39 protein-coding genes and 1 tRNA gene are annotated in these 43281 nt (G+C 58.3%); 22 read left to right on the forward strand and 18 right to left on the reverse strand.

What is annotated here, in order from left to right; all coding sequences use genetic code 11:
- The 7 genes from CORAM0001_RS11290 to CORAM0001_RS09520 all read left to right on the forward strand — a co-directional run.
- The coding region (locus CORAM0001_RS11290; RefSeq protein ID WP_157752554.1) for a VaFE repeat-containing surface-anchored protein at nt 1-2964 on the forward strand (2964 nt) is incomplete at its 5' end.
- Nucleotides 2965-2973: 9 nt separating this feature from the next.
- Nucleotides 2974-3729, forward strand: a complete 756-nt coding sequence (locus tag CORAM0001_RS09495; RefSeq protein WP_005511695.1) for a class F sortase — start codon at nt 2974-2976, stop codon at nt 3727-3729.
- 175 nt (nt 3730-3904) lie between these two features.
- A complete protein-coding gene (locus tag CORAM0001_RS09500; protein ID WP_005511660.1) occupies nt 3905-4264 on the forward strand; it encodes a hypothetical protein in 360 nt (119 codons plus the stop codon).
- A gap of 669 nt (nt 4265-4933) precedes the next feature.
- Nucleotides 4934-6568, forward strand: a complete 1635-nt coding sequence (locus CORAM0001_RS09505; protein WP_005511681.1) for a SpaH/EbpB family LPXTG-anchored major pilin — start codon at nt 4934-4936, stop codon at nt 6566-6568.
- 237 nt (nt 6569-6805) lie between these two features.
- Nucleotides 6806-7819: a class C sortase gene (locus CORAM0001_RS09510; protein ID WP_244262057.1), complete on the forward strand. Its 1014-nt coding sequence runs from the start codon at nt 6806-6808 to the stop codon at nt 7817-7819.
- The gene (locus CORAM0001_RS11295) at nt 7812-8741 is read left to right on the forward strand and encodes an isopeptide-forming domain-containing protein (protein WP_005511692.1); all 930 of its coding nucleotides are present in this window, start codon (nt 7812-7814) and stop codon (nt 8739-8741) included. The genes CORAM0001_RS09510 and CORAM0001_RS11295 overlap by 8 nt, the downstream gene beginning before the upstream one ends.
- Nucleotides 8741-11980, forward strand: coding sequence for a SpaA isopeptide-forming pilin-related protein (locus CORAM0001_RS09520; RefSeq protein ID WP_005511663.1), 3240 nt, complete (start codon nt 8741-8743; stop codon nt 11978-11980). Before CORAM0001_RS11295 ends, CORAM0001_RS09520 begins: the two co-directional genes overlap by 1 nt.
- 107 nt (nt 11981-12087) lie before the next feature.
- Here CORAM0001_RS09520 and CORAM0001_RS09525 read toward each other — a convergent pair whose 3' ends face one another.
- Together CORAM0001_RS09525 and CORAM0001_RS11615 are read right to left on the reverse strand one after the other, a co-directional pair.
- A complete protein-coding gene (locus CORAM0001_RS09525) occupies nt 12088-12720 on the reverse strand; it encodes a trypsin-like serine protease (protein ID WP_005511676.1) in 633 nt (210 codons plus the stop codon).
- 354 nt (nt 12721-13074) lie between these two features.
- Nucleotides 13075-13209, reverse strand: a complete 135-nt coding sequence (locus CORAM0001_RS11615; RefSeq protein WP_005511671.1) for a hypothetical protein — start codon at nt 13207-13209, stop codon at nt 13075-13077.
- Between the two features lie 323 nt (nt 13210-13532).
- On the opposite strand from CORAM0001_RS11615, the gene CORAM0001_RS09530 reads away from it, so the two are divergent.
- The 5 genes from CORAM0001_RS09530 (at nt 13533) to CORAM0001_RS09550 (ending at nt 16398) form a co-directional block, all read left to right on the forward strand.
- A complete protein-coding gene (locus CORAM0001_RS09530; RefSeq protein WP_005511675.1) occupies nt 13533-14060 on the forward strand; it encodes an Asp23/Gls24 family envelope stress response protein in 528 nt (175 codons plus the stop codon).
- Between the two features lie 65 nt (nt 14061-14125).
- Nucleotides 14126-14323 carry a hypothetical protein gene (locus CORAM0001_RS09535; RefSeq protein ID WP_005511694.1) on the forward strand — a complete coding sequence of 66 codons (198 nt, stop codon included), beginning with the start codon at nt 14126-14128 and terminating at the stop codon, nt 14321-14323.
- Nucleotides 14320-15408, forward strand: a complete 1089-nt coding sequence (locus CORAM0001_RS09540; protein WP_040361862.1) for an Asp23/Gls24 family envelope stress response protein — start codon at nt 14320-14322, stop codon at nt 15406-15408. Before CORAM0001_RS09535 ends, CORAM0001_RS09540 begins: the two co-directional genes overlap by 4 nt.
- The gene (locus tag CORAM0001_RS09545) at nt 15395-15850 is read left to right on the forward strand and encodes a hypothetical protein (protein WP_040361864.1); all 456 of its coding nucleotides are present in this window, start codon (nt 15395-15397) and stop codon (nt 15848-15850) included. The genes CORAM0001_RS09540 and CORAM0001_RS09545 overlap by 14 nt, the downstream gene beginning before the upstream one ends.
- A complete protein-coding gene (locus CORAM0001_RS09550) occupies nt 15847-16398 on the forward strand; it encodes a hypothetical protein (RefSeq protein ID WP_005511704.1) in 552 nt (183 codons plus the stop codon). The genes CORAM0001_RS09545 and CORAM0001_RS09550 overlap by 4 nt, the downstream gene beginning before the upstream one ends.
- A 54-nt stretch (nt 16399-16452) precedes the next feature.
- Here CORAM0001_RS09550 and CORAM0001_RS09555 read toward each other — a convergent pair whose 3' ends face one another.
- The 4 genes from CORAM0001_RS09555 to CORAM0001_RS09570 all read right to left on the reverse strand — a co-directional run bounded on the left by CORAM0001_RS09555 (nt 16453) and on the right by CORAM0001_RS09570 (nt 20423).
- The gene (locus CORAM0001_RS09555; protein WP_005511669.1) at nt 16453-17031 is read right to left on the reverse strand and encodes an RNA polymerase sigma factor; all 579 of its coding nucleotides are present in this window, start codon (nt 17029-17031) and stop codon (nt 16453-16455) included.
- A 109-nt stretch (nt 17032-17140) separates the two neighbouring features.
- Entirely contained in the window at nt 17141-18574 is a 1434-nt protein-coding gene (locus tag CORAM0001_RS09560; RefSeq protein ID WP_005511684.1) for an ABC transporter permease, read from the reverse strand.
- Nucleotides 18561-19298 carry an ABC transporter ATP-binding protein gene (locus CORAM0001_RS09565; protein ID WP_005511665.1) on the reverse strand — a complete coding sequence of 246 codons (738 nt, stop codon included), beginning with the start codon at nt 19296-19298 and terminating at the stop codon, nt 18561-18563. Before CORAM0001_RS09565 ends, CORAM0001_RS09560 begins: the two co-directional genes overlap by 14 nt.
- 9 nt (nt 19299-19307) lie before the next feature.
- Nucleotides 19308-20423, reverse strand: coding sequence for an efflux RND transporter periplasmic adaptor subunit (locus CORAM0001_RS09570; protein WP_005511706.1), 1116 nt, complete (start codon nt 20421-20423; stop codon nt 19308-19310).
- Nucleotides 20424-20786: 363 nt separating this feature from the next.
- Here CORAM0001_RS09570 and CORAM0001_RS09575 point away from each other — a divergent pair, with 363 nt between their 5' ends.
- On the forward strand, nt 20787-22316 hold the full coding sequence (locus CORAM0001_RS09575; RefSeq protein ID WP_005511680.1) for a catalase: 1530 nt from the start codon (nt 20787-20789) through the stop codon (nt 22314-22316).
- 237 nt (nt 22317-22553) lie between these two features.
- On the opposite strand, the gene CORAM0001_RS09580 is transcribed toward CORAM0001_RS09575, so the two are convergent.
- The 10 genes from CORAM0001_RS09580 to CORAM0001_RS09625 form a co-directional block, all read right to left on the reverse strand.
- Nucleotides 22554-22901: a hypothetical protein gene (locus tag CORAM0001_RS09580; RefSeq protein ID WP_005511697.1), complete on the reverse strand. Its 348-nt coding sequence runs from the start codon at nt 22899-22901 to the stop codon at nt 22554-22556.
- Between the two features lie 139 nt (nt 22902-23040).
- Entirely contained in the window at nt 23041-23349 is a 309-nt protein-coding gene (locus CORAM0001_RS09585) for a hypothetical protein (RefSeq protein WP_005511688.1), read from the reverse strand.
- A gap of 589 nt (nt 23350-23938) precedes the next feature.
- Nucleotides 23939-24280 carry a monovalent cation/H(+) antiporter subunit G gene (locus CORAM0001_RS09590; RefSeq protein WP_005511698.1) on the reverse strand — a complete coding sequence of 114 codons (342 nt, stop codon included), beginning with the start codon at nt 24278-24280 and terminating at the stop codon, nt 23939-23941.
- A 24-nt stretch (nt 24281-24304) separates the two neighbouring features.
- Complete coding sequence (locus tag CORAM0001_RS09595) at nt 24305-24595, reverse strand: monovalent cation/H+ antiporter complex subunit F (protein WP_005511667.1); 291 nt, start codon at nt 24593-24595, stop codon at nt 24305-24307.
- Nucleotides 24592-25074, reverse strand: a complete 483-nt coding sequence (locus tag CORAM0001_RS09600) for a Na+/H+ antiporter subunit E (protein WP_005511700.1) — start codon at nt 25072-25074, stop codon at nt 24592-24594. Before CORAM0001_RS09600 ends, CORAM0001_RS09595 begins: the two co-directional genes overlap by 4 nt.
- Nucleotides 25074-26615, reverse strand: coding sequence for a monovalent cation/H+ antiporter subunit D family protein (locus CORAM0001_RS09605; protein WP_244262054.1), 1542 nt, complete (start codon nt 26613-26615; stop codon nt 25074-25076). Before CORAM0001_RS09605 ends, CORAM0001_RS09600 begins: the two co-directional genes overlap by 1 nt.
- Before the next feature lie 23 nt (nt 26616-26638).
- Nucleotides 26639-27121, reverse strand: coding sequence for a sodium:proton antiporter (locus CORAM0001_RS09610; RefSeq protein ID WP_005511661.1), 483 nt, complete (start codon nt 27119-27121; stop codon nt 26639-26641).
- On the reverse strand, nt 27118-30267 hold the full coding sequence (locus CORAM0001_RS09615) for a DUF4040 family protein (RefSeq protein WP_005511674.1): 3150 nt from the start codon (nt 30265-30267) through the stop codon (nt 27118-27120). The genes CORAM0001_RS09610 and CORAM0001_RS09615 overlap by 4 nt, the downstream gene beginning before the upstream one ends.
- A gap of 497 nt (nt 30268-30764) precedes the next feature.
- A tRNA-Pro gene (locus CORAM0001_RS09620) sits at nt 30765-30841 on the reverse strand.
- Between the two features lie 171 nt (nt 30842-31012).
- Nucleotides 31013-31948 carry a metallophosphoesterase gene (locus CORAM0001_RS09625; protein ID WP_005511702.1) on the reverse strand — a complete coding sequence of 312 codons (936 nt, stop codon included), beginning with the start codon at nt 31946-31948 and terminating at the stop codon, nt 31013-31015.
- A 39-nt stretch (nt 31949-31987) separates the two neighbouring features.
- Between CORAM0001_RS09625 and CORAM0001_RS09630 the strand changes: the two genes are divergently transcribed.
- Nucleotides 31988-32449: a GatB/YqeY domain-containing protein gene (locus CORAM0001_RS09630; RefSeq protein WP_005511696.1), complete on the forward strand. Its 462-nt coding sequence runs from the start codon at nt 31988-31990 to the stop codon at nt 32447-32449.
- Nucleotides 32450-32551: 102 nt separating this feature from the next.
- On the opposite strand, the gene CORAM0001_RS09635 is transcribed toward CORAM0001_RS09630, so the two are convergent.
- On the reverse strand, nt 32552-34960 hold the full coding sequence (locus CORAM0001_RS09635; protein ID WP_005511658.1) for a transglycosylase domain-containing protein: 2409 nt from the start codon (nt 34958-34960) through the stop codon (nt 32552-32554).
- A gap of 369 nt (nt 34961-35329) precedes the next feature.
- On the opposite strand from CORAM0001_RS09635, the gene CORAM0001_RS09640 reads away from it, so the two are divergent.
- The 4 genes from CORAM0001_RS09640 (at nt 35330) to CORAM0001_RS09650 (ending at nt 37489) form a co-directional block, all read left to right on the forward strand.
- Nucleotides 35330-35692 carry a WhiB family transcriptional regulator gene (locus CORAM0001_RS09640; protein ID WP_005511664.1) on the forward strand — a complete coding sequence of 121 codons (363 nt, stop codon included), beginning with the start codon at nt 35330-35332 and terminating at the stop codon, nt 35690-35692.
- 71 nt (nt 35693-35763) lie between these two features.
- Entirely contained in the window at nt 35764-35925 is a 162-nt protein-coding gene (sp36, locus tag CORAM0001_RS11215) for a Sp36 family protein (RefSeq protein ID WP_005511670.1), read from the forward strand.
- Nucleotides 35926-36061: 136 nt separating this feature from the next.
- A complete protein-coding gene (locus tag CORAM0001_RS09645; RefSeq protein WP_005511683.1) occupies nt 36062-36538 on the forward strand; it encodes a RidA family protein in 477 nt (158 codons plus the stop codon).
- A 135-nt stretch (nt 36539-36673) separates the two neighbouring features.
- The gene (locus CORAM0001_RS09650; RefSeq protein ID WP_005511689.1) at nt 36674-37489 is read left to right on the forward strand and encodes an MBL fold metallo-hydrolase; all 816 of its coding nucleotides are present in this window, start codon (nt 36674-36676) and stop codon (nt 37487-37489) included.
- A 712-nt stretch (nt 37490-38201) separates the two neighbouring features.
- Here the strand turns inward: CORAM0001_RS09650 and glxR are convergent.
- Nucleotides 38202-38885: a CRP-like cAMP-activated global transcriptional regulator GlxR gene (glxR, locus tag CORAM0001_RS09655; RefSeq protein ID WP_005511668.1), complete on the reverse strand. Its 684-nt coding sequence runs from the start codon at nt 38883-38885 to the stop codon at nt 38202-38204.
- A gap of 608 nt (nt 38886-39493) precedes the next feature.
- On the opposite strand from glxR, the gene nth reads away from it, so the two are divergent.
- The 4 genes from nth to CORAM0001_RS09675 are packed head-to-tail and all read left to right on the forward strand — an operon-like array spanning nt 39494 to nt 43146.
- The gene (gene nth, locus CORAM0001_RS09660) at nt 39494-40321 is read left to right on the forward strand and encodes an endonuclease III (RefSeq protein WP_425265869.1); all 828 of its coding nucleotides are present in this window, start codon (nt 39494-39496) and stop codon (nt 40319-40321) included.
- A 16-nt stretch (nt 40322-40337) separates the two neighbouring features.
- On the forward strand, nt 40338-41096 hold the full coding sequence (locus tag CORAM0001_RS09665) for a TlpA family protein disulfide reductase (RefSeq protein ID WP_005511662.1): 759 nt from the start codon (nt 40338-40340) through the stop codon (nt 41094-41096).
- Nucleotides 41093-41953, forward strand: coding sequence for an NUDIX hydrolase (locus CORAM0001_RS09670; protein WP_005511686.1), 861 nt, complete (start codon nt 41093-41095; stop codon nt 41951-41953). Before CORAM0001_RS09665 ends, CORAM0001_RS09670 begins: the two co-directional genes overlap by 4 nt.
- Nucleotides 41950-43146, forward strand: a complete 1197-nt coding sequence (locus tag CORAM0001_RS09675) for a MarP family serine protease (protein ID WP_005511677.1) — start codon at nt 41950-41952, stop codon at nt 43144-43146. The genes CORAM0001_RS09670 and CORAM0001_RS09675 overlap by 4 nt, the downstream gene beginning before the upstream one ends.
- Nucleotides 43147-43281 lie beyond the last annotated feature (135 nt).

A 43281-nucleotide genomic window follows, 5' to 3' on the forward strand; every position in this document is an offset into this window, starting at 1 on the left:
TCTCCAATAATTGCGCATGCGCAGGAGGCAGAAGACACTGGCGAAACCCTGACGATTCAGAAGATTTTGAGTGTTCCTGGAACCGTTAAGGGTGTTGAAGCCAATGGAAATGTCCGTGATTTTGGGCCACTCATTGCGGCATTTGACGAGGCTGCAACTCCATTTGGTAGCCACAAAATGGGTTACTGCATTGAGGCCAGCGTCGCCGGTGATCTTTATGACACCGGTCGTGTGCAGAACTTCAGTCAGTTCTCGCGCAGTACAGATACCAATAACAAGCTGCGGAACGACTTTGACCGATACCGGAAGCTCAACTGGATTGCGCACCACGGTTCTCCAGCTGTTGGTTTGGATGAACTGGGGAAGGCAGCTGGAGTTAAAGGACGTCTGAATGTGCTGGACGCCAATAACGCAACTCAATTCGCTCTGTGGCACTTCTCCGATGACATTGACTTCTCCCAGGGCATTCACAACCCATCGACGAAGGCTGTCTACGACTACCTCACTGGTCCGGCTAACGTCGGTCAGGACACCGTCGACGGTACGAACCGCACTGGCTACATTTTCAACAATGGTAAGAAACAAGACATCATCGTGATTGATAATGTCACTCCGTCTTCCGGTGAAGTTCCGGCAGAGCCGACGAAGCCGTCTGAGCCAGAAAAGCCAACCGAGCCGGAGAAGCCGACTACTCCGACCACGCCTGCGGAGACCACGACCCCGTCCGAGTCGACCAAACCGTCCGAGCCAGAAAAGCCGAAGACGCGTAAGCCGTCGATTTCCACTCAGGCTCGACTGAACGGCAACAAGATTGTCGCGGGTGCTGTGGTTAAGGACATCGTGAAGTTCACTGACCTGGTTCCGGGTAAGAACTACCGCCTAGACGCCACCCTGGTGGACAAGGCCAATGCTGATCGCATCCTGGGTACCGGCAGCGTCGAATTCACTCCGGAGACCTCTTCGGGTGAGCAGGCTGTCATGATTACCGTCTCCGATGATGTAGATGAGCCGGTTTCCGCTGCTGTTGCATTTGAAAAGCTGACCTCGACAGAGGTCACCGCTGATGGACAGGACAACACCGATGGTCAGCGGGTAGAGATCGCCTCCCACGAGGACATTAACGACGCAGCTCAGACCGTTCACGGCGAAAAGCCGGAGCAGCCGTCGACCTCCGAAGAGACCCCGACGAGCGAAGAGACGACCGAGGAGACAACGGAGCCGTCGTCCAGCGAGACCGCTACTTCTGAGACCAGTGAGTCTGAGACTCCGACGACGTCGGAAAGCGAAGAGCAGCCGAGCTCTTCGACGACTACTCCTAACACCTCCGAGTCCACGAAGCCGGCCGCTCCGACGGAACCGACCGAGCCGACTGACAGCACTGAGTCGCAGACCACGGAACCGACCGAGCCGACTGAGACTACCGAACCGTCTAAGCCGAGCGAGCCAGCTGATACGCCGCTGGAGCCGGAGCTGCGCACGGTAGCCGAGCTTCAGGGCAACCGCATTGAGGCTAATGCCAAGGTTGTCGACACCGTGCATTTCGAGGGCCTGGTGCCTGGTAAGAACTACACCCTCTCCGGTGAACTGGTTAACAAGGCTGATGGCTCTGTGATTGGTCATGGCGAGGCGACGTTCAAGCCGACGTCGGCAAGCGGTACTGTGACTGTCACTCTTGAGGTGTCTGGCTCTGTTAAGACTCCTGTTGCCGAGGCTGTCGTGTTCGAGCACCTGACCTCTGATGAGGTTGACTCGACTGGTAAGGAAAGCGCTGGTCAGGTCAATGAGATCGCTGACCACGCAGACATCAACGACGCTAGCCAGACCGTGACCGGCGAGGTTCCGGAGAAGCCGGAAGACACCCCGACTGAGGAAAGCGAAACTCCGTCCGAGGAGACGACCGCACCGGAGACCAGCTCGACTGAGCCGACCACGTCCACGGTTCCGGCAACGCCGAGCGACGATGAGCCGTCCGAGCAGCCGGAGACGACACAGCCGGAAGAGCCGTCTGAGACGACAACTCCGTCTACGTCCGAGTCCGAAAAGCCGAGCAAGCCGAGCAAGCCGACTAAGCCCGCTCAGCCGAGCAAGCCGACTAAGCCCGCTCAGCCGAGCAAGCCGACTAAGCCGACTAAGCCTGCTCAGCCGGAAAAGCCGAGCAAGCCGAGCAAGCCGAGCAAGCCCGCTCAGCCGAGCAAGCCGAGCAAGCCCGCTCAGCCGAGCAAGCCGAGCAAGCCCGCTCAGCCGAGCAAGCCGAGCAAGCCGACTAAGCCCGCTCAGCCGGAAAAGCCGAGCAAGCCGAACCACCCGAGCACCCCAGCTCAATCTGAGGACAACCCAGCTATCACGACTACTGCCGGTATTGCCGGCAAGGGTCTGGTTGAGAAGGGTGCTGTCGTCATCGACACCGTGCACTTCACTGGCCTGAAGCCGGGCACGAAGTACACGTTGACCGGTGAGCTGATGTGCAAGGAGACGGGCAAGTCCACTGGCGCTAGGAGCCGCCTGCACTTTGTGCCGACGGCATCCGCCGGCACGGTTGATGTTCCGATCATCATCACCGACGGCGACTGCGCTTCTCAGGTTGCCTTCGAGACTCTGACCGATGCCAATGGCAAGGAAGTTGCTGTCCACAAGGACATCAACTCTGCGGAGCAGACTGTCACGAACGGCAAGACCCCGGAGAACACGCCATCTGAGCATCCAAAGGATGAGGGCAAGCAGAACACGCCTAACGACGATTCCTCTGCACCTACCAGCGACTCTGCCACCCCGACCACTGTGATTAATCAGCACTCGGAGCAGAACAACACCAACGTCACCATCATCGGTGGCACTGGCCAGGATAAGCAGAAGAACCACGGAAAGCCGTTGGCTCCGAACTCGGAACGACGTGCAATTAGTTCGGTTCCGTCTGGCCCGACCGGTTTGGCTACTCACGCTCTGCCGACGGTAGCCACCAACTAAGGAGATTCCATGACTGATCAGTTTGGCTCGGACGAGACCGGCAAGGAACCTGGAAACACACCAGGCATCGAACCGGAAACCGAAACTGGCGCACTCGACCACGTTGATCCGTTTGACCAGGCCGAAGACCCGGCCGACAGCCAAGTCGAAGACCTGCAGGACGTGCCTTGGTGGAAGCAGCCAAGGGTGTATATCGCCGCTATCGCATTAATCGGCGTTATCGCTCTGCTGGTGATTGCCCAACTGCACCGCAATGATTCGGCGCTCGAAGGTGCGCAAGAGAATCTGCCCACTCCAGCACAGGGTTCTCGGGGAGCTGTGCACGAGATGGAGATGCTCATTGACGGTAAGTCGGCTCCGATTGATTTCGTTCAGCTGACTGATCAGGGATCTCTGATTCCTCCGACCGACGTTTCGCGCCTGGGCTGGTATTCCGCCTCCGCGATTCCCGGTGAGAAAGGTGCTGCTGGATCGTCCGTCATTACCGGCCACGTCAATGAGGTGGACCAGGGCGATGGTTACGCTGCACGTTTCGCTGACCTGAAGGCTGGTGACACTGTCACGGTGAAGGTAGATGGCGAAAGCCGAGACTTCACCGTCAGCAAGGATCCAATCCAGGTGGTCAAGGGCGCCCAGATGCCCGAGGCTGTCAACGACGCAGTTGGTGAGAACCGCTTGGTCCTCATCACCTGCGGAGGCGAGTTCGTCGGCGGCACCTTGGGTTACGCCGACAACATCATCGTCGAGGCCACTCCAGTGCGCTAATCCAGTGCGCTAGATCAGAGCACTAGGGCGCTGGGGCTCAGCCTCAACTAGTTGACCAATTTCATTGGCTGTGGCTGTTGAACGCCGTCGAACAACGGCGGCGCCGGCAGTCGCAGAAAAACACAGAACAAATCTGCAGAAACCCTGCAGAAACACAGAAGATAAGGAAGTACCTATGAGCATGTTGAAGAAAATCGGTGTCTGGGGTGTGGGCGCACTCGTGCTTGCCGCTCCGGTTGCCACTGCCGCACAGGCAGTAGCTGCACCTGCAAACTCTGCTGACACTGCAGTTGTCGCTCCGGGCAAGGGTGGGTTCCTCCACTCGGGCAAGCTAGCCGTCAACCGCTACGTCTTCGAGCTTGAGCACCGCGATGGCAAGGACTACGTCAACATCACCTTCACCGGCGATCACAGCGCTGACGTGCAGATCATGCCGGATGGCATGACCCCTGAGGGCAAGAAGAAGGTCGATCAGATTGGTGACGTTCTCAAGCTCAACGGCTACAACGATGTTCACTACTGGGCGGTTCTCTAAACGCCTCTTGTGACGCCACAGCGCGCCCCGTGTCGCTTACTGCCTCTGTGCTTTACAGGTCCTAGCACAGGGTGGTGCACCGCGGGGCGTTTTGCTTCAAACGGTTTTTGCTTTCGCTTACCGACGATGCTGTGACAGCAAACACAAGAAGGTTGATAAGTCCTCATTTTCCCGGCGTGCTCTGCGGCGGTAATGGTTAGACATAGGAGCCATCGCTATAGGGCAATTGCCTACCCCCATTTTTGGGTGGGTTTGATTGTGTGGGGAATTGAGAGGGGTTTGGCCGCGATTGGAAAAAACCGCTGTGACCTCGATAAAAAGATATTAATCTCTTGCAATTCTTATGTTTGTGTAGGTTTCTTGGATGCTTGGTTTGGCGGTGTGTAACCGTCGGGTATCGATTGGAAGTGAAACGAGTTAAGTTATTTATAAGCGGTTCACTGAGCGCTATTAACTGAGCGAGCAATGGGCTTGAACTGCAATGTTTCAGCCAGTAAACGTTAAGGTTCATAACGCTTAGGCTTAAAAGGTTAGACAGACTGGTCTTTCCCTTAAGGAAAATCTCAGTTTTGGCAAGTCGGGGAACGTTGGTGTCGCCGTCTGGAGTGAATCGCGAGACGTATTGAAGCGTGTCGCTTCATTTTGGACTTCTGTAAAGGACCTGTTTTCGTGAATAAGTTCTCTCGTACCGCCCGCTCGGTAACCTTCGCTGCCATCGTCGGTCTGTCGATGGGCGTCTCCGCCCCGGCTGCAATCGCTCAGGACACTGCCGTCAACCAGGCTGCCGGCAACTCCCCTCTGGTAAATAAGGACGCCAAGGGCTCGCTCACCATTCATAAGTTCGGTAACCCGACCAGCGAAGGTCAGCCGTCTGGTACCGAAGCTGACGTCCAGGACGTTATTGCCAATGGTGGCGAGAAGCTCGCAGGTGTCGGCTTCACCGTTTACAAGATCAACAAGACTGCAGATGGCGCTACCCCCATCGATGTCACCACCAACGAGGGTCTGCTGGCTGCTTCGAAGCTGAAGGCTGGCGAGTTCGCTACCGGTACTCAGGCAACCCAGGCTCTGATTGACAACGGTGTCCTCACGAAGGTCGCGGAGGGAAAGACCGATGGGGACGGCAAGTGGAACGTTGGCCAGGATCTGGCTCTTGGCGCTTACCTGGTCGTTGAGACCGGTCCGAAGGAAGGCTATGACCCGGCTGTTCCGTTCATCGCTTTCGTTCCGATGACCAGCAATGGCAAGGAAGGCGACGAGACTCAGGGCACCACCTGGAACTACGACGTTCACGCATTCCCGAAGAACTACAAGGACGAAGAGCCGACCAAGACCGTCAAGGACAAGGACCAGAACGCTGGCGACGAAAACCTGGTCTACACCGTCACCGGTACGGCTCGTCAGCTGAAGCCGGAGACCAAGCGCACCCAGTTCAAGGTCACTGACGAGATTGACTCGAAGCTGGAAATCACCAAGGTTGACGTCAAGATTGTCAAGGGCGATGGTTCGGAGCAGGTTCTGTCTACCGACGACGACAAGGACGGTAAGTTCTTCGAGGGCAACAAGGTCGATGTCGACCTGAAGCCTGAAGTTGCTGAAAAGCTCGTGGCCGGTGACAAGGTCGTCGTTACCATCACCACCAAGCTGAAGGCTGAGTTCAAGGAAGCTACCGACATCGCACCGAACACCGGTTTGGTCTTCCAGAACAACCCGGACGGTTCCGAGAACAGCACTCCGAAGGAGACTCCTGAGGTCAAGACCTACTGGGGCGGCCTGCAGTTCAAGAAGGTCGATGGCGACCGCAAGGGTCTGGAAGGCGCCGAGTTCCAGATCGTCCGCCAGGCTGCTGGCCAGAAGTGCTCCGACATTGACACCACCAAGAAGGATTCCTGGACTCCGGTAAACGGTCAGCAGGACGGCCAGGTTAAGACCACCTTCGTCTCTGGTCAGGACGGTATCGTCAAGATCACGGGTCTTCACGTCAACGATTTCGAAGACAATGCTGAGGTTGTCCAGGGCGAACAGTCGCACTACTGCCTGATTGAGACCAAGGCTCCGAAGGGCAAGGAGCTGCTGCCGGAGGCACTCGAGTTCAAGCTGGTTGCTACCTCGACTGACCCGGAGCGCGTCTACCAGCTGGCTTCCGTCCAGGTCGGCGCTAACCCAGGCGAGGTCGTTAACTCCGACGACACCACCCCGAACCTGCCGATGACTGGTGGTGCCGGTGTCGGCATCCTGGCTGCTATCGGTGCAGCTATCGTCGCAGCTGGTGCATGGTTCGCCCGCCGCGGTTCCAAGAACTAAACCCGAGTAAAGGCTCGGTCACTGGAGCGCTTTAGCTCCAGTGTTGAGGGAATAGCGTGCGTTCAACAGCGCACGCCATTCCTGTAGTTTGCGCATCACTGAAATTACTGTTGCGGCCTTTCGATGCGTTCTTTTTCAACAGCAGGCATCCTCATGCCTGTGAGAAAGAGAAAGGCCACATCCCTTTTTGATTGACTTCTTGGGAGTTTCTCCGTGGGTAAACACTCTGCGTCTACTCTGACGCGGGACGCATCAGCTGAGCAGCCTGAACAGTCTGAGCAGGCGAAAAAGAACAGCATGGTTCTCCCCGCAATTCTGGTGATTGTGGGTTTGCTTGTGATGCTGTACCCGGTTGTCTCCACGGCATTGAACAACTACGGCACCTCTAAGGCGGCCAAGGAGTTCGCCAAGTTGGAAAAGTCCGTACCCCAAGAAGTTAAAGATGAACAGTGGGAACGCGCTCACGCTTACAACGAGCGCCAAACCACCGGCCCGATTCTGGACCCGTGGCTTAACGAAGTTAATGACCACAACCCCGAGTACGCCGCTTATCTCGATCAGCTAAACGCTACCGACGTGATGGCGCGTCTGATTTTCCCAGAGATTCAGGCCGACCTGCCGATTTACCACGGCACCAGTGATGAGGTGCTCGCCAAGGGGCTCGGACACCTATACGGATCCGATCTTCCAGTCGGCGGTGTTGGAACCCACTCCATCATTACCGGTCACACCGGACTTACTAACGTAACGCTCTTCGATAACCTGCGGAAAGCAAAAGAGGGAGACGCCTTCTATATCCAGGTCGCAGGCCACAAGCTGAAGTACGAGATTGATCAAATCAAGGTTGTACTTCCGCATGAGACTGACGATCTTCGTCCCGTCGAAGGCCAGGACTACATCACCCTCATCACTTGCACTCCTTACGGAATTAACACGCATCGTCTGCTAGTGCGTGGTCACCAAGTGCCGATGGATCCGTCGGAAAGCAATATCTTCGACCAAACGCACGGGACTGGATGGCAGTGGTGGATGTATGCCCTGCTCGTAGCGGTGTTTGTGCTTGGCACAGGCTTTGCGTGGTGGCTCTGGCGCCAGCGCCTCGACGCCGACGAAGAGCTTGACGACGACGCCGAGAACGCGGACGTCGAGACTGCTGATGGCGACGCAGACAGCGATGAACTCGCTGAAGGCAGCGAATCAGCGTCCGAACTTAATAACAACACTTCGTGGTGGGAAAACGACAATGAATAAATATTTGACATCCACCTGGAACCGGATAGCTGCGTTCTTAGCTGCCTGCGCTCTGGTTGCAGTGATGGGTGCAATCGGCGCCAATGACGCCAACGCGGCCAGGATCGTTGGACGCGTGGACGCTCCGGGCGTCTCAGCAACGAGCGGCACTGACATTGTGCGAATTACCTTGAGCCCGGGAAACCCGGACGATGATAATTCGTCGGCATCGGGCTCTATTTCTGGCGTGACCATTCATCTGGAGCGCCTCAAGGGAATCTCACCGTCAAGCCCGCAGGACCGCGAGAAGGTGGAAAACGCCACCGCAGCTGAGCTTGCCGAGTGGCCGAAAGACCTCCACTTCAGCCAGGTCACTGACGAAAACGGCTCTGTTAAATTCAGTGATCTGCCGGAGGGTATCTATCTTGTGACCTCGACGGCTCCGAATGACAGTTACCGGGAGATCAACTCCTTCTTGGTATCGGTGCCGTTCTACGGTGCGGGCTATGACTCCACGCCGGTAGAGGGAGTCATTGTGGCGAAGTCGCATAAGCCGGGGGAGACGCCACCACCGTCGACGCCTCCGACGACTCCGCCGAAGACCCCTCCGACAACGCCACCGGGAACACCGCCGACTACGCCGGGAACATCGACCCCGCCGAAGACGCCTCCGACGACGCCGACAACTCCGACAACTCCGGGTAAACCGGGAACCTCGACGACAACGTCGACTACCTCTACGACACCTGGTGAGCCTGGCACTTCGACGCCTTCGGATTCGTCGGGTTCATCCTCAAGCTCGGGAAGTAGCGGACGGTCCGGTTCCTTGGCACTCACCGGTGTGCAGGTAGCAGGGCTGGTAGCCGTCGCTGCTGCACTAATCGGCGGAGGATTCGTCATCATCGCCGCTAGCAAAAAGAACTCAGAAAGTGGGAAGAACTAATGTTTTCGACAACATTCCGCTTGCCGGATTCAATGCGAACTGCGCTTCGCATGTTCTTGGCTGCTTTGCTAGCGGTAGCTCTCGTTGTCAGCGGTCAGGCTTTTGCTCCCACCGTGCCGCAGGCGCAGGCTCAGACGGAGGTTATTCCGACGTCTCCGCCGAAGTATGAGTTTAAGAAGATTAAGACGAAGCCAAATCCGGGCGATGCAAAATTTGAGTTCACTATTGATAGTGATGCGACGATTGACAGTCTCCAGTTCAATGTTGGTGGCTCAGGGCATCTTTTAACGTATGATTTGGTGGTTAATGGTAAGAGTATTGCTCCGCAGTTTACGACGAGTGATAGTTCTCGACCGGTGCCGCTTGAAGTTGTGCACAAGGGGCTGAACCAAACCGTCAAGGCGGGCGATAAAGTCAGGCTAGAGCTTTACTACGCTGCTCCGTCAGCAACAGGCAATGTATTCGTCACCCTTCGCGGTACTCCTGACGGCTCTACTGAGCCCACCGACCCGAGTGAGCCAACAGATCCGTCAACTGACCCGACGGAACCTACCAATCCTACTGACCCAACGGAGCCAACGGATCCGACTGAGCCCACTGAGCCGGAGAATCCGGAGCCAGAACCTGGAACGGTAACTCCCGCGGACCCAACCCTTGTTGATCCCGCGACTGCACCGGAGTGCGTGGAGAAGGCATACATCAATATCCCGGACACTAAGGGAGTTGATTACTACCTCAACGCAGAGAAGAAGCCGGCTGGCCCCCACGTCTACGAGCAGAACAAGCCAGGTACGGTCAAAATCACTGCGGTGGCACAGCCGGGGTTCAAGCTCGCTCCGAATGCACGTACCGAGTGGACCTTCAATCTGAGTGGCGAGGTAAAAGACTGTTCAGATTCTTCCGAAGACCCCAAACCACCGGCTGTCGACGGGCGTCACTTTGATGCCATCGGTCACGAGTTTGCAGTTAAAGCTGACCCAGTAGATCCGAAGAAGCCCAATGCCTTTACGGCTAAGGTGACTGAGGAATCTCACATGAAGTACGCAACCGTGCGTATCGAGACTGACGCGACCTTCTTGGATCCGCAGAAGTACAACCTCACTCTGGACCAGATCGAGCCAGGCGTGACCTTGCAGAAGCGCAACGTCAATATTGGCAACGGCTTCATCACTATGGAAGTCGTGCCGGTAAAGGATGGCAAGCCGGTTGACTCTGCCGTTGTGCCGAAGGATGCGGTATTCACCTTCACTAATAATCTGTCGCAGAACAAGAATTTGAAGGTCACTCTGGATGTCTACGGAGAGAAAAAGGACGAGCCAAAACCACCGGAGATTATCTCGCCACCAGATGGAGCCAAATGGGTGCATGGGCGAGTCCCTAACCCGCCGATGCCACAGCGTTGTGGTCTGCGTATTGCTGTAGTAGCAGACCTTTCGACATCGCTCCGTTACGCAGATACTGATGGTTTCGAAGCATCTAAAAAGGCCGCGAATGCATTTATCGATTCCCTGCAGGGCACTCCAGCCGAGCTCGGCATCTATAACTTCGCAAGTGACGGTCCGGCTAATCAGGCTGGAACGACACACGGTCAGAACCCACCATATATTTCAATGCTGTCGGAGCAGGGCGTCCAGCGAGCAAAGGACGTAGTTAAGAACTGGAGCTATAACGCAAATAACAGTGCTACGAACTGGGAAGCGGGCCTGAAGCAGGTCAAGGATAACGACTACGACGTGGTGTACTTCATCACTGATGGTATGCCCACGACCTCCTCGACAATCAAGAGCAAGGGCATCGGTGGTGAATTCGTTCAGGCTAGTGCTCTCAACGACGCAATCAAAGCATCCAACGAACTCAAAGCTGCCGGTACCCGTGTTGTGCCGCTCATGGTCGACCTGACTCTTGGCGGGCGAAGCAGCCAACGCCCCGTTGTAACGAATGATCTGGTGCTCAAAGACGCCAAGCGCATTGGCTGGCAAGCAGATCCGGGACAAGCCCCAGGCCTCTACTACAAAATTCGAAGTGATCACCCGAAGGCTTCGCACGCCAATTACATCAACACCGACACCATGGCGAATCTGAAAATGGCGTACGACGCGGCAGGCAACCAGGCCCTGCAGGTGTTTGAACGGATGCCTAATGGGAGGTTAAACACAGTTACTTCGGACATGTCTAGGTGGACCTACGGTGCACGTGGTGTCAAGACCATGGGCGAGGATATCTCGGGCACTGGTGACACGGTGAGGGTGTCTAACTACAGCAATCTTGCGGAACAGATGAAAACAATCGCCCAAGACGTAACCACACGATGCAACGGTGTAGTGAAGGTCAAGAAGAGGATTGTCGATGAAAACGGCAAGGTTCTCGAAGACGGTGCCCCTGGTTGGGAGTTCACCCTGTCCGCAAATAACAATGTCATCGGTTCTGGTAATGGCCCGTTAGTTCACCAGTCGATGAAGGTGACCTCCGGTTCTGAATCCGATAAGGGTACTGCATCGTGGAACATCGAAAGCGAGAGGGAACAGTCGCTGGTTCTGACTGAAACGCAGAAGCAGGGCTACACCTTGTTCCGTCGCGGTGACACCTTGGATTCCACCGGTGACTACAACGCCGTATGTACTCAAACCCGCGACGGGAAAACCTCACCTCTCAAGGTGGAAAATGTGGGCGAGTTTGGTTTCCGTGTAAAGATGTCGGAATCCAATAAGGTCCTGTCTTCCATTTCCTGTGTTGTCGATAACTACGAAGCGCCGGACACCAAGCCAGGCAAGCTGACCTTGGAAAAGGCGGAGTACGTCGATGGTGAGGGAGTCAAGATTCTACCGGGACTTGGTGGTGCAACCTTCGATATCTACCCCTCGGCTGGTGGGCAGCCGGATTACAGTGGAGGACCGGTCTACACCATCACGCCTGATCAGAAGTCAATTGAAATCACTGAGACTGGCACTTTCTACCTTGTAGAAACGAAGGCGCCGGCAGGACTTAGCCTGCTGCCAGAGCCAGTAGCTTTTGAAATCTCAATTGACCAAGAGACTAAGGAGTACACCATCTCGGTGGTAGGCGGCAGTAGCCCGCTTATCAAGGCCGAAGGCTCCGGCGAACTCATGATCATGCAGGTGACCGACACCAAGACCGGCAAGCTGCCAAAGACCGGTGGAAACGGCGTCCTTCTCTGGACACTGTTTGGTGCGGTAATCGCAAGCTGCGGTTGGTTCTGGACTCGCCGCCAGCAGTCCTAATAACAAGAATGGGTTCTGTGCAGTCGCCTGCACAGAACCCATTGGGCAGCACAAAGAACAAGACTCGCGTCCCACCCATCAGTAAGCCCTACGCAAACAAAGCCCTCTTACCAGGGTGAGTTAGCGGTGATGTATGAGCCAAGCTGCTGTCCGTTGCCATCGATGATGTTCCAGGTAGTTGAAACAACGCCGACAGCGCCTTTATCCGGAACCCATACTGGGCCTCCGGAATCGCCGCGTTGAGCCTGTACGTTTTGAACCTGCAGAGCGTTGTCCTCGGTTTGGTATGCCTCGCGATCAGCGGCTAAACCGCAGCTCACTTTCCCCGTAGTGTTTCCGTATATGCAGACTGTCTCGCCTGTTTGAACATCTGTTGGGGATAGAGTCGAATCGCCCGAATACAAATTCTCACCGGCAATAGCGGGGTCGTCAAGCGAGACAACTCCAATGTCGTTTCCTGTATCTAGTGAATGGTCATAGGTGGGAGACGGTTGGAATACTCCAATTTTCTGAAAGGTCCCATCCGTCACCGTGTCTCCATCTTGTCCACAATGCCCTGCTGTATAAATCTGAGAGTTGGTCTTGTCGACATAGCCAGCCGTACAGACACTAGCTTGCGGTCCATTAGCGTGAACGATGACAACTGGATCGCCTTGGTTAATGGTGGCGGCGTAGGCCGGTAGCCCGGTTGTAGCCGTGATAACGGCAGTGACAGTGAAAATCCATGAAGGTCTATTCATGGGGAAATCTGCTCCTCAGTGAGTCGGTCGGTGGCGGCCCAAAAAAACTGGTTGTGGCGTTTTCAGGCCGCACATTGAAAAGCATTTCCTCAGGCTGTGGTTCCTAGAGGGCGAATACGAACGCGCAAAGTAAGCGTCCAATCATCCCAAAGATGCGTAAAACAAAGCTAATCTCGTCGAAAAAGATGGAACTATGCGTGCCGGGCAGTTCATATACCCGTTTCGTATCGCGAATATAAGGAAATATATAAACCTATCAGTTAAGGCAAAACCTACGCTCAACTGCGCAATCATGCGCGATAGCGTTCTAAAAATGGGGTAGAAGAAAGGCCAACGCCCATCGGGGGAGCGGGGCTAAACAGCAGCCGAGTCGCCGCTGGCGCTGTCGCCGTCGTCAAGCGCGGCAACCAAATCGCGGTGCGCACGAGTTCCAATCATGGTCGGCACTAACTCACTGCCAAAATGTGGAATCTTACTGTGAGTTGTCACTCGTTATACAAAGTTGTCGAATTTGTTAGCAAGCGGTTGGCAAGCAGGACTCGTTCGCAATGCCAGAACAGTAAATGACAGGTCATATACTGCCGCTGAGCAGGAATAATCCTGCAATACAGAACTACCCGGGAGATCGGGGAAGAAAAGAAAATCTAGTCTGTAATCCAGTTTTCCAAGAAACAATCGTAACGAAATCCCTACTAGAGGGGCTCTCGCGCAGTCAAGTACTCTTAGCCGCACTGCAGGTTGCCTGCGGCAGTTATAGCATTGGCGTTGTCCAGACATTTCGTCTACAACACTGAGAACAGGAACGGCACATCATGGCTGACAATGCAAAGAACACTGCTAAGAACACCCCGGCAACTAAGGCTGGCTCGGACTCCGCGAATAAGGGAACCGGCCACGGCCACACCTCTATCGACGACAGCGTCGTCTCCAAGATTGCCGGCATCGCTACCCGCGAGGTCTCCGGTGTCTATGACCTTGGCGGCGGCATGGATCGCTTCGCTGGTTCCGTCCGTGAGTTTGTCTCCGGCGGTAGCGCCAACGTATCCCAGGGAATTGCTGTTGAGGTCGGCGAGCGCCAGGCTGCAGTGGACGTCACCATCATCGCTGAGTACGGTGTTGCCATCCACGAGCTGGCCGAGGCTATCCGCCAGAACGTCATTAGCTCCGTTGAGCGTATGACTGGCCTTGAGGTCACTGAAGTCAATGTTGATGTTTCCGATGTTCACACCGACTACCAGACCCCGCAGGAGCGCGAAGAAGAGGCCGCTAAGCAGCGCGAAGAGCAGCGCAAGGCCATCGCGGCTGCTAACGAGCCCAAGGAGCAGCCACGCGTTCAGTAGTTAACAACTATTGCGCGTCGAGGCCGGGCAGGATGGGCAGTTAAGCCCGTATAAAGGGGAATTTCATGTTCGATAATTACACAAAGACCTTCGCGACGATTGCCGTTGTCCTGTGCTTCGCCGCAATGATTGGTGGTTTCACGGGTTTTCTTGCGGTTATTGCCTTCGGAGGTCTGGCCGGTGCAGCCGGTGCGGTACTCGATGGCAAAATCGATGCGCCCGAGCTCAACCGTAAGTTCAACCGAGGAGGCCGCCGACGGTGACTATCCACGTTCCAGCAACGCGTGGCACCACCGTCGTAAGCGAAAAGGCAATCCGCCGCATCGTAGAGATGGCCGTGCGCGCGGTTCCCGGCACCCTCGACCAATCCCGTGTGCTAGGGCGCGACTATCCAATTGTCTCTATCGATAGTGAGATTGCCCCTAGTTCTGCCACGACCAATGCCGTTAGTGCAGTTCGAGTCGCAGTTCGCGCCGTTGCATCATGGCCGGCGCCGACAGCGGAAATTGCGGTGCGCATTCGTTCAAGCGTCGCCGCCTGGCTCGCTGATATGGCCGGTCTTGAAAATGTCACCGTCGATGTTGACATCGACAGTGTCGAACCCGGGCACGTGCGTGTCACCCGACAGGACTTAGCGTACTTTTCAGATCACCCGCAGTTGACACCTGTCCGGGTGAACCAGCAGGTAGTGACCGCTCCGCAGGTGCGGCGGGTCCCAGAAGTGCGGTCCATCGCCGTGCCGACGCCGCAGCCAGTGCGCAGTATTTCAGTACCGCAGCCGCAGTCAGTGCGTAGCATTCAGCCGGTGACACCGCAGCCGGTACGCAGCATTACTCCGCCGCGTCCGGAACGAGTACGCAGTGTCCCAGCGCCTGCTCCACAACCGGTGCACTCCGTCATCCCGCCGAAGCCGCTACCAGCTGTGGCTATTAAGGCACCGAAGCCGCAACCGGCCCGTCGCATTGTTGCGCCGCCGCCGCTGCCAGTGGCTCGCACCTCGGCACCGAAGCCGGTACAGGTGCGTCGCACACCAACTCCACGGCCAATACAGCTGCGAAAGGTCACAGCACCAAAGCCGACGTCCTTGGTACAGGTGAGTGTCCCCCGGCAACCAAAGCTGCGTCCGGTACGAGTGCCGTCGCCACGCACAATTAGCGTTAAGACGCCACGACCAGCGCTACTGCGGCCGGTTAAAATGCCGCGTCCAACTCGGCTGAAACAAGTTCGCGCACCGCGACAGGAGCAGCTGCGCCCGGTATCCGTGCCACAGCCACGTACCGTGGTGGTAAGCACGTCAGAGCCGCGCCCACTGAAAAAGATTGAGGTGACACCCTATGACGCCGACTGAGAGGTTATCGGCCGCGGTGGTCTCGGACGAGTCAGTCGAAACTCGCCAGGGACGTGACCCGCGTCAATCACCAAAGGTCCGCGGGCTGGGAGTTTTCACCGGTCTGTTGATGATTGCAGCGGCCGTAGTCGCAGGTAGAGAAGCAATCATTAGCGCCAATAGCTCAGGTGACACCTCATGGTTACAGCCAGCATTCGACTGGTTCAGCAACCCTCAGGGCTCAGCCGCGTCATGGGTGTTGCTCCTCGTCGGAATCCTCGCTGCAATCTATGGGCTGGGACAGCTCATCGCGGTGTTCCTTCCTGCCCCGCGCCGGTATGTACGCGTCGATGACGATGGCAACCTGCCAGTTTGGATGCATGAGTCTGACTACCAAGAAATCCAGAATGGCACGGCACTTGCTTCCGGAACTCACGGCGGATACGAAGGTGATGACAAGTGAAAACATCAGTAAGCGTATTCGACCGAATTGTGTTGTTCCTCTTCTCAGCACTGCTACTTCTGGTAGCAACATGGGCGATTGCAAGCTACTTCGACGTCGCACCCGCACAGTGGCTTCACGACACCGGCCGGATGGAATCCTGGGAAAAAATACCTGAGCAAAGCTGGTATGTTCCCGTCCTCGGTGTCGTCACAGCGATTCTAGCGGTTGTCGGCTGCAGCTTGGTGGTCGCTAATCTGCGATCGCACCGGTTCAGCACGGTCGCCGCATCGGAATCACAGGAAAAACTAGGAGAGATTTCGCTGCCGGTCGCCGATGTTGCCGATGCGGTGTGCGCCGATCTAGAGCGCAACGTCCACATCAACCAGGCGGAGTCGCGGGTCTACCGGGATAATGGAATCCCCACCTTAGAAGTGACTGTGGCGATGCCGCCGCAGGCGAGCCTCCCCGCTGTTGTAGCTGCCTTGAAAAACGCGGAGCGCGATATGCGTGATGCCCTCGGACATGCGGATATTGCCTCGACCTACAAAATCGAACTGGACCGTTAGCCAGCTTCGCGGGGAGACAAACTACAACGGCTAGGTGCCCTAGCCGGAGCGGGCCTAAACAGCAGCCGAGTCGTCGTTGGCGCTGTCGCCGTCGTCAAGCGCGGCAACCAGATCGCGGCGCGCACGGGCGACGCGGGAGCGAATGGTGCCCACACGGCACCCTGCGATTTCCGCGGCCTCCGCGTAGGAGTAACCCAGCACCTGCGTCAGAATGAGTGCCTCGCGGCGTTCTTCCGGCAGCTGCTCCAGCAGCACGCGGGCGTCGGCGAGCTCTGACCACGACTCGCCAGTCGTAAACTGCTCGGCAGCGTTTTCTACTTCCACCGCAGACTTCTTCGGGCGCGCCGAATCATGGCGGACCGAATCCACCCACACGCGCCGGGCCAGCGACAACAGCCAGGTGCGGGCAGAAGAACGCGCCGCAAAACGGGGAAGTGCCCCCATGACACGCAGATACGTCTCCTGCGTTAAATCATCCGCAGCATCAACGCCGCCCAGATGTGCGACCAGACGCCACACGTCCTTCTGCGTCAGCCGCACAAACTCCGTCAGCGCAGCCTGATCACCGCGACCGGCTTTCAGCGCCAGCTGCGTGATGTATTCGTCATTAGAGACGAGGCGTGCGGGAGTCATGGCAATAGCTTAGCAACTTAAAACCTAAAGATAATTCGCCTGGCTGCACGTGGCCTCACCTGCAAAAAGCAGGCAGCAACGCAGCCAGGCGAACTAGGGGGCTGAAGTGTTAGAAGCGGATGGCGTCGATGGGCTTGACGCGGACTGCGATGGTGGCCGGGATAATACCCGCCAGCGCGCCCACGAACGTCGCGACCAACACGCCGATTACAGCGGCCGTGACGGGGTAGGCCACGGCACCGGTCTCCAGCGGCAACGCCAGCATCTTATCCAGCGGCAGCTGCTTGACCGTGATGATCGATGCAATCACGCCAACCACGCCCGCCACCGTCGTGGCGACAATCGACTCCAAGAACACAGAGATAAAAATCCGGCCTGCCGACGCGCCCATTGCGCGACGAATACCAATCTCACGGACACGGTGGCCGATGGTGACAATCGAGACCGTGAGCAGGCCCAACGCGCCAAGCGCGATCACGATGCCACCGATAATGCCCAGCGCCGTAGTGATGGTGTTATTCATCTCCTGGGAAATCTCCGTGTCCTTCTCCGACAGGGAGGTATTCACCTTCCAGCTGGGGCCGAGCTCCGCCTGGAAAATGTTGTGCAGCGCCTTCTGGTTCTCCTTCGCGGACTCCTCAGGCGTTGCGACGAGAAGTTGCGGCTCACCCACCGGACCCTCGTAGCCGGCATTGAGGAAGGAATCGTAGTGCGTGACAATGCTCGGGGCGTCCCACGATCCGAGGGACTTATACACTCCCACCACGGTGAAAGTGGTGTTGCCGGTTTCCTTCAAGGTGAAGGTTGGGTGGTCGGCTAGCGCTGGGTTTCCCAGGCTCTCGTAGAACTGGTCGTTGACCACCACGGGGTTCATCAAGCGCTGGCCATCGGCATCTTCCAAGCGGCGTCCCTGCACGATGGTGCGGGCATAGATATCGAACCAGCCGGGGTCAGCGGCAATCAGCTCGGGAGTACCTGGCGAAAAACACTCGTAATCATCCGGTGTGCAGTCATCCATATTGTGCTCAGGTGTGGCTGGCTGCATGCGAACTCGCGACCACAAGTTGGCATGGGTGGTCTCTACCAGGCGATGCGTGGCAGCGGAAAAAGCGTCGTTGATGGACCCGTCCGGATTGATGACGCTCAAATCGTCCGGTCCGTTTCCGCCGACGCCCGCGCCGCCGAAGCTGCCGAAGCTATCGGCCATTGTGCCGGCGCTGCTGTCACCGCCGAAGCCGCCATCGCCGAAGCCGCCGCCATCCTCAGAACCGGAACTACCCGCTCCGGCAGTCAACGTGACCGTGCCGGCGATACCCGTGCTCTGCGCGGTTACCGCATCCTGAGAGCTGGTGAGAATATTGCCAAGCGCAATGACTGTGGTCATCGCCCACACTGCGGCGGCCACACTGACCAGCGACAGCATGATGCGGCCACGGTTAATGCGCAGCTCATGCCACGCTTCCAGCAGAGCGCCGAGATAAGGCGTTGCTGTATAGAGGAAGGAAGGCCGTGACTTCGATTCTGTTTCTTTATTCGTCGTCATCAGCAACCTCCTCGAAGCCGTGCATAGCGTTGGCGGCAGATAGCAGGACGGAGTCGGCGTGCAACTGACCGTCGCGAAGCTCAAGTGCCCGATCGCCGCGCTCGGCGACCTCTAAATCGTGCGTAATCACAATCAGCGCAGCATTGTTTTCCGTGGCGACTTCTTCGAGCAGATCCATGACGATCTTGCCGGTGTCGACATCGAGCGCACCAGTGGGCTCATCGGCAAGAATGAGCTGCGGTTGGCGCACGAGCGCACGGGCAATCGCCACACGCTGCTGTTCACCACCGGAAAGCTGCGAGGGCGTGGCCTCTAGACGATCGCCCAGACCGACGCGCTCCAGCATCGCGGCGGCGAGCTCGGTGCGATTCCAGAACTTCTCGCCCCGGTCGTACATCAGCGGAACCTCAACGTTTTCCAGCGTGGTGCGGGAAGGGAAGAGGTTGAACTGCTGGAAGACGAATCCCAAATTATCGCCCCGGAGCGCAGCGCGTTTCCTGTCTGACAAGGTGGAAATATCGGTGCCGTTGAACGTGTACGTGCCAGAATCCGGCAAATCGAGCATGCCAATGATGTTCAGCAGCGTTGACTTACCCGAACCGGACTGGCCGACAATGCTGAGGTGCTCACCACGTGGCACTTCGAGGTCGATGCCTTTCAAAATAGGCAGCTCCTCGCCGTTGGGCAGCGTCACTGTTCGAGTGACTGCGGTCAAACTAAGCATGGCGCGGGCCTACTTTTCAGAGCCAGCGTCATCGCCGGACTCATCGAAGCCAGTGTCACTGCCATCACCAGCGCCGGTGCCAGTGCCGTCGCCGCTGCCGTCGCCAGCGAACTCGTTCTTGTAGGAAGGCACGTACTCCAAAACCTGCTGGCCTTCCTTCAGACCACGCTTGATTTCAATGAAAGTGCCATCATTGGCGCCCAGCTCGACCTTGATCTTGGTGGGCTTGCCGCCATCCTTAGCTGGAGCGTAGACAACACCTTCGCGGAAGCGTCCCTCCACGGCGGTCACTGGCAGTGCTGGAACCTCCGAGGTCGTGCCGCTGCCAAGAATCAGCGTTGCGGGAACACCTTCGTAGACGGTCTGATCTGCGGGAATATCGCAGCGCAGCTGTGGGCCGCCCGAGGAATTACCGGCAGCGGCGGCACCCATGCCAGCGCCGTCTCCGGCACCAGCGCCAGCGCCTTGCGAGCCCGCGCCACTTCCCGTGACCGTCTTCACCGAATCACACAAAAACGGTGCCGGGCCATCGGTGATAGCGAGGCGGCCATTGTTAATCGAGTCTCCCAGCGTGTACAGCTGGCTCGGCTTGATAGGTGCTACGGCGTGGAAGCTATTCGGCGAAATGGTGCCAATTTCCTGGCCAATCTCGACCGTCTGGCCAATGACGATATCCCACTGCACAGTGCCAGAAGCCTTAGCGGTGATGTTGCCCCAGGTTACGGTGGTTTCGGGCACAGCGGCTGCGGCGCTTTCATCATCGGAATCCGCGCCGCCGGAGGTGCTGGCAGTCTCGGACACCGAGGTCTTCTTCACTTGGAGCAGGTTTTGCCCCTCTACGGCGTTGCCACCGCTGTTGACAAAGGCGTCAGTGATTTCACCAGACGCGTTGGCGCGGATCACCGTGGGCTCATCCGGGACGATGGTGGCAGACAGCTTCTGCGTGTTATTGATCCGCTGAGGGGATAGCTCCGTGGTGGGTTGGGAGAAATCACCGGTTGCTTGCGCATAGTCCTCGTCGTTAGCGGGGAAGAATGCGATCTTGAGAAGCGCAATGGTCGCCAGCAACGCCAGCGTGTACTTGAAGATTGTGAGCGCTTTTGCGCCCCTCCCTTGTTTTTTCATGTCTGCAGAAGTATCCGATCAAAATCCAAATTGACAGCGTGGTACGCGAAAAATCCTACCCTCAACGCCTGCGGGCAGTGGTAGTGCTGGCTATACCTTTTATTCACTGCTGATAGGTATTGCTTGAAAGCGCAGTAAGTGCTTTTCGACGGTCATTGTGTGTGGTTTTCCTTGGGGAAATCTGTCCTTTTTGGGGTCGGTTGTTTGTCGCCGATACAGCGAACCTAATCGGACTAATAATTAAGTCCACATATCAATCGCGGGCAACTAATAGGAAAAAAGGTGAAACTTCGTGTAGGGTGGAAAACGTCAGGGCATGTTGTGACTGTCATCTAGCCCTTGTCTTTAGGAGGAAACGCCCCCATGTCGATTCTCTATGAAGGCTCCAATGGTCCGACCACTCGTCTCAACGGTGCGCCGGTTCCTACAGAGCAGCACTCGCAAACCAATGGCCTACAGGGAGGTATTAACCTCCACGACGTCCACCTGCTGGAAAAACTCGCGCACTTCAACCGTGAGCGCATTCCGGAGCGCGTTGTTCACGCTAAGGGTGCAGGTGCTTTCGGTGAGCTGACCGTCACCGAGGACGTCTCCAAGTACACCAAGGCTGCCGTCTTCCAGCCGAACACTGTCACTCCGATGCTGGCGCGATTCTCCACTGTCGCTGGTGAGCAGGGCTCCCCGGATGGTTGGCGTGACGTGCGTGGCTTTTCGCTGAAGTTCTATACCGAAGAGGGCAACCTCGACATCGTGGGCAACAACACTCCAGTGTTCTTTATCCGCGATGGCATTAAGTTCCCGGACTTCATCCACTCTCAGAAGCGCCTGCCGGATACGGGTCTGCGCGATGCCAATATGCAGTGGGATTTCTGGACTGCCTCTCCGGAGTCCGCTCACCAGGTCACGTACTTGATGGGTGACCGTGGTATTCCGAAGGACTTCCGTCATATGGACGGCTTCGGTTCCCACACCTACCAGTGGATTAACGCTGAAGGTGAGCGTTTCTGGGTTAAGTACCACTTTAAGACTCGCCAGGGCTGGGACTTCCTGACGGATGATGAGGCCGCTGAGCTGGTAGGCGAAAACACCGACCATGCTCGCCAGGATCTCTTCGAGGCGATTGAGCGCGGCGACTACCCAACCTGGGACGTCAAGGTGCAGATTATGCCTTACGACGAGGCCGCCAGCTACAAGGTGAACCCGTTCGACCTGACCAAGACCTGGTCGCAGAAGGACTACCCGCTGATTCCGGTCGGTCACTTCACCCTGAACCGCAATCCGGGCAACTTCTTTGCCGAGATTGAGCAGGCCGCATTCGCGCCGTCGAATACCGTCCCGGGTGTTGGCTTCTCCCCGGATAAGATGCTGCTGGCTCGTGTGTTCTCCTACGCTGATGCGCACCGCTACCGTCTTGGTGTCAACCATGACCAGCTGCCGGTGAACCAGCCGCGCTGCCCAGTGAATTCCTTCTCGCAGGATGGCTACGGCACCTACCACTACGCGGACCCGAACCTGCCGGTTCATGGCTCCAACGCCACCGGACGCGGCCCGGAGGCCGATACAGCGGCTGCCGCCAAGGCCGCTGGCTGCCCAGTGCACTCCGGTCACGCGGGCCAGGTTGACGCTGGCACCTTTGGCCAGTGGGAAAGCGTGGGCGAAGAGTTCTACGCCGGAGCGTACGTCCAGCACCCCGAGGATGATGACTTCTCGCAGGCAGGCGACCTTGTTCGCAACGTGATGGACGATGCCGAGCGCGATCGCTTGGCAGACAACATCGTCGGTGCCATGCAGGGCGTTTCCCCAGAGGTGGAGCAGCGTGTCTACCAGTACTGGACCAACGTTGATTCCTGGCTCGGTGCTGAGGTGGAAAAGCGCTTCAAGGCAACGAAGTAAAGCAATGAAGTAAGGCAGCCGCGTGGGGCTGTGCAGTAAAACCGCAGAGTAGAGCTGCACAGTCACGCGGTAGGTCAAAGTAAATAGAAAAGCGTTAGCCCTGCAGATGGTTTGACCAGCTGCAGGGCTAACGCTTATTTAAAAATTCTGTCTGTGCATGACAGCCACGGGCTTGGTGGTTGCCTGCACGCCGACCCGGTTTGGGCGGCTAAGGAACAACCCTAAGTGTGAGCTGTTTTAGGCTCCGATGCCCGGCAGGCTTGGGGAGCCGTTGAAAAGCGACTTCGGAGCAGCTGTAGCCTCGTCAGCCTCTTCGGCGGACTCGGACGCCTCTCGACCCTGTTCGGCAGCGTCGGAGACACTATCAGCCTCGACGCCGGTGACGTGAGTGGAGTTGTCATTCTTCGTGGACTGATCGTTCGTGATGTTGATGTCCATGAAGTCGCGGCCGAACGGAGCGTTCCAGTCACCGGTTTCTAGCAAGGTCAGATCACCATCGATGGTCGGGTTAATCTCGACGGTGACGTTGACGGTCGGGCCGGAAGGCATTGCTTCCAGAACCTCAACGATAGGAGTGACGTCCATTTTTGGTGTTCCTTTAGACAGTAACGAAATGAAGAATATCGGTTTTAACTGAACAATAAACCGCAGTCTTTATTAGAGACTCGCGGTTTATTGTGTCAAGGATTGGCGGAGCTATTGTCCTGCCATGAAGCCCGGGAGCTTACTTGCCTGGGTTAACGCCAATGTTCGGGTTCAGGAAATCGAACTGACGCTGGTCGTTCTGTTCAACGGTGGTCTCCGGGTTCAGGAAGTCGGAGACGGTGACGTCGTGGGAGTCGGTGGTGGAGTGGTCGTCGGTGACGGAGATGTCCAGGAAGTCGTTACCGAACGGCAGGTTCAGGTCGCCACCAACGTTGGCGAAGTTGACGTCGTTGCCAGCCAGCTGCTCGAAAGCCGGCAGCGGGCTCTCGACGGTGACTGCCGGAAGAGCTTCGAGGATGGTTGCGATATCTTCTGCGGAGCAGGACATGAGAAAATCCTTAGGTTCTCGGGGGTAAAGATTTTGAGTCGCTCTTGGCGAACTCACAGAAATTAAGTTAACCGATGGGGCAAGGGGCTGCAATGAAAAAATAGGTGGCTCGGTCCGCCTCCGGTCGGTTGCGGCCCCTAAAGAACGCTCAAATCCATCTAAAAATTTTGGAAAGTGGGCGGTTTTGAGTCGGTCGGGACGAACCCGGTCTCTGCCTGAATATCGGATGACAAAAGTGTTGTTTTCCTTATATTTACCGGGATTGCATTGATTGTTTTGTTCTTGGTGTCACAAAGGTGCAGGCAAACGGCGAATTCATCAAAAATGATAACCAAGGGCAACCTAACTAAGGGAAACCAAGGGTTAGTTAACGGCGAAAACTGCCACTCAATTTAGGGGCATAAACGGGGTTAACGAGCGACTCATATCCCATGAGAGGTACATCACATTGTGGGAGGCCAAAAGTGTGGGGAAAAATACCCCCTTTTGGGTAGGGTGGGTGGCCCAAAGGGGGTCTTGGAGAGCACTGAGAGGCTGCTCTGAAACCGGCCGGAAGCGGCGTATGCGGGGACGCTTCCCGTGCCGCTAGCTACCGCTCCGGCACGTAGTCCTCAGCGGAGCCATCACGGGCACCCAGCACCGCGCGTCCAAGTACCTCGGAGGCGACAGTAGCGACGACCAGGACAGCAACAATGGCCAGAATGGCAGTAAGTGTCTTTCCCCACGTCAGATCGCCCTGGTCGGCCTCTAGGATCAAGTTGGCAATCACCAGTGCGGGGATGCCCACCATGATTCCGGCTGAAAGCTGGTTCAACCGGCTCAGGGCATCTTTAGAGCGCCACATGGCCACGCCCGCCAGGAGCAGGTACAAAGATCCGCCAATGACCAGCACGGCAAACAATATAGTTACAAGAATTGAAGCGATACTCATATTGCGATTCGTCCTTAATCGGTCTTAGCGGCGGCCACGGGAAATAACTCGGGCCAGGCCCACGGTCGACAAAATGCCAAGCAAGCCCGCCAGCATTGCAATATCGAAAGTGATGGCCGTAGTCCGCAGCATGGCAGTTGTGAGGAACACTCCCACCATGGGGTAGAAGGCAGCGTCGGAAAGCACTGCGCGTGAGACATTGCCCTTGACCCGGAAGATCAGCACCACGCCCACAAGCAGCGCCACTGAACATAGAGCAATGCCAATGCCACTGATTACCTGTACTGCGGTGGGATCGATCAATGTGTCATTCATGAGCGTGCTCCTTTATCTTCGCCTTTGGAGGCAATGCCATCCGGCAGCGGCAGACCATGGTCGACCTCAGCGGCAACGCCGACGACGGCATCCGGGTCAATGAACTTGTCCGCGTTGTACTCCTCGAAGACGAACGCCTTCGGGCGGGGGACATCGCGGAGGCTGGGAACAAGGTGCTCCTCCATGTCGTAGAGGGAGTCGTACAGCGCGTCCAGGTCGGCACCGAAGATCGCATGGATGATAAACAACCGTCCCACATCGGTCTCGCGGGCACCACAGACTAGAGTGCCAGGAGTCATGGTGATGGACTCGGCAAAGAGAGTGACCTCCAGGTCAGACGTCACACGCAGCGGCAGCCCAATGAGCACCGGCTGCTGCTTCTGGTGCGGGCGCAGCGTATCACGCACCACGTCTGTCGCAGCCACAACAACCTGCCAGACCAGCCAGAGGGAATAGCGGATAACATGCAGGAACTTCATCAGTAAATACCTCCGATGGCGTTTTCAACCCCGCCGAGAGTGGCCTCGCGGTAGCCATCAATATTCAGCAGCGCATCAGCCGCACCGGTAGTCGCCCAAGTGACGGCGCCGACCGCGACAAACATCGCCACAGAAACAATTGCCAGCATGGCGGACGGCGCAACCAGCGCGCCCGGAACGCGAACCGAATCATCCACGCCCTGCATGGGGCGGCCCCAGAAGACCGCGCGCCACAGCCGAATCATGGCCAGCAGCGAGCCCAGCGAGGCCACGATGATTGCGGTGATTGCGACAATCGAACGGGCATCGCCAGTAGCGGCAGAGGCAAAGACAATGCCCACCTTGCCCCACACACCGGAAAATGGCGGGAAACCAACAATGGAGAAGCTCATCGCCGCCATCACCCAAGCGACTGCTTGGTCGCGGCGAGCAAGCCCAGAAAGCCTGGACAGCGTACCCGTACCGTAGGTCTCTTCCACCGCACCGGAGCCCAGGATGAGGGCACCGACAGTCACCATGTGGTGGATTGCGTAGAAAACACCCGCAGCCAGTGCCGCCTTGGCGCCCTGGCCGTCGTTAGCATCCGTGAACGCCAGCACAATCAGAATGAACGGCATACCCGTGACCATCTGGTAGGCCAGCACTTCACGCATGGTGTTCTCCGCGAGACCCGCAAACGCGCCAACCAGCATCGAGATCGCCATGATGATAATGATCGGCCAGTGCCAGGAGGGGTTCATGCCCACAATCACGACGTAGATGCGGAACAGCATGTACACCGCAACCTTCGTATGCACCGCAGAGAACAGCGCCATCACCGCAGGGCTTGTCGACGGGTACGTCCTCGGCAACCAAGTGTGCGCCGGAACCAAACCAGCCTTCACACATAGTGCGATGATGACAATGCCCAACGCGACCACACCCGTGCCGCCAGGGCCGCCCTCGCTGGCCATGTCGGCCAGCATTGCGATGTTCACATTGCCCGCCGAGCCGTAGATCAGCGCGACGCCAATCAGCAGCACCGTGGAGGTCAAGAGGTTGACCAGCACGAAGTTACGACCAGCAGCCAGGCGGTGCCAGGTACCGGTTACTGCAATCAGGCCGTAGGAGGGCAGCAGCATGACCTCCATGAACACGAAGAAGTTGAACAGATCGGCAGTCAGGAACGCACCCGACATGCCGGCCAACATCATCAGCGTCAGGGAGGGGAAGAACCGCGAGGTGTTTTCACCCGCGACGTGGGCGAACCAGTTACCGATGGCGACCACAGCTGCGGCCACGCCCAGCATCAGCATGGAGAACGTGTCCGCCAAGAAAGGAATCGAGATACCACCGGGGAACGCACCCACACCATGGCCGACCGGGCCGTTTTCAGTGACGTAGAACATCACCCAAAACGCAGCCAGCGACGATAGGGCCGGAACGGCGATGCCCATCGTCGCTCGCATCCACAGCTTCGGCAGGATGGCTGTGACTGCCGACAAAATCAGCGGCAGTGCCGCAAACAGTGGCAGTAGTGAAGACAGAGTTGAAGGAGACATTGCAGAGGTCATTGCAGAGGCTTCTACCATTTCTCGTCACCGCCGAAAGGAGTCTCGCGCGGGAACTTATCCGGAGCCGAAGAGACCCCTGGGGTACCGGTGACCGTGGAGTCCGAGTCCGCCGGAACATTCTTACCCGCACGACGACCAGCCGTCGACAGCTGCCGCATAGCCTCGCGGTCCTCATGGATACGAGTGTCGTCATCGCGGCCCAAACCAGCCAGTGCCAGCATGAAGGCGGTCACAGCCATGGTGATCACGATGGCCGTCAGCACGAATGCCTGCGGCAACGGGTCAGCCATCTGCTCGGCAGCGCCAGCGCCCGCAGTGGCTTCGTTGCCCAGCAGTGGCTCGCCGCGCCAGGCACCGACACCCGTGGACAAAATAATCAGGTTGGCGGCATGCGAAATCAGAGTCATACCGATAATGGTGCGCAGCATGCCGCGCTGTAGCACCAGGTACGTGCCACCGCCTGCGAGGACGGCAGCCATGATGGCGATAATCACTTCTTGGCCTCCTCAACGGTGGCATGAGCTGGGGCAGGGGTGCTCTCCGTTTCTGAGGCGAACACGCCCATCTCCGGCGGCACCCGCAAGCTCGAGCGGTCTGAGTAGAGATCCTGCAGCACATCGTCCGACCCGGTCATACCAGGACGGTTCGGGCCGCCCAGGAGATTCAGCGCGGTTGCCACAATGCCGATGACGGCCAGGTACACGCCGACGTCGAAAAGCAATGCCGTGGTGAGGTGCTGGCCCAGGAACTCGCCGTACAGCGGTGCCAAGAACGACCCCTTGGCGAATCCGATGAAGCCCGTGACGATTGCCGTGATGACACCCGCAGCGCTGAGCGCCACTGGGGTCTTCTTGCCGAAGACCAGCTCGTCGCGGTCCTTGGACAGGTAAATCAGCATGACGGCAGCGGCGCCAATCAGCGCCGCGTTGAAGCCGCCGCCCGGAGCGGTACCGCCGCGGTAGAGAACCACAGCAGACAGGACGAAAAGGACCGGCGACAGCCAGCGGACCAGCCAGCGCATCATGATGGAGTTCAGAGCGGGCTCCGCAAGCGGGGAGGGCTGATCGAGCAGGTGCGGGAAGCGAGGCATCGACGTGACAACCGCCGCCATCGCGACGCCCGCCATACCGAGAACCGCCAGCTCACCCATGGTATCGAAAGCACGGAACTCAACCAGGATCACGTTGACAATATTGGTTTCGCCCGTGACCTTCTCAGTGTTGTCGATGTACCACTGCGCAACCTCAGGCAACTGACGACGGCCAGTGAGGAACCACACCGCGCCGAACGTAGCCAAGCCCACGGCAACTGCCACGACCGCGGCGGAAGCCTGGCGGTTCTTTGAGGTCTCAGAGAACGCGCGCGGCTGGAAGCGCAGCACCAGCATCATCAGCACGACAGTCAGTATTTCCACCATGAACTGCGTCAATGCCACATCTGGTGCGCCCAGCAGGAGAATCTGCAATGTGACGCCGACACCGGTGACGCTGAGCAGCACAGCCGCCTGCAGACGGTTCTTTGCCCGAAGCGTGGCCCACACACCAATCAGGACAACGACCAGCGGAATCAGATCGGTCAGGTGGTCGATGTCGTCAATCTTCGGCAGCACCGGAGCGCCGCCGACACCCGGAGCGATTGCAATGGCCAGGGCGTACACCGCGAGCAGACCAAGCAGCGGCAACAGGTGACGCGACGGCTGATGCGAACGCGCCATCTTCGCCAGCGAGCGACCCACACGCTGCGAGACGCTCAGCGACGCATTGATTGCCTCCACGCCGGTGAACGGGAAGAGCTTGCGGTCGGCCATGACGGCGCCTATGCGGGCGCGAGTGAAGATGAAGCCCACGCCGACAGCCAGCACAATCACAGAGATAATCAGCGGCACATTCACGCCGTGCCACAGGCTCAAGTGCGATTCCTGAGTCGTGCCAGCCGGAAGCTGACCGACCGTATCGGCCACGCGGTCCAGCGGACGGTTCAAAATAGCGCCGGCAGCGAAGGCCGCTGGCAGGCTCAGCAGGCCAGGGATGGCAGCCGGGAGCCACAGCGAAATTGGAGCCTCAGTGATGTGGTCAACGTTGCGCGGACCATCCACAAACGCACCGAACACCAAACGTGCCGAGTACGCGAAAGTACCAATCGCACCAATCGCCGCCACCGTCAGCAGGATGATCACACCGGTGTTGCTCAGCGGCGCACCGTCGAACGCGGTCAGCATGCCTTCCTTCGACATAAAGCCGAAGAACGGCGGAATTGCCGCCATCGATGCTGCGCCGAAAATCATCGAGCCAAAGCTCCACGGCATCTGCTTCCACAGCGGACCCAAGCGGCGAATGTCGCGCGTGCCCGCCTGATGGTCAACCACGCCAGCCATCATGAACAGCGAAGACTTAAACATCGCGTGCGCAATGGTGTGCACAACCGCAGCCATAATTGCGAACCTCGTGCCCACACCAATCGTGGCGACAATCCAACCCAACTGCGAGACCGTCGAGTACGCAATCAGCTTCTTCAGGTCAGTCTGCTGCAGCGCGAAGTAGGCCGTGGCAACAGCCGTCCACATACCCATGACGATCAGCAGCAACTGCCACACGCGCACGTCCGCGAAGACCGTGGAAAAACGCATCAGCAGGTAAACGCCCGCCTTGACGACGGCCGCAGCGTGCAAGAAAGCCGAGACGGGAGTTGCCGCCGCCATGGCCTCTGGAAGCCAGGCGTGGAAGGGGAACTGAGCTGCCTTCGTGAAAGCGCCCAGGGCCACCAGCGCGGCAATGAGGCTGCGCGCTGCCGGGTTGGCCTCCCACTCAGGCGAAGCCAAAACCTCGGTGAGGTTCGTGGAACCGGTTAGCCACACAGCACCGCCGAGGGCGGCCAGAAGCAACAGGCCACCGGTGAAGGTCAGCAGAAGTGTGCGCAACGAGCCCAACTCGCCCGACGAGCCCGATCTTGCAATGAGCAGGAACGACGCCATCGAGACCAACTCCCACCCGATGAAGAGGAGCATGATGTCGTCGGCAAGCACGAGGAGCAAAACCGCCAGCATGAACGCCGTCATCAGGACGTAGAAGCTCATCGCGGATTTCTTCGGCGGCAAATACGCGGTGGAGTAGATGAAAACTATCGAGCCCACCAACAGCGCCAAGAAACTAAACACCATGGAGAGGGGATCGAGCTTCAGCGCAAACGCCGCGTTCAGCTCCGGGGACCAAACGCGGGACCAGGTGAAGGTGGTGCCGTCGAGGACATCGCCCGTTACACGCGAAAGCTGGACCACCGACGCGAGAAAAAACGCGACGATGGGCCAGCCTGCGTGACGACCAAGGAGCTTCACAAACAGCGGGGTCAGCGCCAAGGCAACCGCGACCAACAGCGGGACCGAAAGGAGGGTCAGGCTGTTGGCGGAGGCTTGGGCAGCTTGGGTGGCTTGAGCTGCGAGCGTTGTTGCGTGCTCTGCGGAGCTGCTTGCTTGGGCGGTAATCGTTGCCGGGGCAGAAAGAACGGAATCTAAAGAATTCAATGTTGCCGATACGCCGCCGGACGCAAACTCAGAAGCCAATGTCTGGTCTGGTGGTGCGGTCGCCGACGGCGGACTGGCTGTAAAGGAGCTGGCTGATGCCAGAGCTGCTGCCAGGTGCGTCACTTGGGGGCTACTTTCACATTGCTGTTAAAAAGGTTCGTACTTCTACAGACTAACAGCCACGAAAATGCTCCACGCGGGGTGAAAGGGGCATTCGGGGGAGCGGGGAAAGGCTCTGTGAATCCAGTAGTGAAAATACATAGGAACGAGTGATGAACGGGATGTCGATCCGAGTTGCTGACTGCGTTTATGGCTGGTGGCGTTGGATTGATACGAGTTACTGACTGCGTTTATGTCAAAAATGGCCCTAAAAATGGTCTGAAAGTGTCATAAACTCAGACAGTTTCACATTTGCAGCCCCGGAGTTTTCGGGTTGACAGTTTTGCCACGTAACCCCGGGCTGTGGTGCTGCCGCAGTTGGGGTCTGACTAGTCGCTATCTTGAGAGTCAGACACACTCTTTGGCTATCAACCCTGAACGGCGGCGAAAAGTAGGGTTCAGCAGCCAACGACAAAACCCTCCCTCACTTGGATAATTCCAGGTGAGAGAGGGTTTCTACTTGGTCGGGGTAGCGGGATTTGAACCCACGGCCTCTTCGTCCCGAACGAAGCGCGCTACCAAGCTGCGCCATACCCCGAGGCCGCAGACACAAACTGGGAACATACGTCTCAGTGCTGTGCTTGCGAGGACTTACTTTAGCCCGACGCTGAGTCAGAATGCAAAACGCCTGCTTAACGGGCTGTGGGGACAAGCCGCGGTCTCCGCCGCGCCCTTACAAACTACGAACTGCACCCCGACGGACTACGAACTACGAATCCCGCTCCACAACCTCAATCAAGGTCGCGGATGGGCGGCAGAACAAGCGCACCGGGGCGTAAGGGGAAGTGCCAAGGCCATTGGAGACATGCAGCCACGTCTTCTCGGTCCAGCGCGACAATCCCGAGGCCCGCGAGCGGTCGATACCGCAGTTGGTCACAATGGCCTTCCCTCCGGGCAGGCACACTTGGCCGCCGTGAGTGTGTCCAGAAAGCACCAGGTCGTAGCCATCTTCCGCAAAAGCATCCAACACGTGGGGTTCAGGGGAGTGCGACAGGCCGATAGCGATGTCGGCATCCGCATTCGGGGCACCGGCGATCTGCGAATAGTCCTCCAACTCGTGATGGGGGTCATCCACACCGGACAGCGCCACCTTCACGCCACCCGCCACAAACTCCAGCCGGGCATGGGTGGCATCCTGCCAGCCGTGCTCAATAAACGCAGCGCGCATTCCACGCCACGGCAGCTCGACGCGTGAGGGCTTGCGCTTCTTACCCGTCAGGTACTTCAGCGGATTGACAGGCCGCGGCGCGAAGTAGTCATTTGTACCAAACACGAAGGCACCCGGACGGTTCAGTAGGGGGCCGAGCGCTGCGAGGACACTGGGGACGGCCTTGTCGCTTCCCAGGTTGTCGCCGGTATTAATCACCAGGTCAGGGTTCAGAGCATCGAGGCTGGCAACCCACTTCTGCTTCAGCTTCTGGTTGGGGAGCATGTGGAAGTCGGAGACATGCAGAATCCGGAAAGGCTCACCCTCGCGCTTTCCCGCCCGGGCGAGCGTGCCGGGTGCCAGCACGGGAACTTGCACACGGTGGAGTTTAAATGCGCGCAATTCGATTTGGTTCGCGTAGATGAACGTCGTCAAGCCGAGCGTGGCGATGGCTGCGGCAGACCGCAGAATTCGGTTGGAAAAAGCGCGCGATGTCATGACAGAGACACTATCAACTACAGCGGTAATCTAGGGCGTATGAGTGAACTGAAGAACACAATTGTCTCCGATATGACCGCCGCAATGAAGGCCCGCGACAAGGAAACCGTTGCGGCGCTGCGCATGCTGAAGGCCGCCATCCAGACCGAGGAGGTCTCCGGCTCCAAACACGAGCTCACCGATGAAGAGGTGCTGCGTGTGATTGAGCGGGAGGTCAAGAAGCGTCGCGAGTCCGCTGAGATGTACGCCGAGAACGGCCGCCAGGAACTCGCCGACGCCGAGCTCGCCGAAGCAGAGGTTTTCGCCCGCTACCAGCCGGAACAGCTTGACGACGACGCCGTGAAGAACCTCGTCGCGGAATCCGTGGCCGAGGTTGCTGGTGATGACGCGCCGAGCATGAAGATCATGGGCCAGGTTATGAAGGTGGCTAAGGAAAAGGCCGCTGGCCAGGTCGATGGCAAGCGGCTTTCCGAGGCCGTTAAGGCTGCCCTGCAGGGCTAACGCGACCTTTCGCCGTTTCCCTTTTCGGCGATATGCGTTGTACCTGTTTCTTTTTTTTGGGGGGGCGAACTGGAGCTGCCTCCCAGAGCGAACTAAAGCGAACTAGAACGGCAGCAGCGGAATCAGATCCCGCAAGCTCGGCGCTGGCGGAGTGTTCGGGCGGGGGAACTGCGGTAGTGGATTCGGCCGGGGCGTCGTCGACTCCGGCCGCGGCGACGGCGCTGGTGGCGGGGTCGGACGGCGGGTGCCATCGGCCACGCGAATCGTGACGGTGCCACCCTTGAGAAGCAGCGGCGGCTGATCCAGTCCGACCACGATTCCGCGCGACTCGCCCGTGAGGGAGACTGTGCGTTCCTCTACCTTGTAGCCAGCCTTCTTCAGGGTCTCCCGAGCCTCTGCCTTCTGCATGCCCACCACATTCGGCATTTGGGTGATCGAGGTGCCGAGGCCGTAGTCCGAATCCAGTGGTGGGAGGTTCTTTCCGCCATAGTCCTCGATAACCGGGCCGACTGCGCCGAACCATGTCCGCGCGGGCTCACGACCACCAAAGAGGTTGCCGCTCGGGCACTGGCGCAGCGGTGACGTGCACAGCTCCGTGACCGTCGGGGTGTCGTTGTAGGCGTAAACCGATCCGGCCAGGCCGCCGGTGAAGCCCAGAAATGCCGCGGACTGGTTCGACTCGGTGGTACCGGTCTTAGCCGCGACGGGGCCTTCCCAATTCAGCTCCTTCGCGGCATCCTTCGCGGTGCCATCGATGGCATCATTGCTGAGCGCATTAGCAATCGCGTGCGCGACCCCCGGCTCCACCGCCTGCTCGCAGGGTGGCACATTCAGCTTCACCGCATTGCCCTTGGAGTCCGTGATCGACTCAATCGGAGAGGGCTCGCACCAGCGGCCATTGCTGGCCAGGGTGGCAGCGACATTGGACAGCTCAAGGTTGTTCACCGATGTCGGACCCAGCACGAACGAGCCGAGCTTATGCTCGGAGACATAGTTCGCCACCGAGGACTCACCATCAAAACTGCCTGGCTCCGTGTATGAGCGCATGCCCAGGCGTACCGCCATGTCCATCACGCCATCGACACCGACCAGCTCCGAAATCTGAATAAAAGGGGTATTCGGCGACCGTGCGAGAGTCTCGCGCAGCGACATCGACGGCGGGAAACTGCCTACATTTTCCACGCAGTACAGGCCCGGCGGGCAGCCTTCTGCGCCACCGGTGCCCAGCCCAGAGGCCTCATAACGACGCGGCACCGGGAAGTGGGTATCAATACCCAGCCCCTTTTCCACCGCCGATGTCGCTGCGAAAATCTTAAAAATCGAGCCCGCGCCATTGCCCACCGGCGTAAATGGCTGCGGCTGCACGGTCTGCATTTGCTCTGCATCGAGGCCGTATACGCGTGACGACGCCATCGCGAGCAACTTCCTGGAGTCATCCCCAGGTTCAAGCAAACTCATAACCTCGGCTGCGCCATCCGCCGTCGGTGATGCCTGCTGACGCAGCGACTCCTGCACGCTGTCCTGTACACGCGGGTCCAGCGTGGTCTTCACATGGAAGCCACCGCGCTTGAGCTTTTCGGTCTCAATGCCGTGGTTCTCCAGGTAGGAGACCACATAGTCACAGAAGAAACCCCGATCGCCCGCCGCGATGCAACCCTGCGGCAGGCGCTGAGGCTCCGGGAGGATGCCGAGGTCAGCTGCCTTGGCGTCCTGAGCCTCCTGCGGGCCAATTGCCCCCGTGGATTCCATGGCCGCAAGCACGTCGTTACGCCGTGCATGCGCACCTTCCGGATTTGTATACGGATCGAGCCCGGAGGACTGCTGAACCATGCCCGCAAGCAGAGCGGCCTGCGGGACATTCAAATCCGACGCGGGAATACCGAAGTATGTCTGAGCTGCAGCTTCCACGCCGAAAGCGCCATTGCCGAAGGGGACCAAGTTCAGGTACTTAGTCAGAATTTCGTCTTTCGTCAGCTCATCTTCCAGGTCCAACGCGATGCGAATCTCGCGGATCTTGCGGCCATAATCCGTGGCAGTAGCAGCGCGGCGCTCCGACTCTGACTGCGCGTCCACGAGCAGCGTGTGGTTCTTAATCAACTGCTGCTCAATCGTGGAGGCACCTTCCTGCACCGACTGAGACATGAAGTTCTTTACCGCCGCACGAGCAGTGCCCTTCCAGTCCACACCAGAGTGCTCATAAAAGCGCCTATCTTCCACGCTGACCAGCGCATCCTTCATAGCTGGCGAGATGCGTTCCGACGGCACATTAAACCGCCGCTGATCATAGAGCCACGCAATTGGCTGATCATTACGATCCGTAATAGTGGTGACCCCTGGTGCGTCCTTAGAAATCACCGACCGCGACGCCGACGCGAATTCATCAGCCGTGCGCGCGACGAAGTAGGCCGAGCCGCCCACAAGAGGAAAGAGGGCGCTGGCCATAATCAACGCCGCCAACACAGTGGCAACGGAGAGCTTGAACAGCGTCGAACCTTTATTCACAGCAATCACACTACAAGGTAGGGCGGATTGAGCCGAAGTGAGTTTTCGAAAATCTGCCTAGAGACATGCCCGGCGAGTCCAGAAAAACGCCTGGCGACCGGGGAGGAGTGCTACGAGCGCCCTTACAATACCGGGCAACTCGTCGTGTGGTGGTTTCTGGAAAAAGATTTTCATAGTGACGCAAATCACCCCCGTCCTTTTGTTGGAAAAAGTTGCTCCACCTGCATCGTTGCATTTAGAGCTGCGCCACGTCCACCCTCGCAGTGTGACCCAATCGACATTATTTGGGTGGTGTGAATAGACTTACAACAAAATTTCAGCACTATTTAGTTGAAACTATTTCGAAATAACGAAAATCGCAGGCACGAGGAGGCTACAATGACCGCCACGATTCCCGATCGCAACCGCACTGCTACTACGCCAGACTACGAGCTCGGTGTAGAGAGCTTCCGCGATCGTCAGGAGTGGGTCCCGCGCGCTAAGTGCCGCGATATTGACCCGGATAAGTTGTTCGTTCGCGGCGCCGCACAGCGCGAAGCCGCAGTTATCTGCCGCCACTGCCCAGTGGTTCTGCAGTGCCGTGCCGACGCTCTGGATAACCGCGTCGAGTTCGGCGTCTGGGGTGGCCTGACCGAGCGTCAGCGCCGCGCAATGCTGCGCGAGCACCCGGAAATTACTTCGTGGGCCGACTTCTACGCTGAGCAGTACGCAGCTCAGCGCAAGGCAAAGCTGGCTAAGTAAAAACCGAACTTAGACCGAAGTAAAACTGAACCCCCAGCGCGCGAGGCTGGGGGACAGATAAAGTAGCTTCCATGACTACTAAATGGGAATACTTCACCGCACCGCTGCTCATTCACAACACCAAGGCCATCCTGGACAACTTTGGTGAGGACGGCTGGGAACTCGTCACTGTTCTGCCCGGCCCGACCGGCGAAAACCACGTTGGTTACTTCAAGCGCCCCAAGGCTGACTAATTACCTCGGCGTCTAATACCTAACTAACAACGGCGGTTGTGCTTTCGATTGGCAGCTGACTCACTGTTGGCTGCCATCTTGCTTTGTCCGGCTTTATTCGCCCGGTTCCCAGCCGCCGTGGAAAGGCTTAACTAAAATGAGCAACTCTGAATCTCGCACTCCTTCCCAGGCCCTCGAGGCCCTGGGGCTTACCCTGCCTGCAGTTGCCGCGCCAGTTGCGGCCTACGTACCCGCAACGCGCACAGGCAACCTCGTTTTTACTTCCGGCCAGCTCCCATTCGTTAACGGCGAGCTCACCCACGTCGGCCATGTCGGCGCAGAAGTCACTGCTGAGGAGGCCAAGGAGGCCGCCCGTACCTGCGCTCTCAACGCTTTGGCCGCAGTCGATGCCGAGGTCGGTCTCGACAATGTCACCCGCATCGTGAAGGTCGTCGGCTTCGTCAACTCCGCCGCCGGATTCACTGGTCAGCCGGGCGTTATCAATGGAGCCTCGGAACTCTTCGGCGACGTCTTTGGTGAACGCGGCCAGCACGCTCGTTCGGCAGTGGGTGTGAATCAGCTTCCGCTGGACGCTCCCGTGGAAGTCGAGATCATCGTTGAAGTAGCCCAGTAGCTACTGTTTTTGCTGCCGTGAGCAGCGGGGATGCTGCGTTCTCCGGGTCGTCGTAAAGCGTGCTTACACCCAAATGAGCCGAATTGGACGACGTGGCGCGCTCCCCGGATTGCGCAACCACGTAGGATAGGGGACATGGAGCATCCTGCGTATAGCCAACTGCGTCAGATTTCTCAGTCTGTGGGCGTCGTTCTGTGCCCGAACCCCAGCTACTCTTCGCTGGAGGGTACGAACTCCTACGTTATTAAGGCTGAGGGGGATAGCCGCAGCATTGTCATCGATCCGGGTCCGGAGGACGAGGGACACCTGAACGTCCTCCAGCGTTATGCCGGCGACGTTGCGTTGATTCTGCTGACGCACCGTCATGGCGACCATGCTGATGGCGCCGCACGTTTCCGCCAGCTCACCGGCGCGCCGATTCGTGAGCTGGAGTCTCAGTACTGCGCGGGAGGTCAGGATCCGCTTGTCGACGGCGAACGTATCGTCCTCGACGGAGTGACTCCACAGATTGAGGTCGTGGCAACCCCTGGTCACACCGCTGATTCCGTCTGCTTCTTCATCCACACTGGTGATGGCGAGGACGATGTTGAGGGCATCGTTACCGGTGACACAATCGCTGGCCGCCACACCACTATGATCTCGGAGACCGACGGCGACCTGGGTAAGTACATGGAAACCCTGAAAATGCTGGATTCGCGTGGCAAGGGTGTTCGTCTGCTGCCTGGTCATGGTGCTGACCTGCCGGACATCACTGTAATGACGCAGAAGTACATTGAGCGTCGTAAGTTGCGCCTGCAGCAGGTGAAGGATGCCGTTGCCAAGCTGGGCGACGAAGCTACGGTCGACCAGATTGTGGATGAGATTTACACCGATGTCGATCCGGTGCTGCGTCATGCTGCTGAGCAGTCGACGCGTGTGACCCTGCGCTACCTGCGCGATCACGGGGAGTAGTTGCTGGGCTTTGGCTTCGGTTTTGGCTTCGGCTTTGGCCGGTTGCTGGGCTGGGCTTAATTGAGACTTGGCTGAAGCTGAGCTTGAGTCGGGCTTGGGCTGAGCTTGAGTCGGGCTTGAGTCGCCGCATGAAAAGAGCGTGTGACCTGCAGTTTTGTGGGTTGCGCGCTTTTTGTTTTTGCTGGGGTGGGTTTGGTCTAGTGCTGGTTGGGGTGGGGCTAGTGCTGGTTGGGGTGGGGCTAGTGCTGGTTGGGGTGGCATGGCCTCGTCGGGGCCAGCTCAATCACTTATCGATGAGGTATCCACTTGTCGATGAGCTATAGCGCACGCATAAGTGAACAGCGCATCGACAAGTGATTGATACGGGGAGAAATCGGTGAATGGTGCATCGATAGGTGCCGGGAAAGCGTCGATAAGTGGCAGAAAAAGCGGGAAGCATCGATAAGTGAGCCAAGCTTGGCCATAATTCGGCCGGTGGGGTGGGGCCAGTATGCCAGCCCAGCATGCCAGGTCAGCATGCCAGGCCAGCATGCCAGGCCAGCGGGGAAGACAACAAAAATCCCGCGAGCCTCATGCGTTTCATGTGCTCCTACGGGAACCGAGGAACCAAAAGCAGAGGCTGCGGGATGTGAGTCGTTGGGCAGCGCCACAAGCTAACGTGCGCAACAAGCTAACAAGCTAACAAGCTAACAAGCGCCACAGGCGCCACAAGCTAGCGTGCGCGTCGAGCCAAACGCTCCGTATCGGAGATGAGCACGGACTTGCCCTCAAGGCGGATCCAGCCGCGGTGGGCGAACTCTGCCAGAGCCTTGTTAACGGTCTCTCGGGAGGCACCGACGAGCTGTGCGATTTCCTCCTGAGTCAGGTCGTGGTTCACACGGAGAGCAGAACCTTCCTGAACACCGAAACGATTAGCCAGCTGAAGCAGGGACTTGGCTACGCGACCTGGGACGTCGGTGAAGATGAGATCGGCCAGCGAATTGTTGGTGCGGCGCAGACGGCGGGCTAGCATGCGCAACAGCTGAGCTGGAACATCAGGGTGTGAACCAACCCATTCCTGCAGCTGATCGGCGCTCATGGACGCGGCGGAAACCTCAGTGACGCAGACCGCCGAGGAGGTGCGCGGGCCCGGATCGAAGATGGAGAGCTCGCCGAACATGTCGGACGGGCCCATGATGGTCAACAGGTTTTCACGACCGTCGGCTGAGCGACGAGCCAGCTTCACCTTGCCATCAATAATGATGTAGAGCCGATCGCCCGGCTCACCCTCATTGAAGATGGTGGTTCCACGCGGGAAGCGAACCGTCTCGAGCTCACCGAGCAGGGCCTGCACAGCCTCCTGGTCAACTCCCTGAAATACACCGGCCCGGGAGAGAATCTCCTTGACGTCATCCACGGTAAAATTCTCCTGTCTTGGGCCACTAACCACCGTAAATACAGGCCAGCAGCCACCAAATTAACACTCGACTACAAATTGCAGTGGTCAAACAGGAAGAGAAACTGCCCCGTCCCACTACTTTCGGTCTTTCCCGGTAACGCCGCTGCCAGCTTTCAAGGCAGGTTCATCCCTGGACGAATTTCACGGCAAATCGCCACTACAGATGCATCCCAAAAACTACGCCGTCACCAAGATGTGATAAGCACCACTGTAGCAAAAGAGCCACTGCGACTGTGGGGAATTCTGGTGAAAAGCCGCTGAACTGTGTATTTCTAGCCAATAATCTGCTAACAGTGTTCTAAGTTGCGGTTGGGTATGACTTTTTTGGTTTTGACCGAATATGCCCGAGCCGCTACCGGTTTTATCCGCATCCCGGACGAATCTAAGGATTCGGCCCGCGAAAGGTGCACACGCGAATTGCAATCCGGGGTAGCCGATACACTACGACCATGGATACGACCGGCAAGGCATCGTCGTTAAGCAAGCACCAGTTAAGCACGCACCAGATCAGCAAACCCCAGCCCACGCACCCGCAGGGATCCCTGACATCGAAGAAGCGTCGGGCGGTGGGGGCGCATCCTGCGGCGCGGGGGAAGGAGACGCGCCTGGGTATGGTGCGGCGCGCGCGGCGGATTAATCGCACGCTGGCGGTGGCGTACCCGAATGCTCACTGTGAGCTGGACTTTCGTAATCCGTATGAGCTCGCGGTGGCGACGATTCTGTCGGCGCAGTGTACGGACGTGCGGGTGAATATGACTACGCCGGCGCTGTTCGCTAGGTACCCCAGCCCGGCCGATTTGGCGGTTGCGAACCAGGAAGAGGTCGAGGAGCTCGTTAGGCCGACAGGTTTCTATAGGAATAAGGCTGCGAACATCATCGGTTTTGCGCAGGGGGTGATGGAGCAGCACGGCGGCGAGGTCCCGGGCACGTTGGATGAGCTGGTGAAGCTGCCGGGCGTGGGGCGCAAGACCGCGAATGTGGTGCTGGGGAATGCTTTTGGGGTGCCGGGGTTGACGGTCGATACGCATTTTGGGCGTCTGGTGCGGCGCATGGGCCTCACAGAGCAGGAGGATCCGGTGCGCGTGGAGCACGAGATGATGGAGGTGCTGCCGCGCGCGGAATGGACGTGGTTCTCGCATCGCCTGATTTTCCACGGTCGCAGGGTGTGCCATTCGCGCCGGGCGGCATGCGGGGCGTGCTTCTTGGCGGCGGATTGCCCGTCGTATGGCGTCGCGGGTCCGGCGGAGCCGGAGACGGCGGAAAAGCTGATCAAGTCAGATGACAGGGAATGGCTTCTCTACCTGGCCGGTCTTAATGACGGCTACAGTGGGGAGGAACTTTCCGCGCTTGACGACGGGGATAGCGCGCGCAACACCACAGCGACACAGGACTAGTCGAGGAGCACTTTTCGTGAATGAGCAGGGCGGTCGTAGTCACAATGGTGGCCACTATGAGGATCGGCAGGCGGACGTTAACCGTTCGGCATCGCTGATTACTCTGCTCATCGCGGGAATTAGCATTGTGGGGCTGGTGGTTTTCGCGATTGTGAATACCACTGGTGGCAATGACGAGGCCGATGGTGGTGGGACCGGATCGGGTGTGAGTGTCGGTGCGGATGGCGCTGGCCGTGATGGCACTGGCCGTGATGGTGAAGTGGATGGTGCGCCGGCAGCACCAGCGATGTCGAAGGATGAGATCGCGGCGGTAGCGGGTAGTGGCTCGCTGGCTGGTGTGCGCTTGCCGCTGTTGGCGGAGTCGGGAGACCCGGCGGGCCAGGACAACGAGGCAGACCAAGCGGAACTGGTGGACATGGGGCAGGTCGTTGAGGGTAAGCCGACGGTGCTTAATGTCTGGGCGTGGAACTGTGCGCCGTGTCGCCAAGAGCTACCGCTTATTGAGCAATGGGCCAAGGACAATCCGGACGTGCAGGTGGCGACGGTGCATGCGGCTCGCGAGGCGGGGCGTGGCCAGGCCTTCCTGCAGGAAATCGGAGTAAAGCTACCGACCTACTCGGACATGGTCGACGTGGTCGGACCAGCGTTGAATCTACCGCGAGTTGTGCCCATCACCGTGGTGTTTAAGGCAGATGGCACGGTGGCGGCCATTCATCCTGGTGAATTCACCGATGCGCAGCAGATTACTGATCTCGTGCGAGGTGCATTGAAGTGACTCAGGGACAGTCGTGGAATCGCGACGCAAGCTCGGGGCTGTATCTGCCGAAGTGGTTGACCAACAGTTTGCCGCCGCACCTGGTCAGTGCTGATCATGACGCGGCGGGCCACGCCAGCAGCACCAGCCACGCCAGCAGCACCAGCCACTCGGAGCAGCAGGTGGCCGGTCGCTCCGCTTCGTCGTCAAGCGTGAAGCGCGCGTTTGCGAAGTTGCGGCGAGACTCCTCGACGCAGGAGAAACCGTTGCGGAATCCTGCGCGGTCGGCGGTGTTGGTGCTGCTCAGCGGTGATGCGGAGGCGCACCAGCGGCCGGAGGACGCCAGCGTGGTGCTTACACACAGGGCGACAACCCTGCGTAAGCATGCAGGCCAGATGGCTTTTCCGGGCGGTCGTGTCGATCCCGAGGACGTGGATGAAATCGATACCGCGCTGCGTGAAGCCGAGGAAGAAACCGGCCTGAACCGAGAGACGGTGACGCCGGTGCGGGTGCTGGACTCGATTGACATTTCGCGGACTGGCTTCGCGGTCAATCCGGTGTTGGCGTACTGGCATGCACCGCATCCGCTGCGTGTGGTCGACCCTGCAGAGACGGAATCGGTGCTCAATGTGCCAATTAGCCATCTCACGAATCCGGAGAACCGCATGATGCTGGGCTATCACGGCTGGACAGGACCGGCATTTAAGGTTGGTGACTTCGTCGTTTGGGGCTTTACCGGCGGCGTGCTGTCCTACTTGCTGGATGTGGCCGGCTGGTCGGAACCGTGGGACGACACCAACGTACAGAAACTTTTGCCGGTGCTCGCGCGTTCCGCTAATGGTGAAAAACTGTCCGTACTGAAGGGAGGCCGACGATGATGCCTGCAATCGCTGTGTTTGACGTTGCGCTGCTGGCGGTTTTCATTTTCGCGCTCGTCGTTGGCTGGCAGCAGGGCGCCGTTTCATCAATTATGGCCATTTTGGGCGTTGTCCTGGGCTTGGTTATTGGTGTGCCCTTGGCGCCGCTAGCTATGGCGCAGGTCGAGAACCAGTCGGGAAAGGTTCTTCTGGGCCTCGGCACGGTGATTTTATTCGCGCTGATTGGTCATGCGGTGGGAACAGTGGCAGGGCAGTCGCTGCGGAATACCATTCGCTCGCCGTTGGCCGTCGGCCTGGATTCGAGCCTCGGTGCCATCGTGCAGTCCGTGACGGCGCTGGTAGTGACGTGGATGATCGCCGTACCCCTGGCCACCGCCGTGCCCGGGCAGTTCGCCGACTGGGTGCGTGAGTCCAAGGGCATGAACCTCATTGACCAGGTCGCGCCCGACGAATGGAGCGACGGCTTCAGTGGCATCCTCCGTCAGCTCCGCGATGATGGAATGCCCGCCATCGCTCCGCCATTCGGCTACAAGCAGAACGTCCCCGATGAACCCGCCGACCCCAATGTGATTTCACAAGGTGTCGTCGACAGTATTCGACCGTCCATCGTCCGCGTCTTGGGGGAGGCCCCGCAGTGCGAACGCTTGCTGCAGGGCACGGGCTTTGTCATCGCGCCGGATTTGATTCTGACAAACGCGCACGTGGTCGCCGGCGCCGCCACTGTTCGGCTGGAAACCGTGGTCGGCATGGCTGACGCAAACGTCGTGCACTACGATCCGCTTGACGACGTCGCCCTGCTCCGAACCACCGACCTACCCCTGGAACCCATGCAGTGGGCGGACCAGGAAGCTCGTCTGGGCGATGACGCGGTAGTGCTGGGCTTTCCCGAGTCCGGGCCCTTTAAAGCCACGCCTGCGCGCGTGACGGAGAACATCATTATTCGAGGCCCGGATATTTATTCGTCGACTCGGCATGAGCGCCAGTCCTATGTTCTGAAGGCGGATGTGCGCCACGGTAACTCGGGCGGCCCTCTGATTACGCCGCAGGGGCAGATCCTGGGCTTGGTATTCGGTGCCGGTGTGAACAATGACCAGACTGGTTACGCGCTGACGCACGCCGAGGTCCAGCCACACATTGATGAGGCGATGGATAACTACGGGGCGATCAGCACGCAAGAGTGCGTGGCGGGGTAGGAGCCAGGGAGCCTATGTTTTTTCAAGCTTGAATCGGAATTTCTAAGTGAAACTCTTGGTGGCTAGTTCATTCACATCAGGGGGCGTTTTAATTGCTCTCAGGGGCCTGTCTAGGGGTGTTTCGCAGTTGTTCCT

Origin of the sequence: Corynebacterium amycolatum SK46 (genome assembly GCF_000173655.1) — a bacterium.
GTDB lineage: Bacteria > Actinomycetota > Actinomycetes > Mycobacteriales > Mycobacteriaceae > Corynebacterium > Corynebacterium amycolatum_A.

Coding starts and splice junctions, on each gene's coding strand:
- CORAM0001_RS09495 (WP_005511695.1), top strand. CDS start 2,974: ATGACTGATCAGTTTGGCTCGGACGAGACCGGCAAGGAACCTGGAAAC.
- CORAM0001_RS09500 (WP_005511660.1), top strand. CDS start 3,905: ATGAGCATGTTGAAGAAAATCGGTGTCTGGGGTGTGGGCGCACTCGTG.
- CORAM0001_RS11295 (WP_005511692.1), top strand. CDS start 7,812: ATGAATAAATATTTGACATCCACCTGGAACCGGATAGCTGCGTTCTTA.
- CORAM0001_RS09520 (WP_005511663.1), top strand. CDS start 8,741: ATGTTTTCGACAACATTCCGCTTGCCGGATTCAATGCGAACTGCGCTT.
- CORAM0001_RS09525 (WP_005511676.1), bottom strand. CDS start 12,720: ATGAATAGACCTTCATGGATTTTCACTGTCACTGCCGTTATCACGGCT.
- CORAM0001_RS09530 (WP_005511675.1), top strand. CDS start 13,533: ATGGCTGACAATGCAAAGAACACTGCTAAGAACACCCCGGCAACTAAG.
- CORAM0001_RS09535 (WP_005511694.1), top strand. CDS start 14,126: ATGTTCGATAATTACACAAAGACCTTCGCGACGATTGCCGTTGTCCTG.
- CORAM0001_RS09545 (WP_040361864.1), top strand. CDS start 15,395: ATGACGCCGACTGAGAGGTTATCGGCCGCGGTGGTCTCGGACGAGTCA.
- CORAM0001_RS09555 (WP_005511669.1), bottom strand. CDS start 17,031: ATGACTCCCGCACGCCTCGTCTCTAATGACGAATACATCACGCAGCTG.
- CORAM0001_RS09560 (WP_005511684.1), bottom strand. CDS start 18,574: ATGACGACGAATAAAGAAACAGAATCGAAGTCACGGCCTTCCTTCCTC.
- CORAM0001_RS09565 (WP_005511665.1), bottom strand. CDS start 19,298: ATGCTTAGTTTGACCGCAGTCACTCGAACAGTGACGCTGCCCAACGGC.
- CORAM0001_RS09570 (WP_005511706.1), bottom strand. CDS start 20,423: ATGAAAAAACAAGGGAGGGGCGCAAAAGCGCTCACAATCTTCAAGTAC.
- CORAM0001_RS09575 (WP_005511680.1), top strand. CDS start 20,787: ATGTCGATTCTCTATGAAGGCTCCAATGGTCCGACCACTCGTCTCAAC.
- CORAM0001_RS09580 (WP_005511697.1), bottom strand. CDS start 22,901: ATGGACGTCACTCCTATCGTTGAGGTTCTGGAAGCAATGCCTTCCGGC.
- CORAM0001_RS09585 (WP_005511688.1), bottom strand. CDS start 23,349: ATGTCCTGCTCCGCAGAAGATATCGCAACCATCCTCGAAGCTCTTCCG.
- CORAM0001_RS09590 (WP_005511698.1), bottom strand. CDS start 24,280: ATGAGTATCGCTTCAATTCTTGTAACTATATTGTTTGCCGTGCTGGTC.
- CORAM0001_RS09595 (WP_005511667.1), bottom strand. CDS start 24,595: ATGAATGACACATTGATCGATCCCACCGCAGTACAGGTAATCAGTGGC.
- CORAM0001_RS09600 (WP_005511700.1), bottom strand. CDS start 25,074: ATGAAGTTCCTGCATGTTATCCGCTATTCCCTCTGGCTGGTCTGGCAG.
- CORAM0001_RS09605 (WP_244262054.1), bottom strand. CDS start 26,615: ATGTCTCCTTCAACTCTGTCTTCACTACTGCCACTGTTTGCGGCACTG.
- CORAM0001_RS09625 (WP_005511702.1), bottom strand. CDS start 31,948: ATGACATCGCGCGCTTTTTCCAACCGAATTCTGCGGTCTGCCGCAGCC.
- CORAM0001_RS09630 (WP_005511696.1), top strand. CDS start 31,988: ATGAGTGAACTGAAGAACACAATTGTCTCCGATATGACCGCCGCAATG.
- CORAM0001_RS09640 (WP_005511664.1), top strand. CDS start 35,330: ATGACCGCCACGATTCCCGATCGCAACCGCACTGCTACTACGCCAGAC.
- sp36 (WP_005511670.1), top strand. CDS start 35,764: ATGACTACTAAATGGGAATACTTCACCGCACCGCTGCTCATTCACAAC.
- CORAM0001_RS09645 (WP_005511683.1), top strand. CDS start 36,062: ATGAGCAACTCTGAATCTCGCACTCCTTCCCAGGCCCTCGAGGCCCTG.
- CORAM0001_RS09650 (WP_005511689.1), top strand. CDS start 36,674: ATGGAGCATCCTGCGTATAGCCAACTGCGTCAGATTTCTCAGTCTGTG.
- CORAM0001_RS09675 (WP_005511677.1), top strand. CDS start 41,950: ATGATGCCTGCAATCGCTGTGTTTGACGTTGCGCTGCTGGCGGTTTTC.